49 protein-coding genes (1 of these 49 running past the window's edge) are annotated in these 57,671 nt (G+C 32.5%); 13 read left to right on the forward strand and 36 right to left on the reverse strand.

Annotation, left to right across the window (positions count from 1 at the left end; all coding sequences use genetic code 11):
- Positions 1–82: 82 nt before the first annotated feature.
- The 25 genes from IW18_RS18185 to IW18_RS18305 form a co-directional block, all read right to left on the reverse strand.
- Positions 83–559 carry a hypothetical protein gene (locus tag IW18_RS18185; RefSeq protein ID WP_123902499.1) on the reverse strand — a complete coding sequence of 159 codons (477 nt, stop codon included), beginning with the start codon at positions 557–559 and terminating at the stop codon, positions 83–85.
- Between the two features lie 690 nt (positions 560–1,249).
- Positions 1,250–1,453, reverse strand: a complete 204-nt coding sequence (locus IW18_RS18190; protein WP_041519499.1) for a hypothetical protein — start codon at positions 1,451–1,453, stop codon at positions 1,250–1,252.
- A gap of 69 nt (positions 1,454–1,522) precedes the next feature.
- Positions 1,523–2,923, reverse strand: coding sequence for an exopolysaccharide biosynthesis polyprenyl glycosylphosphotransferase (locus tag IW18_RS18195; protein WP_084607987.1), 1,401 nt, complete (start codon positions 2,921–2,923; stop codon positions 1,523–1,525).
- Positions 2,907–3,323, reverse strand: a complete 417-nt coding sequence (locus IW18_RS18200) for a VanZ family protein (protein ID WP_041519500.1) — start codon at positions 3,321–3,323, stop codon at positions 2,907–2,909. The genes IW18_RS18195 and IW18_RS18200 overlap by 17 nt, the downstream gene beginning before the upstream one ends.
- Positions 3,324–3,362: 39 nt before the next feature.
- Complete coding sequence (locus IW18_RS18205; protein ID WP_041519502.1) at positions 3,363–5,702, reverse strand: polysaccharide biosynthesis tyrosine autokinase; 2,340 nt, start codon at positions 5,700–5,702, stop codon at positions 3,363–3,365.
- 76 nt (positions 5,703–5,778) lie between these two features.
- Positions 5,779–6,546, reverse strand: coding sequence for a polysaccharide biosynthesis/export family protein (locus IW18_RS18210; RefSeq protein WP_041519503.1), 768 nt, complete (start codon positions 6,544–6,546; stop codon positions 5,779–5,781).
- Between the two features lie 246 nt (positions 6,547–6,792).
- Entirely contained in the window at positions 6,793–7,539 is a 747-nt protein-coding gene (locus IW18_RS18215) for a glycosyltransferase family 2 protein (protein WP_041519505.1), read from the reverse strand.
- Positions 7,540–7,779: 240 nt separating this feature from the next.
- Positions 7,780–8,724, reverse strand: coding sequence for a UDP-glucuronic acid decarboxylase family protein (locus IW18_RS18220; RefSeq protein ID WP_174232050.1), 945 nt, complete (start codon positions 8,722–8,724; stop codon positions 7,780–7,782).
- A 12-nt stretch (positions 8,725–8,736) separates the two neighbouring features.
- Positions 8,737–9,552, reverse strand: coding sequence for a glycosyltransferase family 2 protein (locus tag IW18_RS18225; protein WP_041519508.1), 816 nt, complete (start codon positions 9,550–9,552; stop codon positions 8,737–8,739).
- Positions 9,545–10,105 carry a DapH/DapD/GlmU-related protein gene (locus IW18_RS18230; protein WP_041519510.1) on the reverse strand — a complete coding sequence of 187 codons (561 nt, stop codon included), beginning with the start codon at positions 10,103–10,105 and terminating at the stop codon, positions 9,545–9,547. Before IW18_RS18230 ends, IW18_RS18225 begins: the two co-directional genes overlap by 8 nt.
- Complete coding sequence (locus IW18_RS18235; protein WP_041519511.1) at positions 10,098–11,201, reverse strand: glycosyltransferase family 4 protein; 1,104 nt, start codon at positions 11,199–11,201, stop codon at positions 10,098–10,100. Before IW18_RS18235 ends, IW18_RS18230 begins: the two co-directional genes overlap by 8 nt.
- Positions 11,202–11,205: 4 nt before the next feature.
- Positions 11,206–12,279 (reverse strand): glycosyltransferase, encoded by a 1,074-nt coding sequence (locus IW18_RS18240; protein ID WP_041519512.1) that lies wholly within the window; start codon positions 12,277–12,279, stop codon positions 11,206–11,208.
- On the reverse strand, positions 12,276–13,448 hold the full coding sequence (locus IW18_RS18245) for a glycosyltransferase (RefSeq protein WP_041519514.1): 1,173 nt from the start codon (positions 13,446–13,448) through the stop codon (positions 12,276–12,278). The genes IW18_RS18240 and IW18_RS18245 overlap by 4 nt, the downstream gene beginning before the upstream one ends.
- The gene (locus IW18_RS18250) at positions 13,445–14,743 is read right to left on the reverse strand and encodes a hypothetical protein (protein WP_041519515.1); all 1,299 of its coding nucleotides are present in this window, start codon (positions 14,741–14,743) and stop codon (positions 13,445–13,447) included. The genes IW18_RS18245 and IW18_RS18250 overlap by 4 nt, the downstream gene beginning before the upstream one ends.
- A 26-nt stretch (positions 14,744–14,769) precedes the next feature.
- Entirely contained in the window at positions 14,770–16,011 is a 1,242-nt protein-coding gene (locus IW18_RS18255; protein WP_041519516.1) for a glycosyltransferase family 4 protein, read from the reverse strand.
- Positions 16,008–17,090: a glycosyltransferase gene (locus tag IW18_RS18260; protein WP_123902497.1), complete on the reverse strand. Its 1,083-nt coding sequence runs from the start codon at positions 17,088–17,090 to the stop codon at positions 16,008–16,010. The genes IW18_RS18255 and IW18_RS18260 overlap by 4 nt, the downstream gene beginning before the upstream one ends.
- Positions 17,039–18,064: an exostosin domain-containing protein gene (locus IW18_RS18265; RefSeq protein ID WP_041519519.1), complete on the reverse strand. Its 1,026-nt coding sequence runs from the start codon at positions 18,062–18,064 to the stop codon at positions 17,039–17,041. The genes IW18_RS18260 and IW18_RS18265 overlap by 52 nt, the downstream gene beginning before the upstream one ends.
- Positions 18,065–18,115: 51 nt before the next feature.
- On the reverse strand, positions 18,116–19,087 hold the full coding sequence (locus IW18_RS18270; protein WP_052480220.1) for a hypothetical protein: 972 nt from the start codon (positions 19,085–19,087) through the stop codon (positions 18,116–18,118).
- Between the two features lie 3 nt (positions 19,088–19,090).
- Positions 19,091–19,663 carry an acyltransferase gene (locus IW18_RS18275; protein WP_052480221.1) on the reverse strand — a complete coding sequence of 191 codons (573 nt, stop codon included), beginning with the start codon at positions 19,661–19,663 and terminating at the stop codon, positions 19,091–19,093.
- A complete protein-coding gene (locus IW18_RS18280) occupies positions 19,656–20,951 on the reverse strand; it encodes an MATE family efflux transporter (RefSeq protein WP_041519520.1) in 1,296 nt (431 codons plus the stop codon). Before IW18_RS18280 ends, IW18_RS18275 begins: the two co-directional genes overlap by 8 nt.
- Before the next feature lie 49 nt (positions 20,952–21,000).
- A complete protein-coding gene (locus IW18_RS18285; RefSeq protein ID WP_041519522.1) occupies positions 21,001–22,413 on the reverse strand; it encodes a UDP-glucose 6-dehydrogenase in 1,413 nt (470 codons plus the stop codon).
- Between the two features lie 53 nt (positions 22,414–22,466).
- On the reverse strand, positions 22,467–23,591 hold the full coding sequence (gene gmd, locus IW18_RS18290) for a GDP-mannose 4,6-dehydratase (protein WP_041519524.1): 1,125 nt from the start codon (positions 23,589–23,591) through the stop codon (positions 22,467–22,469).
- 77 nt (positions 23,592–23,668) lie between these two features.
- Positions 23,669–24,619 (reverse strand): GDP-L-fucose synthase family protein, encoded by a 951-nt coding sequence (locus tag IW18_RS18295; RefSeq protein WP_304364079.1) that lies wholly within the window; start codon positions 24,617–24,619, stop codon positions 23,669–23,671.
- 57 nt (positions 24,620–24,676) lie between these two features.
- On the reverse strand, positions 24,677–25,678 hold the full coding sequence (locus tag IW18_RS18300) for a mannose-1-phosphate guanylyltransferase (RefSeq protein ID WP_041519528.1): 1,002 nt from the start codon (positions 25,676–25,678) through the stop codon (positions 24,677–24,679).
- Entirely contained in the window at positions 25,668–26,102 is a 435-nt protein-coding gene (locus IW18_RS18305; protein WP_041519530.1) for an adenylyltransferase/cytidyltransferase family protein, read from the reverse strand. The genes IW18_RS18300 and IW18_RS18305 overlap by 11 nt, the downstream gene beginning before the upstream one ends.
- 607 nt (positions 26,103–26,709) lie before the next feature.
- Here IW18_RS18305 and IW18_RS18310 point away from each other — a divergent pair.
- Positions 26,710–27,177 (forward strand): UpxY family transcription antiterminator, encoded by a 468-nt coding sequence (locus tag IW18_RS18310; RefSeq protein WP_041519532.1) that lies wholly within the window; start codon positions 26,710–26,712, stop codon positions 27,175–27,177.
- A gap of 89 nt (positions 27,178–27,266) precedes the next feature.
- Here IW18_RS18310 and IW18_RS18315 read toward each other — a convergent pair whose 3' ends face one another.
- From IW18_RS18315 to IW18_RS18335, 5 genes are all read right to left on the reverse strand, one after another.
- On the reverse strand, positions 27,267–27,470 hold the full coding sequence (locus tag IW18_RS18315; RefSeq protein ID WP_041519533.1) for a helix-turn-helix domain-containing protein: 204 nt from the start codon (positions 27,468–27,470) through the stop codon (positions 27,267–27,269).
- Positions 27,471–27,536: 66 nt separating this feature from the next.
- Positions 27,537–27,767 (reverse strand): helix-turn-helix transcriptional regulator, encoded by a 231-nt coding sequence (locus IW18_RS18320; RefSeq protein WP_052480222.1) that lies wholly within the window; start codon positions 27,765–27,767, stop codon positions 27,537–27,539.
- A 710-nt stretch (positions 27,768–28,477) separates the two neighbouring features.
- Positions 28,478–30,652, reverse strand: a complete 2,175-nt coding sequence (locus IW18_RS18325) for a hypothetical protein (protein WP_041519535.1) — start codon at positions 30,650–30,652, stop codon at positions 28,478–28,480.
- Positions 30,649–31,377 carry a hypothetical protein gene (locus IW18_RS22750; protein WP_052480223.1) on the reverse strand — a complete coding sequence of 243 codons (729 nt, stop codon included), beginning with the start codon at positions 31,375–31,377 and terminating at the stop codon, positions 30,649–30,651. The genes IW18_RS18325 and IW18_RS22750 overlap by 4 nt, the downstream gene beginning before the upstream one ends.
- A gap of 12 nt (positions 31,378–31,389) precedes the next feature.
- Complete coding sequence (locus IW18_RS18335; RefSeq protein WP_165587343.1) at positions 31,390–31,815, reverse strand: T9SS type A sorting domain-containing protein; 426 nt, start codon at positions 31,813–31,815, stop codon at positions 31,390–31,392.
- 1,001 nt (positions 31,816–32,816) lie between these two features.
- On the opposite strand from IW18_RS18335, the gene IW18_RS18340 reads away from it, so the two are divergent.
- The 8 genes from IW18_RS18340 to IW18_RS18375 all read left to right on the forward strand — a co-directional run bounded on the left by IW18_RS18340 (position 32,817) and on the right by IW18_RS18375 (position 47,845).
- The gene (locus IW18_RS18340; protein WP_160113205.1) at positions 32,817–38,135 is read left to right on the forward strand and encodes a polyketide synthase; all 5,319 of its coding nucleotides are present in this window, start codon (positions 32,817–32,819) and stop codon (positions 38,133–38,135) included.
- A gap of 85 nt (positions 38,136–38,220) precedes the next feature.
- Positions 38,221–42,225 (forward strand): non-ribosomal peptide synthetase, encoded by a 4,005-nt coding sequence (locus IW18_RS18345; RefSeq protein WP_052480225.1) that lies wholly within the window; start codon positions 38,221–38,223, stop codon positions 42,223–42,225.
- A complete protein-coding gene (locus IW18_RS18350; RefSeq protein ID WP_041519538.1) occupies positions 42,212–43,003 on the forward strand; it encodes a 4'-phosphopantetheinyl transferase family protein in 792 nt (263 codons plus the stop codon). The genes IW18_RS18345 and IW18_RS18350 overlap by 14 nt, the downstream gene beginning before the upstream one ends.
- A gap of 92 nt (positions 43,004–43,095) precedes the next feature.
- The gene (locus tag IW18_RS18355; RefSeq protein WP_041519540.1) at positions 43,096–44,121 is read left to right on the forward strand and encodes a LacI family DNA-binding transcriptional regulator; all 1,026 of its coding nucleotides are present in this window, start codon (positions 43,096–43,098) and stop codon (positions 44,119–44,121) included.
- A gap of 47 nt (positions 44,122–44,168) precedes the next feature.
- Positions 44,169–45,101 (forward strand): carbohydrate kinase family protein, encoded by a 933-nt coding sequence (locus IW18_RS18360; protein ID WP_041519543.1) that lies wholly within the window; start codon positions 44,169–44,171, stop codon positions 45,099–45,101.
- 9 nt (positions 45,102–45,110) lie between these two features.
- Positions 45,111–46,406, forward strand: coding sequence for a sugar MFS transporter (locus IW18_RS18365; RefSeq protein WP_041519544.1), 1,296 nt, complete (start codon positions 45,111–45,113; stop codon positions 46,404–46,406).
- A 28-nt stretch (positions 46,407–46,434) separates the two neighbouring features.
- The gene (locus tag IW18_RS18370) at positions 46,435–47,280 is read left to right on the forward strand and encodes a sugar phosphate isomerase/epimerase family protein (RefSeq protein ID WP_041519546.1); all 846 of its coding nucleotides are present in this window, start codon (positions 46,435–46,437) and stop codon (positions 47,278–47,280) included.
- A 295-nt stretch (positions 47,281–47,575) separates the two neighbouring features.
- Positions 47,576–47,845 carry a SemiSWEET family sugar transporter gene (locus tag IW18_RS18375; RefSeq protein WP_041519548.1) on the forward strand — a complete coding sequence of 90 codons (270 nt, stop codon included), beginning with the start codon at positions 47,576–47,578 and terminating at the stop codon, positions 47,843–47,845.
- 157 nt (positions 47,846–48,002) lie between these two features.
- On the opposite strand, the gene IW18_RS18380 is transcribed toward IW18_RS18375, so the two are convergent.
- The 3 genes from IW18_RS18380 to IW18_RS18390 all read right to left on the reverse strand — a co-directional run bounded on the left by IW18_RS18380 (position 48,003) and on the right by IW18_RS18390 (position 50,009).
- On the reverse strand, positions 48,003–48,488 hold the full coding sequence (locus IW18_RS18380; protein ID WP_041519549.1) for a nuclear transport factor 2 family protein: 486 nt from the start codon (positions 48,486–48,488) through the stop codon (positions 48,003–48,005).
- 52 nt (positions 48,489–48,540) lie between these two features.
- The gene (locus IW18_RS18385; protein ID WP_041519552.1) at positions 48,541–49,539 is read right to left on the reverse strand and encodes an LLM class flavin-dependent oxidoreductase; all 999 of its coding nucleotides are present in this window, start codon (positions 49,537–49,539) and stop codon (positions 48,541–48,543) included.
- A 101-nt stretch (positions 49,540–49,640) separates the two neighbouring features.
- Complete coding sequence (locus tag IW18_RS18390; protein WP_041519553.1) at positions 49,641–50,009, reverse strand: winged helix-turn-helix transcriptional regulator; 369 nt, start codon at positions 50,007–50,009, stop codon at positions 49,641–49,643.
- A gap of 280 nt (positions 50,010–50,289) precedes the next feature.
- Between IW18_RS18390 and IW18_RS18395 the strand changes: the two genes are divergently transcribed.
- Positions 50,290–51,381, forward strand: coding sequence for an alkene reductase (locus IW18_RS18395; RefSeq protein ID WP_041519555.1), 1,092 nt, complete (start codon positions 50,290–50,292; stop codon positions 51,379–51,381).
- Positions 51,382–51,550: 169 nt separating this feature from the next.
- On the opposite strand, the gene IW18_RS18400 is transcribed toward IW18_RS18395, so the two are convergent.
- Complete coding sequence (locus IW18_RS18400) at positions 51,551–52,243, reverse strand: SIMPL domain-containing protein (protein WP_041519590.1); 693 nt, start codon at positions 52,241–52,243, stop codon at positions 51,551–51,553.
- Between the two features lie 52 nt (positions 52,244–52,295).
- Entirely contained in the window at positions 52,296–52,943 is a 648-nt protein-coding gene (locus tag IW18_RS18405) for a rhomboid family intramembrane serine protease (RefSeq protein WP_041519556.1), read from the reverse strand.
- A gap of 111 nt (positions 52,944–53,054) precedes the next feature.
- On the opposite strand from IW18_RS18405, the gene IW18_RS18410 reads away from it, so the two are divergent.
- Both IW18_RS18410 and IW18_RS22755 read left to right on the forward strand, forming a co-directional pair.
- Positions 53,055–53,927: a lysophospholipid acyltransferase family protein gene (locus IW18_RS18410; RefSeq protein WP_041519558.1), complete on the forward strand. Its 873-nt coding sequence runs from the start codon at positions 53,055–53,057 to the stop codon at positions 53,925–53,927.
- A 222-nt stretch (positions 53,928–54,149) separates the two neighbouring features.
- Positions 54,150–55,634, forward strand: coding sequence for a glycosyl hydrolase (locus IW18_RS22755; protein ID WP_084607988.1), 1,485 nt, complete (start codon positions 54,150–54,152; stop codon positions 55,632–55,634).
- 72 nt (positions 55,635–55,706) lie between these two features.
- Here the strand turns inward: IW18_RS22755 and glmM are convergent, their stop codons facing one another.
- Positions 55,707–57,095 carry a phosphoglucosamine mutase gene (gene glmM, locus IW18_RS18420; protein WP_041519560.1) on the reverse strand — a complete coding sequence of 463 codons (1,389 nt, stop codon included), beginning with the start codon at positions 57,093–57,095 and terminating at the stop codon, positions 55,707–55,709.
- 261 nt (positions 57,096–57,356) lie between these two features.
- On the opposite strand from glmM, the gene IW18_RS18425 reads away from it, so the two are divergent.
- Positions 57,357–57,671, forward strand: partial view of an acyl carrier protein phosphodiesterase gene (locus tag IW18_RS18425; protein WP_041519562.1) — the 5' portion only. 270 nt of this gene lie beyond the right edge of the window; only the first 315 of its 585 coding nucleotides appear in the window; the start codon lies at positions 57,357–57,359; the stop codon falls past the right edge of the window.

A 57,671-nucleotide genomic window follows, 5' to 3' on the forward strand; every position in this document is an offset into this window, starting at 1 on the left:
AAACCTGTCGGGTTGTGGAATCAAAATCTCTACTTATATATAAGGAGAGATTGTTTTTACTTTCTATGCTACACTATATAGATCACATCATGAAATATAAGGCTCTTTGAAGTATCTCAAGTTGCTTTAAAGGAGGTTTTGATTTCACTATCTTCCTCTTTGATAGTTTTGGAATTATGCTTGATGATTTTTTGAAGCATAATTTCAAATCCTCAAAAATTTCTGTTTTACTCTTTGAGGCATCTATTAAAATTAGATCTTTGATTTCTTCTATTCTTGATAAACTATTATAGAGATGTTTATTGAATAAGCAAACCATAAAATTTGTATTTATACCCTCTAATTCAAAAAAATCTATTAATTCTGAATATTCATATACGACAAACACCGAATGATCAAAACCACCCGATCTATCGCTATTTTTTGGCAAAAAGTAATCTTCTGAAAATTCAAACTCTCCTTTGAACTTCCTTTTAAACATTTTTAAAAAAACTCCTCTATTATCGCGAACTAAAACTTTTTCTTTCTTATCCATCTCTGTAAATTCGTATTTATCCATTTGTAATAGATTACACTTTAGTAACATCAAAACTTTCTTTATAACAAAATAAAAGACCGTACATCTACAATGGGACTTTTATAAGAAATAATACAACAGTTACTTCATTTCCATTTCTGTTGATTTTTACAATCAACTAAAGAGAATTAAGTAACAGGGCTTAAAAACTAAAACTCAAACCATTTTTAAGGATAGAGTTTCAGCTAAGATTTGGAAGTTTTATTAATTTGTATAAAGAAGGTTAGATATATCTATTGTTACTATTTAAAAAGACAGCTGAACAGATAAATACTTAATACATAAAGAAATATTCTAAAAAAACGTAGTTAACGATCAAATTTTAGAATGTTTGTTTGATTATTTGTTTGTTTGATTGGGGGCAAAAAAAACATAAGACTGAAGAAACACAAATCTTATAAAATAGTGATGAAGAAATTTTAAAGGCTGTAAATAAGAATGTACAACAGGCATTAATTTAATATTAAAAGCAAAGAGCTCGATAAGATATCAAGCTCGTTATTATCCATTGTTTAATTACAAAATCGTACAAATTTTAATCTCAGTCGATTTTTACTTCGTATAAGTTTACTTAAATTAAAACAGTAAATACCTTTGATTTATCGCACAATAACAAAGGTTAATTGTTCTTTTTAATAAACTTTATAAATAAAATTAATTCAAAAAATAGCTTTAAACTCCAACATTGTAGTTTTGATTTTCTGTTGGACTGTAATGTTTGATTTTTTTAATCTTATCATTCAATTTCAATATTCGATCTAGTTGTTTTTGTTGGATTGTATATTTAGTATAATATTTATACCATTCTTTTCCAATAAAGAAGGTTGTCACAGAAACGCCTGTAAGCAAACCGATAAGGTAATTAGTAATATCCATGAGTGTATTGGTTTGTTGTTGAGTTTATTATTTATTGTTGATTTATTTTTGATTTTATATGATTCTAAACTAAAAAGCATTTTTATCTCCTTTAAGGGTTACTATAATGGTTAAGAAACAAATTTTAATATCTTTAATTAGGCTCCAGTGTTGTACATAATCTATATCGGTTGTAACACGGCGTTTCATATCTGAAACTTTTTTGGTTTCTCCGCGAAGACCTGTAACCTGAGCCAAGCCTGTAATTCCTGGTTTAACAAAATGGCGAACCATAAAATTATTAATGTGTCCATTGTAATCTGAGGTATGCTTTATCATATGAGGACGTGGCCCTACGACACTCATATTTCCTATCAAAACATTAAAGAACTGTGGCATTTCGTCTAAACTGGTACGACGAATAAATTTTCCTATTGGCGTGATTCGGCTATCTCCTTTTTGGGCTTGCTGGCTTTCATCACCCACATTTACATACATGCTTCTAAATTTATAACACCAAAACTGTTGATTTTTCTTTCCTGTTCTCATTTGCTTGAATAAAACTGGGCCTTTACTTTGCTTTTTTATAAGAAAAGCTAATAATGGATACAACCAAGATAAAATGAAAACAATAACCATAATGCTAAAAACAAGATCAAATATTCTTTTGATTAATCGATTATAAGCATTCTGTAAAGGCTCAAAACGGGGCTTTATAACATGAAAATTATTTAAATGACTTGAGTTAAAATGTTTTTTTGAAATTGACGAAAAATCCGGTACAAATTTTAATCGCATACACCGTTTATCTCCAAGCTCAAAGAAATAATTCAAATCTGAAATGAAATCAGGTTTAGAAACAATATATAATTCATTTATATCTTCTTCGGATGCGTTATGAATTGCTTCGCAAAGTGCTATACTAAAATCTTCATTACTTGTGTACTCTGCTGACGAATTTTCGTTAAGAATACCTACAAAGTTTATAAAAAAGGAATTGTTTTCTAAATGAGATGCTAGCTCGATACTTGTTTTATTAAACCCCCATATTGCAACTGTATATTGTTTAAAAACCCATCCTTTTATTTTTCCTATAACGAGGGTAAACAAAATTCTGGATATCAAAAAATAGGACAGTAAAAAACTCAACTGAATTAAATTGGCCTTGCTTCCAAAAAAATATAAGACATCATCCTGAAAAACAAAAATATAAATGTGCCACAATATTCTTTGTGTAAAAAAGGCTCGCCAACTGTTGCGAAAAAATTCATCTAAACTAAAAAGAACGTCAACTCGATACAATTGAAAGTAAGTAACCGAAAATAACCATATCAAAATTGTTATCGGAATCATTTTATTCAGAAATAAAGCATTCCAACGGAGATTCTCTTCAATTGCAAAATTCAAAAATAGCATTGTACCAAAGACCATCGCAATCATATCTACAACGGCACAGCACATTATGAAAGTAAATTTATGTCTGTTTCGCATTTTTTATCTTTTTCAATACATTGTAACTTAATGCTCCTATTATACTTCCAATAATTCCATAAAATACATCCATAAAATCGGGGCTTCTTCTTTGTATTAAAAATTGCCCTCCCTCAGCTATACAGACTATTATTGCTGCAAAAACTATATTTTGTATAAAATTTAATTTTTTGTTACTATTCTCTTCATTTAAATCATTTCGATCTCCATATACTTCTAGTAAAAAACCTAGGCCTATAAAAGGAACTGCAGTACGCAAATTGTAATAATGATTACTCCAATTTAAAAGCCATCTTGGTAAATAAGTTTCACTAGACAAACTTGGATCTGATAACCAGGAAAAATAAAAAACGGCAGCTATGACAAGAAACAAAAGCAATAGAACTATTTTATGAAACATTTTATATTATTTAATTTTAATAAATAGGTTTTATGCTGCTTAAGCTTCTTTTACACTTAGACTTCTTTTATACCAAGGTCTCTTTGCTTTTACTTCTTGATATTGATAACCGTAACTTACGCCATAACCATATCCGTAAGCTGTTTTTAAGTTTACACCGTTGATTAGTATACCTACATTCTTTAATTGTTCTTTTTTTATAAAACCACTTACCTGAGCTAAATTGCTCTTATCTGTATAATCGTATTTTACTATAAACACAGTCACATCTGCCAAATAACTAAAATTGAGTGTATCTGATACTATTTGTACCGGAGCTGTATCTAATATTATATAATCATAAATTTTTCTTGCTTCTTCAATTAATGATTCAAAATTAGAATTGGTTATTAATTGAGATGGATTTGGCGGTGGATCTCCCGCGAATAGGACATCTAGGTTTTTAGAAAAATTATTGTCTTTATGCAGGAATTCTTTCCAGTCGTCACTTTTGTTTGCTAAGAAATTAGAAAGTCCTAGTGAATTTCTGCTTATATTAAAGTAACCGTGTAATTGAGGTTTTCTTAAATCGACTCCAATTAACAATACTTTTTTGTTCAGGTTGCTCATTGTTATAGCATTATGAAAAGCACAAAATGATTTCCCTTCTCCCTGAATAGATGATGTAAACAATATAACGTTTCCTTTGTTTTCTTTGTTTCTAGGCAAAAGGTAGGATATATTTGAAACCAAGGCTCGTGATGCTTCTGCAATTAATGAATGTGAAGTTGCTGTATTGTTTAACTTTTCGTTGTTGTTTATTTTAGGAATATGTCCTAAAATTGGAATATCGCCTATAACATCCTGAATATCTTCTTCGTTATGTATTTTGGTATCTAAGTACAAACGAACATATGTAACTCCAAAAGGAAGTAGCAAACCAAACAAAAATGCTCCTAGCATAAATGCTTTTGGCTGTGGAAAAATTGCTGAATAATTTGTTTCCGGTGCATTTAGAGTTTTTAAATTTGATTCTAATATGGCTCCATTTAAAACTGCTTCTTCTTTCTTTTGCAGTAATGCGACATAGGTCTCTTCTTTAGTATTAAGGTTGCTGTTGATATTACCCAAAACTTTATCTTTTGTTGGGATACTTTTTACTTTTGCATCTGCAATACTTTGTTCTGATCTATTTGCTCTACTATTTTGATTTAGGAAATTTAAATATCCTTCGAGTGTGTTTAATATTTCTTGTTTTTGAACCTTTAATTGGGTCATTAAACTAATATATGCCGGATTATTACTTGAGGCTCTTTGCAAGATCAATTGGCTATCCAGTAATTTTGCATTGTAATTAAGAAGCATTTGATTCACTGTAGGAGATTCCAGGTTATAACCTGTTCCTAAAGTTTGAGCTGGTCCAGCTTGTTTAATATCGTTAATTGCAAAACTTGCAAGTGATATTTGTTTTTCGTTAAGTAAAGAACTTTCCTTTTTTTGGCTTCTATCGGCAGTTTTTTCGACAATGTAATTGTCCATTACTGCTATATCATTGTTTTGTAAATATTTTTCTTTTACACTTTCGATAGAATCTTTTTCTTTAGTGAAATTTTTGATTCTTTGATTTAAATATGAAACGGTATTAGCATAGACTTTTTGCTTGTTTATAACAATACTCTTGTCTAACAATACGATAATTTCATTTAATATTTTTCTGGAACGATCAGGGTTTGAACTTATGTGTTTCATCTCTAATACTCCTTTCGCATTTTCATCGGAAGAAACAATTAGTGATGCTTTCAAATTTTTTACAGCTTCGCTTGTTGGTACAAGGCTTACCTTATATTCATTCTCAAAATAATATGATGGTTTTTTCTTTGCATTGGCAGATAATCTAATTTTAAAAGGTAAACCATAAACTGCTTCTTTTCCGTCATATCCTTTTACAGTATAAACTCTTTCAGAATCTGGGTCGGTTATAGTAAATCCTTGGTTATCTATTTTAATTTCATACGAAATTTGTGGTAACGAATCTTTTGAAACTGTTGGTATTAAAACAAAAGGAACTGCATTTACATAATTATTTTGTACTGTGTATACTTTTTCAAAATAGCTAAAATTTAAATCCAAATTTTTAACGACTCCCAATAAAAACTCATTAGATGTCATCAATCTAATTTCATCTTCTAATTTGTCTTCATTACTTTTTTTATCTGTACTGATGGTAATTATTTTGTTTTGGTCTTCTTGTTTTTTGTCAATAAAGATCGTAGCCGAAGTTTCGTATGTCGAAGGCACTACCTTAATAAAGACAAAGGCTGCGCTCATAAATATGATCAAGCTAACCAAAAACCAAGGCCAATACTGTAAATACTTTAAAAATTGTTTTTTTAAATCCATAACTCTTTAATTAATTTGATACAGTCGCATTAATGTTTTAAATATCTTGTTGAGATTATATACTCTTTTTATCTTTTTATTTTACAATCAGTAAAATTACTGCTGTAAGAGATGCTGCAATTCCCAGTACTTGTAATGGATCTTTAATTAATCCTCCACTATTCACTTTTAGTGTATTTGGCGTTACTACTATAACATCATTTTGTCTAATTCTAAAATTTGGATTAGACATCCATGCAGCTGTAGTTAAATCAACATGATAAACCATACGTTTTCCATCTACTTCTCGAATTAGTTTTATATCTTTTCGAATTGCCGAATAGGTTAAATCTTTTGCCAACCCAATTGCATCTAGTAAACTAATAGACTCTTCGCTAAAATTGATTACTCCTGGAGAATTTACTTCTCCTAAAATTGTAAATTTATTATTGAGGACTCTTACCAAAACGGTAGGATTTACCAAGTAATTTTCATTTATTAAACGCTCTTTTATTTTGATCTCGGCATTTGCAGGTGTTAAGCCTCCTACTTTTACTTCATTCAAAATGGGCATCATAATAGTTCCTTGCGGATTAACTAAGTAGCCTGTTAATTTCATCATATCTACTGAGTTTTGTGAATTAGTAGATCCTGTATTCATATTAAAAGGTGCAGCAACTATTGGGTTAAGATCTCCAACATCTATTTTTAAGATGTCATTAGGTTGTATGACTGGTGATGCATAATTAATAGTAGTATTTGTATATCTGTCTAAATCTTGCAAATACAACATTTGCTTTTTAGTAGTACAAGATTGAAAGATTAACAAAGGCAATAAAATTATCGAAAGGGCAATTTTCTTCATGGTTATTATGGTATATATTAGTATTTTAAACTTAAAATTCTATTGAAATAAAATGAAACAATTTAATGCTTTATAAACCTTATCGGTTATATATTTAAACTAAAATAGTATTCAATATTTTTATTTGTAATGACTGTTTTTTCTATATTTTTTGTCTTGAATAACTTGTCTAGAATTCAAATTTTACTTCTGATTTGTACTTTTCTACACCATAAAATCAACTGAATCTACAATTGTCATATTTTACTAATGAACTATGTATTGTTTTAATGCAATAGTTTTTTTCAGAAATACAACTCCAATTGCAGCCAAACCGTGAAATTTATAAATTCTATAATCTTCTTTCAAAACTTCAAAAGCACGTTTAAAACTTGTACTCATACCTCCCATTCTCATCTTGACTATATAGGCATTTATATACCCCATTTTAATTTCGTATTTATACAAATAGCGAAGCAAAAATTCGGTATCCGAAGCAATTTTAAAATCAAGATTATAAAGACCATTTTTATCAATTATGCTTTTCTTTAAATAAACTGTAGGATGCAATGGCAGCCAGCCTTCTTTAATTTTTTTGAGACTAAAAACACCTCCTATCCTATTTCGAATAAGGCGTTCATATTTATCATTTGAAACATAAACTCCATCTCCATAAACTCCTTCTAAATTGGGCTCTGAATCAAAACGTGCTGCAATTTTTGAAATAGCATTTTTATCATAAAATTCATCATCAGAATGCATCAAACCAATAATGTCTCCAGTAGCTAATTTCAATCCTTTATTTATTGCATCGTACATCCCTTTATCTGGTTCTGAGATGTATTGACTTATCTTATCTCTGTACGATTCAATAATTTCTTTTGTACCGTCTGTAGAATTTCCATCAACAATAATATATTCGATATTACTGTAATTTTGTTCTAATACACTTTTGATCGCTTGCTCAATTGTGTTCTTGCGATTGTAACAAACTGTGATTATCGTAACTCTCATAATAATTATTTTTTAAATTATAAATATTCTTCATAGTCAACCGTTTTTCACATTTTCAAGTTAAAATTAAAACAAAGGTTTTTTACTAAAAAATGTTCTCGATGAAGCACCACAATACTCGTTAAAAGCACCAAAAAGAGTGCTCAAAAATGTGGTACGCAAAATTCTGTTTCCTTAATAAGGAAATTGCGGAGAAAAAACGGTCTAAATAAATGGGGGAATTTTGTAAAAAGAAGTGTTCTATTGATTTAACAATAGCTTGTCAAAATAATTAATGGTCGTAACTAAACCTTCACGTAATTGTATTTTAGGTTCCCAACCATTAAGTTTGTCTTTAGCCAAAGTAATATCTGGCTGTCTTTGTTTTGGATCGTCTTGAGGAAGATCCATATGAATGATTTTTGATTTGGATTGTGTCAATTCAATAATATTCTGAGCCAATTCGAGCATTGTAAATTCGTTTGGATTTCCTAGATTAACAGGTCCTAAAAAATCAGGATTTGAGCCCATCATTCTAATCATACCTTCGACTAAATCGTCGACATATTGAAACGATCTGGTTTGTAAACCATCTCCAAAAATCGTAATATCTTTTCCTTGTAAAGCTTGTACAATAAAATTTGATACTACTCGCCCATCAGCCGGATTCATGTTTGGACCATAGGTATTAAAAATTCGAATGATTTTAATCGCTACTTTATTTTGATTGTGATAATCCATAAATAAAGTTTCAGCACAACGTTTACCTTCATCATAACAAGAACGAATACCTATTGGATTTACGTGTCCCCAATAACTTTCGGTTTGAGGATGTACAAGTGGATCACCGTATACTTCGCTAGTACTTGCCTGCAGTACTTTTGCATTTACTCGTTTTGCTAATCCTAGTACATTGATAGCTCCCATTACAGAAGTTTTTATTGTTTTTATTGGATTATACTGGTAATGTACGGGAGATGCTGGACAGGCTAAATTGTAAATCTCATCAACCTCAGCATAATACGATTCTGTAATGTCGTGTCGTACCATTTCAAAATAAGGATTATCCAATAGATCAATAATATTAGATTTAGCTCCGGTAAAATAATTGTCCAGACATATTACTTCATTGCCTTCATTTAATAATCGTTTGCATAAATGTGACCCTACAAATCCAGCTCCACCAGTTATTAATATTCTTTTCATGTTTATCTTATATTATTTTTTGATTGAATTGACTTTGGTTTGAATCTGAAAAAAGTAATGTGATTTAAAACGGGCTAAATAAAATCCTTCTTTACCATCTAAAAAACCCAATTTTAAAAAGTAAGCCCCCAAAAAGTAAACTGTTGGAAGTAACCCTGTATTTAGAAGACCGTACTTAATTTTTTGATTAAATGACAAAAGTTCGTTTTTAGATTTTTTTAGCTGAAGGTATCTTTGGGCTTCCCAAGAAGAGTAAGCATTGTGTTTGGCAATATAATGTTCTAAGTTTTTAAAATCTTTATGAACGACTTTTGCTTTAATAACACCAACTTTACCTTCTATGATTGGATGTTCATGAACTTCCATATCTAAATGACTCCATAAATCTTCTTCTATTTTTTCATAAGCTCCTTTTGATTTTTTAAATAGTGCCGACTTTTGAAAACCATATCCATATTTTAATTTCCTTCCCATGAAATAGTTTTCAAATTGTATTGTAAAACCATTATAACTTGGATCTTGAGTTTTAGTCGCGACTTCATTAACAAATTCTTCGGTAACAAATTCATCAGCGTCTAAAAACAAAATCCATTCGTGCCGAAGATTTGCATTTTGGAGTGCCCAATTTCGTTTTTTAGGAAATTTACCATTCCATTGAAATTGTAATACTTCGGCTCCCAGAGCAGCAGCAATAGTTGTAGTATCATCAGTACTGCCTGAGTCTACCACAATTATTTGGTCAAATCGCTTTAATTTATCCAAACAAGATGGCAAATTCAAAGCTTCGTTTTTGACAGAAACGATTACGGTGATTGGAATTTTATTCAAAGCTTCTAGTTTTTATAAATTTGGCAGGATTCCCTCCTACTATGGTATTTTTTTCGACATTCTTGGTAACCAAACTTCCTGCACCTACAATAGCATTTTCTTCTATTGTTACTCCTGGCATTATAATAGCTCTTACTCCAATAAATACTCCTTTTTGAATGGTTATTTTTTTGGTTATTAAGTTTAGTGCTGCATTTTCGAATGCATGAGTTCCTGTGCATAAGTAAACTTCCTGTCCCACTGTAGCGTGTTCAAATATTTCTATAACACCTAGCGTATAAGCATTGGCTCTATCGCCAAGACACGCATGATCGTGCAATATTAAATTCCAAGGAATTTGGATTCTTGCTCTTTGATGCACAAATGGTTTACCGTAAATGGTACATCCAAATAATCTAAGCCAGAATAATCTCCAAGAATTGGCTGGTTTTGGTGTCCAAACACAAAATAATAACCAAACGTATTCCCAAAGCAGCATTTTTATTCGATGCGATATTGTCCAAGGTGAATCGTAAGGCGAATCTTGACTGTATTGTATAGTTGTACTATTCATTTAATAATGATTGAAAATCCTCAATAAACATTTTGGCAATTTTAGTGGTCGAAAAATCATCAAAAACTTTTCTTCCATTTAAAGAAATTTTGTCACGAAGTTCTAAGTCCGTCATCAACCTAATTAGTTGATCTGAAAGTTGCTCTACCTGATTGTTACTGCTTTGATTAAATCTCAAACAATTTACTTCGTCAAGCGCATACTCATTAAAACAATCGTGATTAGACAGAACGGTTGCGCATCCGTAAGACATTGCTTCTCGAGGAGCAACAGGGCCAGCATCTCCGGTTCCGTCTTGTATTGGGTAACAAAAAATTTTAGATTCAAAATAAAATTTAGATAATGCGTCTTGGTCGTAAACTGAACCAACAAAATTTACATTTCCTTTTTTACTTTTTAAACTCTCAAAATAGGCCTCGCCGCCACCACCTTCTGCCGGCTGCCATGGACCTACAATATTTAATGTCCAATTTTTAGAAATATGTTCCGGAATACTATTAAAAGCATCTATTAAAACATGTACTCCCTTTTCTTTATCAAGTCGGCCAACAAATAAAATGGTATTTGTTTTTTCTACTTTAAAATCTTTGAGCTGAAAAGGAACCGGATTAGGAATATATGAGATTTTATTATGATGTTCTGGTTTAATTTTCTCTTTGACTAAGTCAAAAATCATTGGAGAACAGGCTCTAAATTTACTTGCGTTGCTGTATAATTTCATTTGCCATTTTGGCCTTCTCTCTACACTAACATAAACTTTTCCTTTTCTCTTGTTTCTAAAAAAAATTGGTAACCAAAAAGTATTTGATACTACGATATCACTATCAATATGTTTTAATGTTCTTAAAGTATAGATTAGATCATAAAATTTTAAAATCATTAAACTTTTGGGTGTCGAAAAACCTTTAACTCGAATATGTGATACTCCATTTATGTTTTCTTGATCCTCAAACGATGGATACGATCTGCTGATGTGTGTAACTTCGTGGCCTAGATTGACAAACTCCTGCCCTAACTTAAAATATATTTTTTCGACTGCTCCGCCCAATATTGGAGGAACTGGAATAAAAGCGCCCTGAACTATAGTTATTTTCATTGCTTTAAATATTATTATACAATTCGATCATATTTTTTCCAATTGCCTTTATGTCGTATTTTTCTTTAACTAATTTTTTACCATTAAATCCCATTCTGTGTAATTTGTCGGTTGATGTATCGAAAACTTCTACTAAAGTTGATTGTATATTCTCAACAGACAAATCGATCCACCAGCCACAATTAAAATTTTCTAAATCCTCCCAAGGTGTTCCTGTAGTTGTTATTACGGGTACGCCAACTGCCAATGCTTCGGCTACTACGATACCAAAATTTTCGCTATGAGTTGGTAAAACCATTACATCTGCTGATCTCAAAAAATTCCATTTTTCTTCCTCGTACAAAGCACCAACAAAATGTACATTTTCTAGATCCTTAGCACTCTCGATTAAACCTGATATATAAGTCTCGTCACCGTTTCCTGCTATTTCCAGAGTCCAGCCTTTTGTATCACAATTCCTCCAGGCTTCCAGTAATATTTCGATACCTTTTTTGGGATGAATACGAGATAAAAACACCATTTTTTTAGTACCATAATATTCCTTTTCGATTACTGATTCCCCCAAATCAATACCGTTGGGAATAATTGTGATATTATTATCGAATTTTAATCTTCGAATACTATCTTTTTCCATTTGTGCAGTAGCATGAATATGATCTACTTTTTTAATGGCTTTATGCTGAAACAAAAAAAGAGCAACTTTTTTCTTCAAAGGATTATGTTGTATGATCCAGGATTCTAACATTCCGTGTGGCGATAACACAACTTTTATTTTTAGTTCTTGTGCCGCTTTTTGAAAACCCCAATTTTGTGGACTCCAAATTCCATTAATATGTACAACATCCGGTTTTTCATTTTTGAGAAAAACACGAAATTCTTTCAATAAAGAAAACCAGCGTAATATATTTCCGTTGAAGAATTTTATAGAAACTCCATCAATATTTATAGGTTGCTCAGAAATTCCTGTTGCTATTATAAAGGAGGTATCTTTATTTAAAGCTTTACTCAATAACCGCATGTATTCTGTGGTTCCGCCAGCGCTTTTGTCGATACTTGCTATATAATGAACTACTTTCATTTTTCTTGTAAAATTTCTTGATAAATGGCTTCTATTGAATTGACAAAACCTTGAGCCGAAAACTCTTTTGATCGCAAGATTGATTTTGATACGGCATCTTTGCGCTCTTCTGGACTAAGCTGAATTACTCGTTCTAATTCTTTGGCTGTAATCATTTTCCAACCTGATAATTTTCCTGAATCGGCTGGCTTTTTTGGTATGTAGAACCCTGCATCGGCTGCGACTTCTTTCATCGGATCTTCGTTGGTTGTTATTACTAAACTTCCTGAAGCCATTGCTTCTACGATTGGCCAACCAAAACCTTCGTATAATGATGGAAATAACATTACAGATGCGCCTTGATAAAACTGTTGTAATTGCAAATCGTCGATGTTGTTAATAAAATGAATTGATTTTGAAACCAATGATCTTTCTTTAAAATCAATCATTTCTTCGGTTGGTGGTTCGCCCGCTAGAATCAATGGTAATTTTATATCAAAATCTTTTGCCCATTGATCGTAGATTTCCAGAACTCCTAATTTGTTTTTATAAAAAGCATTTCCTCCAACATGCAAAATATATCCTTTAGACAAATCGATGTTATGCTTACTAGACAATTTCTCTCTTATTGCTGTGGAATCATTTGCAGGCTCAAAATCCTGATTCATTCCGTTGTAAACTACTCGAGATATTGTTGGTTTTTTGTTTAGTAAAAGATGCAAATCAATTTGAGTCTTTTTAGAAATTGATATAAAATTTCTTGCTTTACAATATCCCCAAAAAATAAATTTTTGATAATATTTTCCGGTTACGCTTGTTTTATTTTCCTGCAATAATCCAAAAGCCGATTGTTGCGCCAAAAAATCGTGGCAATGCATTACGTGATATCTTTTTTTTACCAAGGGAACCCAAGGTCCTAATGCATTGTCTGAAAAAACAAATAGTGTTTCTTTACTACAATTAAGCAATTTGATTTTTACTGCTATAGGAAAAACTACATACTGATCTAAATAACCAAACCATTTTTCTAGAACAGGCTTTTTAAAAGAGAGTTTGAAAAAAAATGCTTTGGGACTCCATACGGTCAGCTCATGTCCTTTTTGTTTCATTCCCCCTATAATCATTTGAGCGAATCGAGGCATGCTTTTATGCCCTAAAAAAGTAGGATGAGTAAACAATACTATTTTCATTTATCTGTTTTCAAGTTCATATTTATACTGGCTACTAAAAGTCCTACTGTAAGAACAGAACATCCTAACATACTGGGTTGAGCCCATTGCCCTAAAGTAATTAGATATAAAGCTGTACCGCAAAACGTTAGGGGTGACAATCTATTTTCTTGTGGTAATTTTATGGATTTGAAAAACAAATTAATCGCCAAGATTAATCTTAAAAGAATAAGACCGCCTCCTAAAATAAGACCTTGTTCTCCACCAACTCTACCTAATTCATCTTCGGCAATTAAAAACGAATTACTACCAGACAGCATTTGTGCTCCTGCATTGGTTCCCATTCCTAGTTTACCAACGAATAACGGTAGATTTAATAAGTTAACTATTGGTCTAACAAAATCGCCTAAAATTCTTGAAAAGAATGATTGCTCGAATCCACCACTTTGTCCGCTCGCCGTATCAACTCTACTCATAAAAACTTCGGTTCCTATATTAAAGACTGAAGTTGTACTTTGTAAAACAGCAAATAATAAGAATAATGCACAAATGGTAAAGGCTACTTTCATTATCTGCTTAAAACTGGTAGCAGAACCAATAAAAGCAAAAACTCCTACTAAGATTACGCCTCCAACTGCTGTTCTACTTACTGTTAATGGCAAACTAAATATTAAAGCTAGTGTACTGGTATAAAGCAAAATCTTAGAAACTCGCTCTTTTGATAACCAAAAATAAAAGACAAATACAGAAACCATTATATAAAAAGATGCCAATCCTGTAATGAATGAAAAAGTGCCGGGAGGTCTAAAATAACCCATCGCTCCAGAAAAACCTGCACTTCCTTCGCCTCCCAATCCTCTGTTTATAAAAGCTGATTGAGGACTTATAAATTGTAAGTAAACAATTAATGTCATCAAGATATTTAAGGCTAGCAACGCATACCCCATTTTGAGAATATCGTCTTTGGTGAAAACAGCTCCAATAATAAAAATTAAAGGAAAATGTAGCAGCATAATTCGTGCACCGTATATCCCGACAAATAAATTACCATGACCAAAAGTTAGCGTTATAATTAATGCCAGAATTGTAATGATGGAACTGAAAACTACATAGCCGTTTAAAAAATTTACATTTAAATAAATGGCTCTGATAATTATAAATATTGCAACAGGATCACGTACGATTAGCAATGGAGTAGCTAAACCAGGTAAAACCCATTTACGCAATGCTCCCTCAAAAATCCACAAGAAAAAATACAGCCAAATCGCTATTTTTATAGACTTATAATTTTTAATATTTGCGATACTATCTTTCATTTATAATTTATTGGTCTCTTTTTATTTTAATTCTCACTAGAACTTAATACAGTACAAATTTTATTAGCATAACTATCCCAACTATAGGTATCTGCAAGTTGTTTGGCTTTTTTTCCCATTTGAAAAATTCTATTTCTATTAGCCAAAAACCAATTGATTTTATCTGCAATAGCGTCTGGATTTCTAATTGGAACTAAAAAGCCTGTTTCTTCATCAATTACTAAATCTTCTGCTCCTGTATTTGGGGTAATAATTATTGGTAATCCCTGACTCATTGCTTCCTGAATAACCAATGCTCTGCCTTCTACAATAGATGGAAGACAAAATACATCGCAGGTTCTCATTAATTCCAAAACTTTATCATGTGATCTTGTTGGTTCATATGTAAACTTTACCTGATCTGTATAAAAAGAAAGTGGTGCGGCTAATGAACCTAAAACGACTAACTCGACTTTTGAAGCGTCAACTAATTCTATGGCGTCAAATAAATCGGCCAATCCTTTACGTTGCGTCATTGAGCCTACAAATAAAATTCTCAGTCTTTTAGTTTTGCTTTTTTCCTCCAAATCAAATTCATTTGATGAAAAAGGTGTCCCAAACGGCGATTGAATAATTTTCTTTTTATTGGCCCATTCAGGTAATGACTGGCGCACAAAATCGCTTGCCACAACAATTGTATCTGCTAATTCTAATTCCCTTTTTTTTCTTTCTAACTTTTTACCACTATCATGAATTCCGCCGCCGAGTGTAAATGCCCAACTTGATTTTCTAATGGCTTCTTCATGTAGTAATTCTTGTAAAAGGGTATGATATGCAATAGGTAAATCGTAAATGCATTCTAAGCCTAGTTTTTTTGCGGCAATAAATGTTTCAAGCGCGCCATCTTCGTAAGCATAAACAGCAGTTAATCCGTTCTTTTTTGCATCTAAGAGTTTCTTTGAGATTTTTTTATCTAAATTATGATATACTTTATCTACCGAAAAAATTCCTGTTTCTGATTTTGTTAAAGCATTCAAACTTAATTTTGAAGCAATCATTCTTCCTATTTCTTTTACCGGATAAATCTCTGTATACGCCTGTAATCCAGAATCAAACGAACGTCTTTTTATATCTCCTAAGCCTTTTAAATTTGCTATTTTATGCCAAAAATTATTTGGAAATACAGCAATCGAAGTATGAAATTGATACAATAATCCTTGAGTTAAAAATCCTTTTGCTATAGCGCGTACATTACTATTTCCGGAAGGATGAGAAATAAGAATTTTCATGAGATGGATATTGATTTAATAAACTGATTTGCCAAAAGATTCAAATTAAAAACTTGAACTGTTGTTGGATTTAATTTCAAATTATTTTTTTCGTACTTAATAATATGTGGTATGCTGTATTGACCTTTTGTTGGTGTCCATTCGCGCGAAACACAAATGGTATTTATTTGATGTTCTTTGTAAGCTGCAAATACACCGCTTTTTTCAGTCTGGAAATAAGGTGTGGTTGATATTCCAAAATCACTATCAATTAGTACTTGAGAAATTACTGCTTCTGGCTGGATTCCCATTACTTCGTAAACTATTTTTTTGCTTTCTAATACTTCTTGATATCTAGAAAGTTCCGTACCATTTTTACCTATAAAAACAAATTTTATTGGCTTGCTTAATTTGCTTTCAAAACTTACTAAATCATCTATAAACTCTTTAAAAGAGGCTCCTGGATGAATGCTTCCAAATAATACTATTTGAGTAAACTTATTCGCTTCGTTCTTAACTGCTGTTAAGGGTATGTTTCCACAAATTGGCAAAATAACTGCCTCAATTTTATGTGACTGAAGAAAAAATTGATACAACTTATTTTGTGTATTGATAAAATGTGGCTTAGTATTACGAATTATTTGTTTTACAATTAATTGCTGTACTACACCAATGCATTTTTGTTTCAACGAAGATTCAATATCTATTCCTATCCATAATTCATGAAACATAATATGCCATTTGTGATTTCCCTTTAATTTTTTAAAAAAAGAAGGCAACCAGAATGGTAGTCCCTTTGGGTTAAAACTATAAGGCACATATTGTAACGAAATCCACTGAGGCTTAAAATCGTTTAAAATATCCTGAGTCCATGTGAATCGCTCTTGCTTTGAAGCTGTTATAGGAATCCGATTTACAGCAACTTTAGTTCCTTCGATTTCCTGAAACTCGGTTAAAAAAGAAGTTGCCTGATGATCGCACAACGACAATATCTTAACCCCATGTCCTATCCTTATAAGTTCTCCACACAAACGACGTGTGTAATCGCCTACGCCATCTTTTCCTGGCTCGACCGATCCGCAGATGAAGAGGATATCCATTTTATATATTTATTTTTATAGTATCTTAATAAATTTCGAAAATGAAAAGGTTCAAAAAACCTCAAATATTCTCTTAAATAATCTAAAACTGAAAGTTCATTTCTGTAGGCGTGTAATTGGGATGCTGCATCTGAAAGAAAATGAAATTGATTTTCAAACGACATGTATTTTTCATAGTTCTTTCTTGCATTGAGTCCTAATTCAAGACATTCTGCTTCTCTATTTTTAAGAATAGTCTCTATTTGACTTATATCTTTTTCTTTGATACGAATTGAACAACTGTCCCAATCAATTTCTTCACATTCTACCCAGTCGTCAGAAATTATTACCGGTGCAATTCCCACTTTCATACTCTCATATTGTCTGTAAGAACTAGGACCAATACCACGAGGACATAATATAAATTTACTTTGAAATAAAATTTCGGCATATTTTTCAAAATACTTATTTCGGTCTTCCTCATTTAATTCCCACGAATTATAATCTTTTGTATCATGAATATTGTCGCCTCCCCGAAACCTATTTATAATTTCTTCTCTTACCGCAGGATATGTTCTCGAAGCTCCCATGAAAGAAAATAAATATTTCTTTTCATAAATCTTATCGGGTGTATATTGAATATAAGGATTTGTCGAAATTTGCTCCAGATAATGATAAGGTCGATGCATCTTTTTATTATAACTAGAATTGCAAACCGACGGCGAAATTGTGGGCATCAAAGTAAGATGCTCGTCATTATCATGATATAAATAACATTTCTTTTTGTATTGTTTATATACAGGATGTTTTAATACTTCAAAAAAATAGGGATCAGAGCCAGGGTGATGTTCAACAAAGATTATAAGATCTGCTGACTTAGGATTATCTGCTAAAACATACTTTTTAAATGGATCATACAAGCTAGACTTTTTTAAATTTTGGAATGCAAAATTAGACTGGCTTTCATCATAAGCGGATAATATATATACTTTCATAAAAATATATTTTTATTGAATCAATTTTTAAACATAATGAAGCTCTCGTTTTTAGACTTTATAAAATCTTCCAATGAATTTAGCTATTTTAATACTTGCCTTTTTTTGATTGATTTTCCATTTGGAATGTGCTAATATTGGACTACCGCAATTTTCCCAATATGCACTATCTTCTCTTCTGGGTATTTTACCGTTTAAGGCTCTTGAAAAATGTTGTGCCTTCCATGGCTTAGGACTTCCTAAAGCATGATACATTGTGATGTGTTTCGTTTCAAATCCCATTCCCTCTTTGCCTAAATAGCTAATCGTTCCCGGGTAAGCCTCGACAGTTGCATTTAAAGCATCTTGATCTGATTTATCAAAAATGGTAAATCCTTCCATTTTTAATATTGTTGAATTGTAGGTTTGATTTGAAAATATCGAATTCTCTAATCCTCCAATTGCTGTTGCCATATAATTTTGAAGTTGTGTCCACAAAGTCAAAAAAAGTATGTCTTTTTTTAGAAGTCCAACAAAACCTCCATTGACGTAGATTTGATTCTTAAATTTTAAATCAACGTTATATTTTTTAAAATAATTCCTCCATCCAACTCTTCGTGGGTGAAATTCTTGAAAAGGAGACTCAACGTCTTCGCAAAGTGCTACTCCACAATTTATCCATTGTTCAAAACAAACCCAAGTGTCATTTACAACAATATCCGGATCAAAATAAAAAAGTGCTTCTACGTTTTCTGCCGGACCTTCCCATAATTCCAACATAAAGTCAGGTTTGTAATTGGTTAAGCTATAAGTTGTTGTTAATGGCAAAAAAATAAGCTGAATGCCTTCAATTGGTGTAACAGTCAATGCTCCTTTCCATTTTCCTATTGGCTCTTTTTTTCCGCTTAATGTCCAGCTAGGTAATTCGCCTCGATATCCAACATAAATAGTTCCACGAAATCCTTTATTATAAAGTGAATTAGAAAGTGTCGCAACTCCATAATGATAATGTCCCTCAAATAAGGTGCAAATAGATGAAACCATTTTTTATATTCTTTTTTTTATGAAACGTGCGGGTACTCCTGCCCAAACCTCATTTGCAGGTATTGATTTATTTACTACTGAACCGGCTGCAACTATAGATCCTGTACCAATTGTAACTCCTTGCAATATCACGCAGGAAGTTCCAATCCAAACATCGTCTTCTAAAATTATTGCTTGACTCGTTATTGGTTGCTGATTTATATTGGCATTTATTTTATACTCGTGCCCGGTATTATTAAAAGTGGTTTTACTTGCAATTAGGCAATTGTTTCCAATTAGAATTTTTTCGTTACAAACAAATTCGCAAGCATGCCCAACAAATACTTTGTTTCCAAGTTTTATATATGATTCGTTATTAAAAGGATGCCATATTCTAAAATCAACTCCATTTTGTATTTCACATTCATATCCTAATATTAATTTATTAGGCCAATTGCACGTGATGCTTTCTACTTTTGAGTCTCTGCCTCCTTGTAATCCTCTAATTTTAAGACCTAAAAAAGATATGGAATGACCAATTGTAATAACTTTGTTATATATAATTGCTAATGTATTGGGACGGTTCATATTACTCATTTTTTACAAGAAGAATATTATAGGTACAAAACAAAATGGTTTGCAATAAAGCCACTATTCCTAAAATAATATTAAAAAATAAAACGCCTCTTAAACTACCTAAATCCAATAAACTTGCTGAAATTATAATTGCCAATAAATTGATTAAAATAAGCGCTATAGGCGACATAGCCCAACCTCTTGAACTATATAAATTAAAAACAATTCCTCCTAACAATCCAATGCAACTACTAAGAATACTTAAAAGTAATTCAAATGGTAAGCCTTTATAAGCATCTCCCAACAACCAAAGAATTGGACTAGGAAATAAATAAACAATAAGAACAATTATACTAAGTAAAACAACCAATAGTCCCAATATTTGCAAGAAACGCGTTAATAACAAATATTTATTTGATGCTAATTTTGCAAAACGAGGAATGACTAATGTTACAATTATGGCGCTAAAAATAGACAGTACAACACTTAATCTGCTTAAAGCTCCCAATTCTGCCAAAGAAGTTGTGTTTCCAAATACTGATATTAACCAAATTGTAATTTGTCCTGAAAGACAATAATATATCGACGTAGGCATGATACGCTTCACTAAACTCAATATTTCTTTTTTAACCTCAGCATCTGGCTGTTGGTCTTTTTCGGCCATAGAATAAACTATTTTTCGTAAACCAACATTTCCCCAAATTCTAGGAATTCCTGCCGCCACAACCGCTACAAAAGCCCATGGAAAAACAAACATTGTTAATCCTGATAATACTAACCTTCCAATTCCTACTTCGATTTGATTTCTTTGTAATGGCAAAATAGTTTGATTTAATTTTGGAATTATTTCTAACAACGAATCAGACAAAGTTGCATAAAAGGCTGGAATTAGAGCTGCTGCAATAAGTAATGACATTGTCCAACTGGCACCATTGTGATATAACAGATAAAACAAAACTGGTACCGATACTACTAAACTGGCAAAGGCAAACTTTTTTCTTAAATCTAAACCTGTTGCCAAAACAATACCCATTTTCTTTTTATCTTCCCAAACTTTTCCGCCTTGAGCCATTAATCCGGTACTTATACCACCATCTGCAAGTACTGTCATAGTTCCTAACATGGTATTTGCTAAGGTGTAAAAAGCATATTCCTGAAGAGGCAATAAACGTATTATTAGAATTCCAGAAGCAAATCCTAAGGCTTGTATAATAATTTGAGCACTTCCGGTGATCGAAATTAATTTACCCCAGTTTAGAATTGTTTCGTACTTAGGATGTTCTTTTACTTTTAACAAAATATTTTTCAAGAAATAGAAATTAAACGATTAAAATAAATTCTCTTTGAAATTGATCAGTTTAACCTTTTCCAATTCCTTTAACCTGAAAACCAATTTCTGTTAATTTAGCTGCATCCAGAATATTACGCCCATCAAATACAAAAGCAGGCTTATACATTTTGATGTAAATCGAATTCCAATCGTAAGTTTTAAATTCATCCCACTCTGTTAAAACAGCTACTGCATGTGCCTGATCGAGAGCCTCTATTGGTAATTGATGTACAAAAATTTGTTTTAACTTTGATTCTATTTTCTGCTCTGTAAATCCTTTTAAATCCCACAAATCACGCATATCGGCTTTAATTTTTCCTTCAGAAACTTTAGGATCGAATACGTGAATTTCTGCTCCATCTTCAATTAAATGTTCTGCTACATAAATAGCCGCAGACTCACGAGTATCATTGGTGTCTTTTTTAAATGCCCAACCCAAAAATGCTATTTTTTTTCCGCTAACAGTATTAAAGAGAGATGTTATAATTTTCTTTGCAAAGCGATATTTTTGATAATCATTTAGAATAATAATCTGTTCCCAATAATTAGCTACTTCTTGTAAATTAAAATATCGACATAAGTAAACTAAATTTAAAATATCTTTTTGAAAGCAAGATCCTCCAAAACCTACTGAAGCTTTTAGAAACTTAGAACCAATTCTGCTATCAGTCCCAATCGCATTAGCAACCTCATCAACATCTGCTTCTGTCGCTTCACATAAAGCCGATAATGCATTTATAGATGATATTCTTTGCGCTAAAAATGCATTAGCTGTTAATTTTGATAATTCTGACGACCATACATTGGTGGTCAATATTTGTTTTGGTGAAAGCCAATGTGCATAAATATCAACTAAGGATTGAATTGCTTTTTGACCACTTTCTGTTTGTTTTCCTCCAATTAAAACACGGTCAGCATTTAGTAAATCGTTAATTGCTGTTCCTTCGGCCAAAAACTCAGGATTAGAAAGCACTTCAAATTTAACTCCGTTTCCTGCATGATCTAAAATAGTCTGCAAAGTTTCAGCTGTGCGAACCGGAAGAGTCGATTTCTCAACTATTATTTTATCATTCTTAGCTATTCTTGCGATTTGTCTTGCGCAAAGCTCTACAAATTTTAGATCGGCTGCCATTCCTTTTCCTTCTCCATAATTCTTGGTAGGCGTGTTAACAGCGATAAAAATCATATCGGCGGCTTCAATAGCACTATCAACATCTGTCGAAAAGAATAAATTGCGACCTCTTGCTTCTTTAACCACTTCTGCAAGTCCTGGCTCGTAAACCGGTAATTTATCCAGATTTTCTTCATTCCAAGCCAAGATTCGGCTTTCGTTTAAATCTACAACATTTACTCTAATCTCTGGGCATTTTAAGGCGATAACAGACATTGTTGGACCACCAACATAACCAGCACCTAGACAACAAATATTTTTAATTTTCATTTAAATTCTTTTTTTTGAGGAAAAAAATGTTTGCTTTTTTATAATCTAATTCGTTACTCGAAATAATTTAAAATTGTGTAACCACCTTCTTTTAAATGCTGCTCTTTTTTCATCAATTTTATATCAGATTGCATCATTTCTTCTACTAATTCAGACAAATCATACTGACATTCCCACCCCAATTTAGTCTTGGCTTTCGTTGCATCACCTATTAATAAATCTACTTCTGTAGGTCTAAAATAATGTGGATCTACACTTAATACTTCCTTACCAATAGGAAGCAAATAATCAGGATTATTACACGAAAGAATAAAGCCTTTCTCCTCTGCACCTTTTCCTCTAAATTCTAATTCAATCCCTACATGAGCAAAGCTCATTTTTACAAATTCGCGAACCGAAGTAGTTTTTCCTGTAGCAATTACCCAGTCTTCCGGCTCATCAGCTTGCAAAATCATCCACATCATTCGCACATAATCTTTTGCATGTCCCCAATCACGTTGCGCATCGAGGTTTCCTAAATATAATTTGTCCTGCAATCCTAAAGCTATTCTTGAAGTTGCTCTGGTAATTTTACGTGTTACAAAAGTTTCTCCTCGAATAGGCGATTCATGATTAAACAAAATTCCGTTGCAGGCATACATATCATAAGCTTCTCTATAATTTACAGTTATCCAAAAGGCATACATTTTGGCTACGGCATAAGGTGATCTTGGATAAAAAGGAGTTGTTTCTGATTGTGGTACTTCTTGTACTTTACCATATAACTCTGAGGTAGACGCCTGATAAATTCTCGTCTTTTTTTCTAATCCTAACAAACGAATAGAATCCAGAAGTCTTAGTGTTCCTAATCCATCTGCATTACCTGTATATTCTGGAGTTTCAAACGAAACCGCAACATGACTCATTGCTGCCAAATTATAAATTTCGTCAGGTTGAATTTGCTGAATCAAACGAGTCAAATTTGTACTATCGGTCATATCCCCATAATGCAAAATAAAATTCCTGTTATCGATATGAGGATCTTGATATAAATGATCAATTCTATCAGTATTAAATAGAGATGTACGTCTTTTTAAACCATGTACAATATATCCTTTTTCTAATAGAAACTCGCTCAAATAAGCTCCGTCTTGTCCCGTTACTCCAGTAATAAAGGCTACTTTTTTCAATGGATTCATATTTTAATTCTTATTTATAAAAGTGCGTTCTGCAAAGTTGCAAGTCGATTGAAAGTTTTTGGATAAATTCTGATTTACTAATAAACCTTTTCTTTTAAATTTTCAATGTTTTCCATAAACCATTTATAAGTATTTTGTATTCCTTGTTCTAAATTTACTTGGTGTTTCCATCCTATATGATGCATTTTAGAAACATCCATTAATTTTCGTGGAGTACCGTCGGGTTTACTTTCGTCCCAGATAATATTTCCGGTATGACCTACAATTTTTTGTATAGTAGTGGCCAATTCCTTTATTGTTAAATCTTCTCCTGTTCCTACATTGTACAAATATCCAGGAAGCTGATTTTCTAAAGCAAAAACTACTGCTTCTGCCATATCATCTACAAACAGAAATTCTCTCATGGGTTTACCACTTCCCCAAAGAATTACTGAAGCATTATCATTTTCTTTGGCTTCATGAAATTTACGAATCATGGCTGGCAAGACATGAGAACTATTCAAATCAAAATTGTCATGAGTACCGTATAAATTTGTTGGCATCAAACTCACAAAATCTTTTTTAAATTGCTTGCGTATCGCCTGACACAATTTTACACCTGTGATTTTTGCTACAGCATACCATTCGTTTGTACTTTCTAAAGAACCTGTAAGCAAATATTCTTCTTTTAAGGGTTGTATGGCTAATTTTGGATAAATACAAGAACTTCCTAAAAAGATAAATTTGTTTACGTCGAGATTGTGTGCTTCACTAATAAGGTTATTTTTAATTTGCATATTTTCCATTAAAAACTGATACGGAAAATCATTATTGGCTAAAATCCCTCCTACTTTTGCAGCAGCATCTATAACTACATCTGGTTTTACTTTTAGAAAAAAGTTGCGAACTTGTTCTTGTTCTCTTAAATCCAATTCTTTGCTTGAAACTCCAATAAGATTATTGTACCCTTTTTTTGTTAAGGTTCTCCAAATAGCGCTTCCAACCATTCCTTTGTGTCCAGCGATGTATATTTTAGAATTTTTATCAATCATTGTAGGCACTTTTAATTTTTAAAGACTTGCGATTAATCTTGTTAAGAATATCTTTTACAATAATGGCGAAGCAATCGATTCTAATTGCTGATACACTTGTTTTACTTCTTGAGAATTTTCTTTTTGCAAAACCATTAAGGCATCAGCAGTATAAATTAATATACAATTTTTAACGCCTATAAAAGTGGTATGCATTGAGGTTCCTATTACAATATTTCTATTGGTATCTATTGGATGTCCTTTTTGTACTAAATAATCATAAACTGATTCAAAAGACCCTAAATCCGACCACTCAAAATTGGCAGCCACTACTTTAATGTCTTTACTTCTTTCCATAACTGCATAATCTATGCTTATTGAAGGAATTTTTAGTGACAAATTATAATCTAAGAAACCATCTTTATTGGCTTCCCAAGCTACTTTTGAAGTTTCATAAACTTCAGGTTCCTGCTTTTTGAGCTCTTCTAAAAACTTTCCTGCTTTGAAACAAAAAAGTCCGCTATTCCAAAAGTAATTTCCTCTTTTAAGATAAGTCTTTGCTGTTTCTAAGTTTGGTTTTTCGTGAAATGCAATTACATTTTCGTTTTCGAACTCAATGTAGCCGTATCCCGTTTCCGGTTTAGTGGGTTTTATCCCAAAAGTTACCAAATAATCTTTATTAGCTAAATCAATTGCTTGTTGTAAAGCAGTTGAGTATGCACTACTTCCTTCTATAATATGGTCAGAAGGTGTAATCAATAAAACATCTTCTGGTTTTGATGCAAATGCGGCAAAAGCAATTGCAGCAGCAGTATTACGAGGAAGAGCTTCTACAATATGTATAAATGGCTTATCGAATTTTGACATAATGGCATTACTCATTTTGTAATTTTCGATGTTACCCACCACTATCATTTTATTAGAAACATTTTGATTACGAGCTACTGTTTTTTCAAAAAGTGATTCTCCATCAAAAAGCTCAAGATATTGTTTAGGTAGTGTTTTTCTGGAAAGAGGCCACAATCTGCTGCCAATCCCTCCGGTCAAAACTACATGTGTGACTGTACTAATTGCCATTAGAGTGCATTAAAATTTCTTTCTGATATACTTCATTACGAAGATTAGTGCTCGAAAAACGATGATCTCTAGTATTAAAATACAAGTCAATTCCTTTTTCTTCACAATACTTTCTTCCCGTAAAATCTCTATCCTTATACTCGTCTCCTAAAATGCGCACATTAACAGTAAAAGCTTTCAAGATATCTTCTAAGTCTTGTTCTGTCGCATATGGAACAATTTCATCAACAAACTTACAGGCTTTTAACTGTATGTAGCGTTCTACTACAGTTTGCGTTGGTTTGTTTTTTGTTGGTCGATCTAACGTTGGATCTGTTTGTAAACCAACAATTAAAAAATCACAATGTTGTTTTGCTTCTTCAAGCATTTTAACGTGCCCTGCATGTAACAAATCAAAAGCACTAAATGTTATTCCAGTTCTCATCTGCTTAATGTTTTTAGATTAAAAAAAAATGTTTATTAATGGAGAATTGTCTGCTAAAAAAAAGAGCCATTTTACTGGGGTTTCAGCGCTATTTTTAAAAAATAGATAAAGGGTTCCCCGTGAATAGTTACATTTTAACTACTCATAAAAGAAAAATAAATGGCTTAAAAATTTAAAATTATCTTTGTTAACTCGTTTTTAAAAGGCTAAAATATCTGGATTAAAAAACTAGAAATCTTAATCAATTATCGGGTTTAACTCCTACAATAATTTAGAATAAAATTATAATAATGTCATTGATAGGATATCTCCTTTTTGTCTCTAATTGTCCTTAATAAGGATATTTTAACATAAAAAACATCTGTAATTTTAAAAGCTCAGAATTAAATTTACATTCTAGTTTACAATAGAAACCGTCAAATATCTTTTGATGATGATTTTCTAAAAACTACTAATTAATTATATGATAAAAGGAATTCTTTCATTAGAAATTATACTATTCGTATAATCGATTTCTGGAACAATTTTTCAAGAAGAATTCCATTATAAAAAGCTTACTCTATTTTAAAACAACTTATTTACAAATACGATAAATAAATTAAGGATTATGAAATGGTATGTAGTATACACAAAACCTAAATGGGAAAAAAGAGCTGCAGAACAATTAACTAAGTTTAATATCAATTGTTATTGTCCAGTTATTAAAAAAACTCAACAAAGATCGGATAGAAAAATAAAGGTTGAGCAACCATTGTTTAATCATTACATATTTGTGCAATTAGCAGAAAAAGACAGAAACTTAGTATTTCATTCTCCTGGAGTGGTACGATTTTTATTTTGGCTCGGGAGACATGCAGTCGTAAAGGATACAGAAATTGAGACTATAAAAGAATGGCTTAAAGATGGCGATACTGCCTCAGAAATATCAGTAATGCAATATCAAATTGGCGATAAAATACATTTAAATTCTGGCCCTTTTTGCGATCAAAATGCGGTAGTAAAAGATATTACAAAAACGCATTATGTATTAATATTAGAATCTTTAGGATATGTTTTAAAAGTAAAACATAAATAGTAAACAAAAAAAAGAGCTTTTTAATAAATAACTAACTTTGACATTAAGCTCTTTTTTTATGGTGGTAGTTAATGATTAGTACCAAAAAACTACATATCTAATTGAAAAATTTGGCTTTTTTTGATTCCTAAAATCTTAACTAATTGGTCTAGTTTTGATAGTTTAAGATCAACCATACCTTGTTCAATTTTTTCGTATTTTTTTACACTCATTTCCATTTGAATTGCAACGTATTCAGGGGTGTGATTATTTTGCAATCGATACTCTCTAATTTTTGAATAGTAATTTTCCATGGCTTTATTATTTAATACTAATTTTAATTTTATTAATAAAAATATTTGATTTATTTGATGGGCACTCTATCTGACTTCGCTAAAAAAAATTGAAACATCGAATTTAAAAATGAACTCAATTGAAACCTCTAATACCTTCGAAATTTCAATTAATTTAGAAACAGTTAAATCGACATCGCCTCTTTCAATTTTACCATATCCGCTGGTACTCATTTTTAGTTCAGCCGCTACATATTCTCTGGTCAAATTTTTTAATTCTCTTATCTTTCTAATATTTTCGTATACACTATATTTCATAAAAAGTAAAAAATAAAAAATACTAATAATATTTATTTAGAAGTTACAGTCTCAAGCATTTGCACAATTTATAAATGCTTTATTGTTTTTAACTTATTTGTAAAAAAAACAACTTTTTAAAGTAACTATTCCATTATCAACAAGGTTTAAAGCTAAATGACGTTTATTCTTTATCATTCATTTTAAATTTTGATCAAAAATATATAATGTTTCGAGTTTATAATAATAAATCTGTTCAACGTATTTTAAAATCCGATAAAATACAATATGTTACATTTTTCAGCCCTTTGATCTGTTTAATTATGATGCGAAAACCTTACTTTATAGGACTAGAGCCACGTAGTTCTACGCATTGTAGAACTATGTTACATTAGAATTAGATTAGATAAAGGTGAAATGGAGAAGAAAAATAAATTCTTTTAAAAACCATTGAAACTGAAATTTTAAAGTAGATAAAAACAACTCCAGTCATTTTAGAAATTAACCAACAGTTTATCGAAAGGTATTAAGATGTCTTAGATCGTTTTAAAACTATATTATGGTAAAAGTGGTATAAAGATATAGAGACAAATTTAATCATCTTATAAATGATTAATTACTACTATAAAAAACAAAGGTTCAGATAAGTTGAACTAACCTGAACCTTTATTTAAATAATACAATTAAGAATCTATTTTATATAATACAATCCTTTGTACTTCATTTATTTTTTATTGCGTTACCAAAAGCTGTGGATATGAATTTGGTGTAGAATTTATTATAATTGTTGGAACTCCTGCTTTTACATTAACCAATAATTTACTTAGCGTTGGGTTTGCCAAAAATGTGCTGTTTACATAAATAGCCGATTCTAATCCGTAACCACCATTTGGAGGAATTACAGTTACCACGTTTCCTGTAATTGTTGAATTTACAATTTGATTGTTTAGCGGATTAAATAATACTGGCGAAAACACTGGAATATTATCTAAAAACTGACATCCTTCAATATTATTACTAATTGAATTAATTATCGAACTGGTTACTTTGTTATTGTACAAATTAGAGTTGTATATTGAGAATATATTACTGCTTATAATATTTGTTCCGGTAAAATTAGTAAAGTCACAATTTGCAGCTAGAGGAGCATTTTGTGCACTTAAAGCAATTGCTGTTCTACCACCATCAAATTTGCAATCTACCCATGCATCTAAATTATCTGCTCTGGTGGCCAACATAGAAACTGATGTAGAACAGTTTATGAATTGATTTTTATAAAACATCGTTTTGTCTACAAAACTAGAAGTATCTATATCATTATTATACGGAGTAAGAGGGTCTTGAAAAAAACCAATATTACAGTCGACAAAACCTAAATTATCAAGAAAGTTGTTATCAAATCCTCTAATTCGTCTTAATTGAATGCCATAATTTTGATTTCTAAACACTACAAACTTGATGTTTTGATATGACATATGTTGCGTTCCATAATCTTGTGAAGAATATATCCCTACGCTTCCGCCCTGAAGTGTCAAATAACTTAATATAAAATTAGCATCTTGACCACCTGTAAGCGATATTAAAGGAAAATCATCCGTAAGTCCAACTATAACCGTTTTACCCGTTCCGCGACCAACAATACCATGATTTGAATCAATGGGAAGTTTTAATGTAGAACCTATATAAAAAATTCCTTCGGGCAGTTCTGCAACGCCTTTGGTATTAATTAAACCTTGTATATAACTTGTCTGATCTATTTTACCTGCTCTGTCCGTTTTCCAATTTGCACCTGCCGGGTTTGGCAACGTTTCCCATGTAGGTCTGACCCATGGTGTGTATTTAGGCCCTAAAAGACTATTAGTAATATTGTTAATTACGGTAGTATTTGTCATTGTCGAAGTTTGCTCAACTCCATTATACCTGATTGCGTTACTGGCATTTACATTTCCAAGAAGATCAAATCCAGTTACTGTACCAGGTTGTCTTATATACGTTCCTCCTCCATTTATCACAGTCATATTAGCTCTTAGCGACAATATATCTGTTGGAAAATTCATGGATTTCTCTAAAAAGAAAACATTTGCTGCATCGATATCAAACGATGGTGTTTTAACTGCCGAATAACTGTTGGCTCCATTAAAATTAGTAATTTTTACATCACCTATATTAGTAGCAGAAATCATAGCTTTTGTTCCCTCCCCTGTAAGATTCCAGCCTTCAGCATCTAATCCCACAAAAGTAAGAGAACGTAATCCATCAATATCAGTAGTGTCTCCATGTGGAGTTAAAAAGTTAGTATGTAAACTAACATTCCCATAACTTGGTGTAGTGCTATTTCCTTTTAGAACAAGCATATTTGCACCACCCTGCGATTGATGTTTGATTATTTTAGTATTTCTTATATAACCTGATCGACTACAATCAAGTCGTATTGGTCCAATAAAATTAATAAATGAGTTATTCTCAAGCATTACATCTTTACCTACTAAAGTTGCCCATTTAATGGATTTTAAAGTACAATACGAAATTACCCCGCCTCCTTGCAAAGTTATGGTTTGATCTGCAGGAAGTAACGATTCTAAAAGAACTCCGGTACTTCCGGCCGCTATAGTTATGTTCGATATTTTATTTAAAGATGGATGCCCATAAAGTTTTTGATTGCTTTTCATAACAATGTTTACTCCAGAGTAATCCCCTTTTTCCAATCGTACAGAACCATATTTATCTAAAGCAGCCTGAATTGTCGCTTTTTGAGTAAGCGGCAATAAATAAGCGTTAAAATATTCAATTTCTTCCAGTTGGTTACTTACACCGGGAATATTAGCCGGTGTCTCATCAATTGCATAATGATAGTTTTGTGAAAAAACTGCAGTTGAAAAGAGTAAAAAGCAAATTAGATGTTTCATTGTCCCGATATAATATAGGAATTTGCGCCCGTTTTTCTAAGAAATCCAAATCTTACGTTTCCTGCAACACTGGTAAACTTTCCGCTTCCACCTGCATTATAATTAATGGTTACACCAGACGCCGCTTGAACTGTTAAGACAGCTCCATTATGAGCTTCTAAATTAATCGTTTCACCTACCACCATACTCGTAAAGTCTGTGGTTAATGTTAATGCAGCAGATGCTGTACATTCTATTGTATTATTTATATCTCCAACTGCAACGTTTCTAGAAGAAGTAAATGAAACAATTACTGCTCTATTTGCGGAACCGCTTGTTGAACCAGCAGTTTTGGCATACAGTGCATAAGGTACACTTAACATTTGTGTAACTCCAGTAATATCATAATTAGCCCCACCTTTTACATCAACCTGAGTTTCTATAAAATAAGGGCCTTTATCCCAGGAAATTTTACTAAAATCTCCAATAACAATTGTTCCTGTACCAATTTCCAGAGAAACCAAACCACTCGCATTTGTAGTAGGAGATTGTGTTTCCTGATAAACAGTTGTACCTGTTGCAGTGCCTTGATGAATTATAACTCTAAGACTTACCCTGGAATTAACAACCAAGGTATTATCTGTTGCACGCATTATTGCCTGATAACTCATTTTTTCCGGTGCTTGTGCAAATACCTTAAGTGTAACAGTCACAAATAGTAATAAAAGGGTATGTGCAAGTCTCATTGTATTTTTTTTTTAATTTTTTACGATTTTAAATGTTTTCAAAATTTTATTATCCACATATACTACTAGTATATAAATTGATGTGCTTAGATTACTCAAGCTAACTTGAGTTTGATCTTGATCAATTTTATTTTGTTTCAAAAGCTTCGCTTGCAGGTCATAAAGTTTATAGGATTTTAGTCCACTTTGTAACTCTAAGCCACTCATGCTTATATTAACAAAATCTGTCGTTGGATTTGGGAAAATAAATATTTCTGTTGTAGGCTTGTCAATGTCTGGTACGTCTAGAGTATCATCTTTTCCATTTTGTTGGACACCCTGAGCTACATTATAAACTGTTCCCACTCCATTATAAGTATAAAATACTTGTCCAATTGAGTAAGAAACTGTTCCAGAACTTCCTGTCGCGTTACTACCGGCTGCAACTATACTTTGCATAATAGTGGTAGTTTGTGCGCTTTGACTTTCTCCTAAAAAAGGAAAAAACAACATTGCAATTATAAGTAGGTTAATACATTTTAATCTTAGATAGTTCACAGTTCAATATTCTTAATACTTGTTAATACTGCAAAATTATTTAATTTCAAAATATAGTCGACATAATTTACATTAATTCCGATAAACCACATCAAATGTAGTATTTTAGTGATTTTTTACTTACATCTAAAAAAAGTTAGGTACATAATTTTAATGCTTGACAAATCATTAAAAAAAATAAATTATATGGTTTTACGAAAACAATGACGAAATTTTTTTGGCTTGCAACTTAAACAAGTTGTGATTTACAAAACAACGTTAATTCATTTTATAAATTACATTAATACTAGCTTTTTATTTAATCCTCAATACAACCCCATAAATTATTTCATTTTCATAATTATAAAGAGAGTAAATAAAAAATCCTTATTTATCAACTTTTATCTATTTGATTTTAAACCACTTAAATAAAAATTAAAATTAGTTATTTATTTTTTAAAATACATTAATTAAATAATATTTTTTAAAATACATTTTCTAAAAGCCATTTTTTTTGTTTGAGAAGAACTTAGAAAGGGACAAAAAAGCATCGAACCGAAGAAACAAAATCTTGATAATTTTTCTCAAAATTTGCCTTAATAAATTCAAAATATGCTTTTCATCGATAATAATAGCTTTATACAGAATATACAAGTATTAATGAAAAAAAATTCCTTTTTTTGATCAACTTATTGAATAATAAGCTACAAATATTATTTTAATATAGAGACCATACAAAGACAAAAGCTAATCAAAATTCTTACATCTATTTATTAATCAAGAAGAAAAAAAGTTAATAAAAAAAGCGTAATCATTCCCCCCACTAATAAACAATTAGCCAGCATTTTAAAATTAGTCTCTTTTTAGTTCAATGCTAATATTATCATATTATTTTGCTCAACTTTAATTTTAATATGATTAAAATGAAAAGATCAAACAACAATAATTTAGACAAAGAGATGAATTGGACAAAAATGGAGTATCCGGAAAGTCCGTTACATGAGCTTTTTACAAAACAGGCTGAAGCTTCCCCTACTTCAGTAGCGCTTGAAATTGAAAATCGAAAGATTACTTATAGAGAATTAGCAAATATGATAAACCAAATGGCCCATTATTTTTTGGCTGAAGGATTATCTCCCGGACAAATTGTTGCTGTATCTATGGAACGAAGTCCTAATTTAATTGCTTCACTTTTAGCTATTTTACAATGCGGAGCAGCATATTTGCCATTAGATCCAAAATTTCCAACGGAACGTTTGAAGTTTATGCTGGAAGACTCTCAAGCAAGCTTTTTATTAACAACACAAGAACTATCTACCTCATTACCCAACAGCTCAAAAACGATATTGATTGAAGATATATTATCTGCACTAGAGCAATATCCTATTACACCAATTTCTCTTATTGTACCTCAAACGGCCACCGCCTATATGATGTACACTTCGGGTTCAACAGGAAAACCAAAGGGAGTAACTGTAACGCATAAAAATTTAGTTAACTTTCTTTATAGTATGGCACTTGAACCTGGTATACATGAAAAGGATAAATTATTATCAATTACAACAATTTCCTTTGACATTGCAGGATTAGAACTATTCTTACCATTAATAAAAGGCGCTACAGTAGTTTTTGCTGATTATGAAACGATACGCGACGGTCAGCTTTTACTTCAACTCTTACAAGATAAAGAAATTACGATATTACAGGCTACACCAACCACATGGCAATTATTGCTTGATGCTGGTTGGGAAAAACCGATTTCATTAAAAGCACTTTGTGGAGGTGAAGCTTTACCATTGAATCTTGCACGTGAACTTATTTCGAGATGTAATTCACTATGGAATATGTATGGCCCTACCGAAACCACTATTTGGTCGACAGTAAAACAAATTAAGGCCGATGATGAATTAATAACCATTGGACTTCCAATTGCCAACACACAAATTTATTTATTAGATGAGCAGGGAAAAGCTGCCCCTCCTGGAACTATTGGAGAAATAGTTATTGGCGGAGACGGAGTCGCAGAAGGTTACTGGAAAAGACCAGAACTTACATCAGAAAAATTTATTCAAAATCCATTTTCTAAAGAATCAGATGCTATTCTATACCGAACTGGAGATTTAGGCAAATTATTACCCAATGGAGATTTTCAATGTTTAGGACGTATCGATCATCAAGTAAAAATTAGAGGTCATCGCATTGAATTGGGCGAAATCGAAGCCTCTTTAAATAGTTTAGCCGGAATAAAACAATCTGCCGTAATTGTAAGCAAGCATATTGGAAATGAAGATAAACTTGTAGCTTATTTAAAATCTGGAGATCAAATACAGAATGAAAAACTGATACATGACGCACTTTCAAAAATTTTACCCGAAATACTTTTACCTTCTAAATATATTTGGGTTGACGAATTCCCAATAACTCCAAACGGAAAAATTGACAAAAAGAACTTACCAATTCCTGAATATCACAGACCCGATTCTGCACCACTCTTTAAGAAACCAAATACGCAACTAGAAAAAGATATTGCTCAAATATGGAGTAACGAATTAAAAATATCAAGTATTGGTATCGATGATGATTTTTTTGATATGGGCGGAAGTTCCGTTCTGGCGCAAAAAGTAACTTCATTAATGAGACAACGTTTGTCTAAAGACGTACCTGTTTCAAAAATCTATATTCATCCCACAATTAGTGAACTTGCAGCGACTCTGGAAGAAGGTAATAGTGAGAACAATGGTAAGGAAGATTTATTTACTTTTAAAGAAACCAATGATAATATAACATCTTCGGATATTGCGATAATTGGTATGGCAGGAAGATTTCCAGGTTCTGATACAATTGATGAATTATGGGAAAATCTGAGAGATGGAAAAGAAACAATCTCTTTATTTACAAAAGAAGAATTAGATGCCAGCTTACCCGAAAGTCTTCGTAATGATCCACTTTATATAGGCGCAAGAGGAGTTTTGCCTTCTGCTAAAACATTTGATGCAGGTTTCTTTGGGTTAAACCCACAGCTAGCAGCCGCAATGGATCCTCAAATACGAGTATTTTTAGAAATTTCATTCGAAGCACTAGAAAAAGCAGGCCATCTGCCTAAACATTACAAAGGAAGTATTGCCGTTTATTCCGGCAGCGAAATCAATACTTATTACGAAAACAACATATTTAATAACAAAGAACTAAAAAGTTCAATAGGCGAATTACAAATCTATACCGTTAACGGAAAAGATTTTATTGCCCCTCGTACTTCGTATCATTTAAATCTAAAAGGCCCTTCTGTAAGTGTACATTCTGCGTGCTCAACTTCTTTGTTGGCAGTTGCCGAAGCTGTTAAAGCCATTAGAACAGGTATGTGCAATGTTGCCCTTGCGGGAGGATCTAGCGTAACTTGCCCTATTAATAGCGGTCATCTTTATGATGATGGATTTATAAAAAGTCCCGATGGTTCGACCAGATCTTTTGAAGCTTCTGGAAAAGGAACTGTTTTTAGCGATGGTGCCGGAGTAGTTTTACTTAAAAGATTGGAAGAAGCCGAAAGAGATGGCGATATTATATATGGATTGATTAAAGGAGTTGGTGTAAATAATGACGGAGGAGACAAAGGCAGCTTTATGGCGCCAAGTCCTAAAGGTCAAGCAGGAGCCATAATTAATGCTTTTAATGATGCTAAAGTATCACCATCGACAATCAGCTATATGGAGGCGCATGGTACCGCAACCCCAATTGGAGATCCTATAGAAATAGAAGGTCTTAGAATTGCATATGGTAAACAAGAAAAAAACAATTTTTGTGCGCTGGGTTCTATAAAAAGTAATATGGGACATACTACTGCTGCTGCCGGCGTTGCAGGATTAATTAAAGTTTTGCTATCAATGCGCCATAAGCAAATTCCGCCAATGGTTAATTTTGATAAGCCAAATCCAAATATAGATTTTGATAATAGCCCTTTTTACATCAACAATAAATTAATTGATTGGAAAGCAGATGGCAAAAGAAGAGCCGGTTTAAGTTCTTTCGGAATAGGCAGTACAAATGTTCACGCTATTATCGAAGAATATGAAATGAAACCACAGCCTTCTTCAGTTGGACGACCACTGGAAATCCTGATGTGGTCTGCAAAAAACCAAAATAGTTTATTGGGTTATGAAAATGCTTTGGGTCATTTTATTGACAAAACCAAAGAAAATCCTCTGGCTGACATTGCTTATTCATTGCACACTACAAGAGACGACTTTAATCATCGAAGCTTTTTAATCGCTAAATCTACAAATGATGCCGCCGAAAAATTACTTTGTTTAAAAACCAAAAGCTCTAAAACCTCAACATTAAAAAGTGTTCCTAGCGAAATAGGATTTCTTTTCCCAGGACAAGGATCTCAATACCTAAATATGGGCAAAACACTTTATGATAATGAAAAGGTATATCGCGACGCTGTAGACAAATGTGCCGAACTTTTAATGGAAGATTTAAAACTAGACATTCGTGATATAATTTACCCAAAAATAAAAGCTGACAAAGCCGAAGAACTCTTAAGAAATACGCGTTTAACACAACCCTCTTTATTTGTAACAGAATATGCTTTGTCGCAACTATGGATGAGTTGGGGCATTAAACCAACTTTTCTTTGTGGTCATAGTATTGGCGAATTTACAGCAGCGCATTTAGCAGGAATCTTGAGTTTAAAAGATGCTTTACACATAGTTGCCATTAGAGGAAAATTGATAAGTGAACTTCCTGGCGGATCTATGCTTATTGTTCGAGTTTCTATTGATAAATTAAACGAAATAAAACCTCATACACTTTCGGTTGCCGCAATAAATGCAAATCAATTTTGTGTTGTTTCCGGTACAAAAGAAGATATAGCGCTTTTTAATCAAAAACTCGATTCAGAAGAAATTCCAAATAAATTACTCCAAACAAGTCATGCTTTTCACTCTTTCATGATGGATCCTATTTTGGATACCTTCAAAAGCGAATTAGAGAAAGTAAAATTAAACATTCCACGACTACCAATTATTTCAACAGCATCAGGAACCTGGCTTAAAGATACCGAAGCAACAAACCCAATGTACTGGGTAAATCATCTAAAAAATACAGTTCGATTTGCAGATGCAATGGATACTGCATTTGAGCTAGACGATTTTGTTTTATTAGAAGTTGGTCCCGGACAAACACTCACAACTTTAGCACGTCAGCAAGCTGCCGGTAAAATCATCTCTGCTTTTCCTAGTATAACTATTCCGAAAGATGAGCAAGAAAATGAATATTTCAGCCTACTTAATGCATTAGGTGATTTGTGGTCCAGAGGAATTAATCCTGACTGGAAAGCTTTTTATAATGCACAACAAAGACAAAAAATCGAATTGCCAAGTTATGTTTTTGATCGTAAACTTTGTTGGATTGAACCTTTAGATACAATTGAAACAACAGTGATTCAAAAACCTTTGGTTTCGTTCGATACACCAACAATTTCTACAGAAATGGAAAAGAGTAATACAGTTGCAAATAATTCGAAAAAAGACACAATCCTTTTAAAGATTTCAGAAATTATAAAAAATGCGTCAGGTATAAGTTATGACTCAGAATCTGCTTCTAACACTTTCTTAGAATTAGGTTTAGATTCATTATCTCTTACACAATTATCTGGAAAATTAAAAAAAGAGTTTGATTTACCAATTACTTTCAGACAATTAAACGAAGGTTTTTCGACACCCTCATTATTAGCTGATTATATAGAACTTAATCTTCCAGAAGAGCATTCTATACTTAACACCAAAGAAAATGAAATAACTGCCAACCAAACTCCTATAGTTGAATCTAAAGTATCCTTAAATGGAAATCAAGTTCCGGCAAATCAAGTTTCGCTAGAGCAAATAGTTCAGCAAATTCAACTTTTGAGTCAGAAAGTAGATCAATTACATAATTATCAAACCTCATCATCAAACGGAAATAATTCATTTACCAACTTAAAAATCGAGCATTTTGATTCTGTCAAATTTAATACTATAAATCAAGAAGAAACAAATGGAAGTAACGGACTTCACAAATCTTTTGATACTTCAAACACCAATAATCAGCAATCATTCGATACCAATACTCATGAAAAAAAGTATACCATAATGGCCAGTGAACCACCTGTTCAAGGTAGTAAATTGGGTCGGGATGAAAATGGAAATCCCGCATGGTTTATCGAGGACCCCACTCACATTGGAGATTTTGTAAAGATCAAATTATAAAAATCAGGTAAAGACAACTAGTAATAAATATTTTAAACTAACAATTTAAAAACTATTTCAATTACGTTTAAAAAATAGAGAACCAATGAAAAATCAACCTCTAATACAAACAGAAATGGAAACTGAAATTCAATTTAATCCATTTTCACCTGAAATTGAACGTGTAATTCATACTACAAATTCGCAACAGGAAATATGGACAGATTGTATTTTTGGAGGCAGTGATGCTAACAAAGCTTATAACCTATCTGTCTCAATTAATCTTAAAGGCAACTTAGTAATAGATTTATTTGAGCGGGCAGTAGATACTTTGATAAAACGTCATGAAAGTTTGAGAGCTACATTTAGTCCAGATGCACGATTTATGTGTATTTATAAAAATGTTAATTTCGAAATTTCTCAAAACGACCTTTCAGACTTACCAACGATCGAGAAAGAAAGTACTATAGATCATATTGTTAAAGAAGAGGTAAATACTCTTTTTGATCTTGTAAATGGACCATTGTTTAGAGTTAATTTAATCAAGGTCGAAGATTATGAATATATAGCAACATTAACCATTCATCACATTATAGGCGACGGATTAAGTATCGATGTGATACTTGAAGAACTTGGGGCGCTTTATTCTGCCTACGTTGAAAACAAAGAACCTAAGCTACCAAATCCGGAACGTTTTAGTGAATTTGCCGAAAGAATAAATTCGTTTATGGAAAGTAGTGAGTATAAACCTCAAGAGAATTTTTGGATTAATATTTACAAAGAATCAGTTCCTACAATAGAACTACCAATAGATTTTGAGCGTCCTCCTTTAAGAACTTACAATAGTAATCGTCTTGATTTTCCATTAGATGATGCTATTATAAACGATTTAAAAAACACAGGAATAAGTGCCGGTTGCAGCTTAGTTACTACGCTACTGGCTGCGTTTGAAGTTTTTTTATGCAAAATAACTGGGCAAAATGATTTAGTGGTTGGATTTCCATCATCAGGAAATACATTGTACGACATGAGACAACTAATTGGTGATTGTGCTAACCTACTTCCTTTACGTAGTAAAATTAACCCTGAAATAAGCTTCATAAAATATCTAAAACAAAGAAACTCTCAATTGTTTGATGCATACGAACATCAACAAGTGAGTTTTGGTCATCTTTTAAAAAGTTTTGCCATTGCAAGAGATCCTTCAAGAATTCCTTTAGTTCCGGTTATACTTACTGTCGATTTGAATAGAACGATAGAAGATGACTTTTCATTTACAGGACTTTCTCATAAATTAAAACCAAACCCAAGAGAATACGGAACCTTCGAAATTCAACTTCATATTTTTAGAGCTAAAGAAGGACCATCATTTCAATGGTTATATAATACAACACTATTCAAAGAAGAAACCATTACTAAAATGATGGAAGTATTTGAAGAGGTCATTAAAAAAGTAACATCAGAAGCAAGTAATCCATTATCAGACATTATAGGCGGTAACTATTTAGCTAATTACAATGTTCTAAATAGTACAGAAATGACTTATCCAAATGTATCGTTGAGTGAATTGCTTAGAAAACAAGCAGAGATCACACCCAATAATATCGCTGTAGAATTTCACGATTCTAAGACGACTTATCTTGAATTACAAAAAAAAATAAATGAACTGGCGCATTATTTAAAAGCACAAGGTGTTGAATCTGGTGATTTTATTGCAGTTTCGTTTTCAAGGAGTCCAGATTTAGTTTGTACGCTACTGGCTATTATGCAATGCGGTGCAGCCTATATACCACTAGATCCTGAGTATCCTAAAGATCGTTTAGAGTTTATGCTTAATGATTCTGGTGCAAAAATTTTATTAACCAGTAAAACATTATTTGCATCATTACCATCGTGGCCTCAAACTCTTTTTATAGAAGATGCCGTAGATTCATTAGATCAATACTCTACATTACCTCTTACAGATACCGTAAGTCCAGAAAACATAGCCTATATACTCTACACATCTGGATCAACCGGCAACCCAAAAGGAGTACCAATTACCCATAAAAATCTGGTAAACTTTCTTTATAGTATGGCTGTAGAGCCTGGAATCAATCAAAATGACAGATTGCTTTCGATTACAACAATTTCCTTTGACATTGCTGGTTTAGAATTGTTTTTACCACTTTTAAAAGGAGCAACATTAATAATAGCAGATCACGAAACAGCAAGAGATGGAAGACTTTTACTCGAATTAGTTAAAAATCAAAATATCAATTTTTTACAAGCCACACCTACAACCTGGTCAATGCTATTAGACTCTGGCTGGGCACAGCCCTTACCGCTTAAAGCATTATGTGGCGGCGAAGCAATGCCTCCAGATCTTGCCAAAGAACTTTTGAGTAAATGCGACACACTTTGGAATGTTTATGGCCCAACCGAAACTACGGTTTGGTCATCTTTAAAACAAATTAGAGCCGACGATAAATTAATAACCATTGGTAAACCAATTGCAAATACACAAATCTACATCATCGATGAACAAGGTTTGCTTGTTGCACCAGGAAGCATTGGCGAAATTGTAATTGGTGGCGACGGTGTTGCCAAAGGCTACTGGAACAGACCTGAGCTAACATCTGAAAAATTTATTCCAAACAAATTCTCTGGTATTAATGATGATATCATGTATCGTACCGGCGATTTAGGAAGAATGCTTTCAAACAAAGAAATAGAATGTTTAGGTCGCGTCGATCAACAAGTTAAAATTAGAGGTCACCGTATTGAACCAGGTGAAGTAGAACAAGCTCTTTTGTTACTTGACGGTATAAAATCGGCAGTTGTACTGGCAAACGAAAACTTTCTTGTTGCCCATATAGTTCCCGATTCCAGTTTAGAGAATGCCGAAGATCAAATACCAATTTGGCGCGAAACGCTAACATCAAGATTGCCGGCACAATTAATCCCACATGATTTTAATTTAATAGAGAAAATACCAACAACACTAAATGGTAAGATCGACCGTAAAGCATTATCACAACTTAAGACAAACAAAAAAATTACCTATACTGCACCTCGAACAGAAGAAGAAAATATTGTTGCCACTATTTGGAAAGAAAGTCTTGGTATAGAAGATATTGATATTTTTAGTGATTTCTTCGAAATGGGCGGACATTCCATCACTGGAGTAAAGGTTATGATTGAAATAGAGAAACATACTGGTAAACGTATTCCGTTATCGGCATTGTTCAAATACTCAACCGTAGAGAAATTTGCCAAATTATTAAATACCGGAACCGAGATTTATTCAGATTGTTTAGTTCCAATAAAACCTCGTGGAAACAAAGCACCTCTTTTTTTAATTCACGGAGCAGGACTTAACGTTTTAAACTTTATTAATTTAAGCAAACACTTTCATAGTGACCAACCTATTTATGGTATTCAAGGTACTAAACCAAAAGGTTTTGAAGGTTGGTATGAATCAATCGAAGCTATGGCCGCACATTATGTCGAGGCTATTATAAAAGTAAATCCAAAAGGTCCATATGCTTTGGCAGGTTTTTCTTTTGGAGGTATTGTTGCTTTCGAAATGACACGTCAATTAAAAGAACAAGGAAAAACCGTGAGCCTTACAGCACTACTCGACTCTTATGTTGATTCGTCTTATTATTATGGAAGTTACAGACGTAAACAACTCGTTAGATACCTTGATATTACACATAGAAGATTAGATTTTTTAAAAGAAATGTTATTGAGCTGGAAAGCTTTTAAAATGCGAATTAATGGTAAAAAAGAATACATTCTACAAAGACATTTTGGTAAAAAAGATGTAATGACAGAACAAGAAGAGTTAGCATTTCAACAATTTCTTGAAGCTGACGGTATGGTTAAAAAAATCGTAGACCGCTATCATCTTAAACCTCAAAATTTTGAAGTCGATTTATTTCGTTCTCAAGATGATGATGAATATAAATTAGACCCAACACATTTGGGATGGAAAAAAGCGGCATTAGGTGGAGTCCTAATTCATAATATCTCAGGTAATCATTTAGATATTGTAGCACCACCAAACGACAAAGTATTAGCGCAATTGCTTCAGGACATTTTAGATCAGAAACATGAAAACATCTAAGTCTGTCATTGAATATTCGACCGTAAAGGATATAAAATTAATTCCTTGTAAACTGAACTCTTTAGATATTGATGAAATAATTATTTATACCATTTATCTACCTGATTTCATTGAACTAAAATCAGAATTATCTCAGTTTCTAACCTCAAAAGAACTTAAAAAAGCACAACGCTTTTTTAAAGAATTAGACCGAGACCGATTTATAATATACAGATCGATTTTAAAATTTATTCTGGCAGCACATACCAATCTAAATGTAAAAAATATTTACCTCGATTATCATTTTAATAAAAAGCCATATTTAGCATCGCATCCGTGGTTATTCTTTAATGTTTCACATTCAGAAGACTTTGCGGCTATCGCAGTTTCACGCAAAAACGTTGGATTAGATATTGAATATATGTCTCAAGATTTCAACTTTACAAGTATGCTCCCGGATGTTTTTGATGACAGCCAAATTTTGCAAATTCAAAATGCAGTCGATAAAAAACATGCTTTTTATACTTCCTGGACACGTAAAGAAGCATTTGTAAAAGCGTTAGGAAAAGGTATTGATGAAGATTTTAAATCCATCCCGAGTTTAGACGGACCGCATGATATAGATTTTGACCTTGTACAGAACAGTAAAAACTGGCATGTACATAGTTTTAATTTTGCGGATCATTATTTGGGTGCAGTTGCTTTTGAAAGTTTATCTGAGATATCCAGAAATCTGGTATTTTATATTTTGCCAAATACAATGGAATATCTCTATGAGATTACTCAACAAAAGAAATAATTTTTGATTTCATTAAATCAATGTTCCTTTTATGTTAAAAAATTTGCTTAAACGTTTAACTTGATTATATTTGCTTTTCAGAAATCGATGTAGTGAAGAGAATTTCCATAAAAGATGTGGCATTAAAAGCAGGCGTATCTATCGCCTCAGTATCTTATGTACTTAACAATAAGATTGATAGCCGCATAGGAAAAGACACGATAGAAAAAGTTAAACGTGCCGCAGAAGAATTAAATTATCGCCCGAATAACATAGCAAAAAGCCTTAAAACCCAACGCACAAACATTATTGGGCTTATAGTAGCGGATATTGCAAATCCATACTTTTCTCAAATTGCCCGAATTATAGAAGATGAAGCCAATAAAATTGGGTACACTTTATTGATAGGAAGTTCTGATGAAAATCCGGAAAAATTTGAAGGGCTTATTAATATGTTTTGCGATCGCCAGGCCGACGGATTGATTATTGCCCCTGTTGAAAACACTGAAAAGTATTTACAGAAATTACAAAAGCAAAAAATGCCTTTTGTATTAATCGATAGATACTTACCAAAAATCGAAGCCGATACCATACAAATAAACAATTACGAGATAAGCTATAATGTAACTGAATATCTTTTGAATAATGGTTATAAAAACATATATCTTATAGCCTATAAAACGCAATTACAACATCTTCTGCAAAGAACAGATGGATTTATGGATGTCTTAAAAAAACACCAACTTTCTCAAAACAAGAACAATGTAATTTCGATACATAAAGACCATATAGACCAAGAAATTTCATCCCGTTTTGATCTTTTATTTAAAGAAAACAATTCTAAACCGGATGCTGTTTTTTTTACCAGTAATAAACTTGCCGTTTCCGGAATAAAAAGTCTGATGAAATTAGGAATAAACATTCCTAAAGATCTTGCTGTGGTTGCTTTTGATGAAACCGAAGCTTACGAACTTTTTGCTACGCCAATAACTTTTGTAAAACAGCCTCTTATTGCAATCGGAACCAAAGCTGTAGAAGTACTTTACACTAAAATTAGTAACAATACCTTACCAATTCAAAATATCGTTTTGAAGGCCGCACTACATATTGGTCAATCTTCAGAACCTAAACTTAACTAACTTTTTTTATTTATCAATTTGCTTAAACGTTTAACCTTAAAACAATCATGAAACAAGAAATTAATAATCCCTCTATATTTTGTTATGGAGAAGTACTTTGGGACATCTTTCCTGAAGGAGCGCGTGCTGGCGGAGCACCTTTTAATGTAGCGTACAACCTTATGCGAATGGGTATTGATGCCCATATGATTAGTCGTGTAGGAAACGACAAACTGGGTACAGATCTACTATCACAATTAACTGACTGGAAAATTGAAACCAGCGATAGTCAAGTTGATACCAACTATCCAACAGGAACAGTAATTGCACACATAGACGAGCACAATGAAGCTCATTATGATATTATTCAACCTGTAGCTTGGGATTTTATCGAATTTAGAAATGACTACAGAGAGAAAATAAACAATGCATCTGCCTTTGTTTTTGGAAGCCTTATTACCCGAAATGAAACTTCTAGAAATACACTGTTTGAGCTTTTAGAAATAGCAAAATTCAAAGTTTTTGATGTAAACATACGTCCTCCCTTCTACTCTATTCCAGTAATTAAAGAACTGCTTTATAAAGCTGATCTTGTAAAAATGAATAAAGCGGAACTTAGACTAATAGTAGATTTTTTAAACAAAGAATATAAAGACGAAGAAGATTCAATAAGCTTTATACAAGACACTTTTAATATTCCGGAAATATTAGTGAGTAAAGGAAGCAAGGGCGCTATATATTATAATGGCAATGCGCACTATCAAGCTCCTGCAGTTCCTGTAACTATTCAGGATACCGTTGGTAGTGGAGATGCATTCTTGGCAGGATTTCTTTCTAAAAGAATTCTAAACGCTAGTCCTGACGAAATCATGAATCAAGCAACAGCACTTGGAGCATTTATTACTTCAAAAGAAGGTGCATGTCCTGATTATACCATGAGTGATTTTGAATCTTTCCGTAGCAAGAATGATCCAACTTGGAAAAATATTAAAAATCAATAATGATCTAATATGAAATCTGAGGCTAAATTCACCGAAAAAAAATACATTATTACCTTATTATTTGTAATCTCATTGTTCCTCTTTTGGGCTATTGCAATTACTATGGGCGATGTACTTAACAAACATTTTCAAAATGTATTACATATCAGCAAATCAGAATCTGGTTTAGTTCAATTATCCATTTTTGGCGCATATGCTGTAATGGGTATTCCTGCCGGATTATTCATGAAAAAGTATGGTTACAAAAAAGGAGTTCTACTAGGTTTACTACTTTATGCATTGGGCGCTTTCTTGTTTGTTCCGGCTGCACAAAATGAATCTTTTACTTATTTTAGAATAGCATTGTTTATACTTGCCTCTGGTCTTGCAACACTCGAAACCGTTGCTCATCCTTTTGTTGCCGCTCTTGGCGATGAACGAACAAGCGATCAGAGAATAAATTTCGCGCAATCTTTTAATGGTTTAGGTGCCATTATTGGACCATTGTTAGGAGGATTTTTTATATTGAATACCACAGGAGCTGATGGTCTTGAATCTGTAAAAAATTTATATACCATTATTGGAGTTGTCATACTTATTATTGGAATAGCATTTTGGTTTGTAAAAGTTCCCGCTTTAAAAAATCCGCATGGCGAACAGGAAGAAAATGCAAAAGATGCTGAAGCGCAAGATGTAATTTCAAATGCACCATTATATCGTCAGCGCCATTTTATGTGGGCAGTTGTGGCACAATTTTTTAATATTGGTGCACAAGGCGGAACCTGGGCATACTTTATTAATTACGGAGTCGAAAAAACTGGTCTTGCAGACAATCAGGTCGCTTACTATTTCTCTCTTAGCATGGCAATGATGATGATTGGGCGTTTTATTGGAACCTTTTTAATGCGTTATATAGCTCCCAATAAACTCTTGGCAATTTATTGCATTGCAAACATCGTTTTATGTTTAATCATTTCGCAAAGTTTTGGATTGATTTCCTTTATCGCACTAATTATGCTAAACTTCTTTTTGAGTGTAATGTATCCCACCATTTTTAGTCTCGGATTAAAAAAACTTGGAAACAAAACAGAACAAGCATCTTCTTTCTTAGTAATGGCAATGTTTGGCGGCGCAGTATTTCCTCCAATAATGGGTTTTGTAGCCAATACTGATATTGCTTATGCGTATCTATTGCCAATTGTTTGCTATTTAGTAATCCTGTTGTTTGCTGTTAAATATTACAAACCAAAAATACTTGGATTATCTCAAAATGCAATAAAAGAAACGCTGGTTTATAACAATCATAATGACAAAAATTTGATCTAGTTTTTATCATTACTAAAATAACAATTCAATGAAAATTAAATTTGGAGCTTCATTACTATCTTGGATAACGCCAAACTGGACACCGGAATCCGGTTATTATGCCATTCAAAAAACCGCTCAAACTGGTTTCGACCTCATCGAAATACTTTTGCCAAACAACATGGATTTTGATGCCAAAACGGTAAAAAAACAACTTCAGGAAAATGGACTTGATGTAGCTTGCTCATTAAATTTACCAAAAGAAGCACATATCCCATTTTATCCCAAAGAAGCATTAGCCCTTATTTGCAAAGCTTTAGAAAAAACTGCAGCAGTAGAAAGTGTTTTTTTAGGTGGAGTTCTACATAGCGGAATAGGTGTTTTTACTGGTAATCCCGCAACAACACAAGAAAAAGAAATCGTTACAAATGTATTGGGCGAAGCAGCTATTTATGCCAATAAATTAGGCATTACAATAGGTATTGAACCTATAAACCGCTACGAAAGTTATGTTTGTAATACTGCCGAAAATGTTTTAGAAATAATTCAAAACACAAATGCCGCTAATCTTGCCGTTCATCTGGACACTTTTCATATGAATATAGAAGAAAACAATTTTCACGATCCAATTATAGCCTCAAATAAAAAACTAAAACATCTGCATATTACCGAAAGTCACCGTGGTATGTTAGGAGAAGGAACCGTGAATTGGGACGAACTTTTTAAAGCCTTAAACCAAATAGATTATGAAGGAAATCTTGTTTTGGAGAATTTTTCATCGTCTATAGTCGGAATGCAGCAAGCAGTTTCTTTATGGCAAAAATCACCACATGATGCAGAAGAGTTAGCCATTGGAAGTCTCAATTTTATGAAACAAAAAATAGCTGAATATTAAATTACACAAGGTTTTCTTTCCCGAAAAAAATTGTTTCAGTATAAAATAAAATTCAAAAAACATCATTTTTCTGCATATGACATTTTTTTAGGAGGTCAGGTATCAAGCACAAAAACTATTACGTTTGAAAAATATAACATTGTTATCATTTTAAGATAAAATACTAATTATACTCATATTTAAAGCTAATTTCAGTAAATTAAATTACGTATTTTAGCAAAACAGCACTTGTAAACACACTCTAACTACAGTTGTCTGTTTGAAGAAATTGTATCAATTTATAAATTAGAATATTATGGAATTAGATCTTATTATTGGAATTATTGGCGCCATTTTGTCATCGGTATCTTTCTTGCCACAAGTGGTTCAAATCTGGAAAACCAAATCAGCAAAAGATCTTTCTATGGCTACAATTGTTTTGCTTGCCAGTAATGGTACTTCGTGGCTTGTTTATGGTTTATTAAAAGATGCTATACCTTTGGTAATCACAAATGCGATTGTATTATTTATGTTGCTTCTGATCATTTTTCTAAAAATAAAATATAGAAAAAATGTACCGGCATAAAAACAAATTTAATCTTCTAGCTATTAAAATATGTAATTAAAAATACCCTTTAACCAAAATGCCTAAAGGGTATTTTTTATAAACTCAAATATTGAATTAAGCAATACAATAATAGAACTTGCCAATTCTTAAACAAACTCAATAATCAATTTCCTATTTATGATGGGAGACTTAAATTTTTCCCTGGTTCTCCACCTTCCACATTGCGCTCAGGCCAAACCAAGTCCAATCGTGAACGACTAATAAACCATTGATCTCCAATTTTCTTATATTCATCAGAATACAAACCCAATAATAACAAAGTACTTGCGTTTTTTGGTCGCTCTGTAACCAAATCAATTAAGTAACATCTTCCTTGAGCAGTATCAGAGTTAATCATTTCAATCCAATGATTGGTAATCGCATGCAAAAAAGGGTAAGACCCATGATTTTCTGTATCATAATCCTTAAAAGCCTTAACAAGTCCTTTACGTATTTCTTCCCTTCCTCTCCACGGATCTCTATCTGTTTGACAAATTGCGTCCTCGGTGAACAGAGAAATTAAACCGTCTATATTATTACTATCCAGATAATGCGTGTAACGTATTCTTAAATTCTTAATAGCTTCTAAATTAAGAAGCTTAGTTATTTCTGTTGTTTCCATATACTCTGCTATTTTAATTTTTAATGTAAATGATTAAAATTGATAACTTATCTTATTTAAATACCTCCGATAGTAACTCAATCGTCTTCATCCTATTTTCTTTACCAAAAATCTGAGGTAATAACATCACCTCGTTTGTGCGGTATGCATCAGCAAGTTTCTCTATCTTTTTCTTTGCAGTCTCAGGGCTACCTACAATAATTCTATTCCTGTTGTGCTTGATAATTTCTTTTTCCATTGCTGTATAATGGTAGTTTTTAATACTGTTATAATTCATATAATAAGGAGTTTCTCGTCCTGATTCTATCATTAACAACCAGTGATCAAATCCTTTAGCAAGTAGTTCAGCAGCTTCATCGGTTTCGGCAACAGCTACAAAAACAGCTACCATGTTTTGAGGCTTAGTAGTTATTAAAGAAGGAGAAAAATTTGACAAATAATCTTCAGTAGCTCGCAATCCAGTTCCACCGGGATTAATAAAATGTGCAAATATGTAAGATGTGCCTTCTTGAGCAGCAAGTAATCCTCCACTTGCGCCAGCTCCCAATGACCATAATTGCGGTAACGTATCTACAATTGGCGTTGGAATTAGATCTGGAAAAGACAAATTAAATTCGTTATCACTTCCAAAATAAGCTTTTAAGTCTCTAATCTGTTGATCGTATGCAAGAACACGGGTCTTGCCAATATTCAATGCATTATGAGTAAGCTTGTCGCCGCCGGGTGCTCTTCCAATACCAAGATCAATCCTGCCCGGATACAAAGCCTCCATAAGTTTAATTCCCTCAGCAACTTTGTATGCACTATAATGTTGAAGCATTACGCCTCCGGATCCAATGCGTATATTTTTAGTATTAGCAGCAAGATGCATCATTAACATTTCCGGGGTACTTCCTGCAAGAGTCTGCATTCCATGATGTTCCGATACCCAAAAACGTTTAAAGCCTAATTCTTCTGCACGTTTTGCTAAATTTGTGGTTGCGATTAATGCCTCTCTTGCATTGCTATTTTCATCAATAGGCGAATAATCTAATATGCTTAAATTAATCATAATAACTAAATTTTTAACTGTGCAAATTTAGTCCCTTAAAAAAGCATCCACAATAACGGCATAACTATTCAGATACGGCAAACTTTTGCCCTACAATAATACTATTGGCTAGCCTCTTCTTTTTTTAATTCCAGAAGTTTATTAAAACGTTCACGATACTTATTTCCCCATTCTTCCATAGCAAGAGTTATAGGCAACAAGCAAGTGCCAAATTCCGTCAATGTGTATTCTACCTTTGGTGGCAAAACTGGGTATATTTTTTTTTCAATAATGCCATGCTCCTGTAATTCATTTAATTGTATATTAATCGCACGCCTAGATGCTAAAGGCATAGCGCGCTGTAAATCACTTGGTCTAATAATACCTTCATGTATCAGATTGATTATAGTAGGCTTCCATTTTCCTCCTATAATTTCGGTTGTAATTTCTAAACCACAGCAATAGTGTCTTTCTATTTTTCTTTCGTACATAAATCAATATTTATTTTGCTTCCTATTTGCTTACTTCTATTTAAAACCAACGACATTCATCAGCATAAATGCTAACCATCGTTTTGATGCTTATGAACAAAATATTAATTATAATAGGAAGATAGATTTGCAAATGTAATTATTACCTACTAGAATAACCTAAAACAAGAAATATAAGCAAAATATGTAGCGCAAAATTATGCCCTATTGGCATCTTTTTGCCGGTATTGTAGTAACAAAATAGTCATTTTACCTTTGCCCTCAAATTAAAAACATTCAAATGAAATTACTCGAAAAATATGAATCTGAAGCCTTAAATTTAAAAAACCGCGTTGTCATGGCTCCAATGACAAGATGCAGAGCTGACAATGATGTGAATGTCGCAACTGACCTAATTGCCGAATATTATGCGCAACGTGCTTCTGGCGGTTTATTAATATCTGAAGGTACTTTTGTTAGCGAAATGGCTCCTGGTTATATTAATGTTCCATGTATATATACTGATGAACAAGTAGAAGGTTGGAAAAAAGTAACAAAGGCAGTACATGACAAAGGTGGAAAGATTTTTGCTCAACTCTGGCATGTAGGTCGTCTTGCTCATCCAGATTTATTAAATGGTAAATTAGCTCTTGGACCATCTGCAATTAATGGTCATTTTACATCTTATACTAAAGATGGTTTTAAAGAAACTGTTACGCCAAGAGAAATGACTTTAATAGACATTAAGCAAACAATTCTAGATTTCCAAAAAGCCTCAATCAATGCCATAGATGCGGGATTTGACGGGGTAGAAATTCATGCTGCCAATGGTTATTTGTTTCATCAGTTTTTTGCAAAATGTGCTAATATCCGTACTGATGAATACGGTGGTACAATTGAAAACAGATTAAGATTTCTTTTTGAAGTATTAGATGCAATTTCAAGTAAAATTGGAAATAACAAAGTTGCGGTACGTATTTCGCCTTCTTTAGATCAAACTTTTGGAATTGTGCTTGACGATGAATCACAAGCACTTTTTGATGTTCTAACAAGTAAATTAAACAATTATGATCTAGCCTACCTTCATATTTCCGGATTTACAATGGCTTCGGTAGCAGATCCTTTAAAACTAGTGCTCGAAACTGCCAAACATTTTCGCTCGATTTACAAAGGCACTTTAATGATTAATAAAGGTTTTAACGCAGAAACTGCAAACAGTGCGCTAGAAGATGATGTTGCAGATTTAATTTCCTTTGGAGAATACTATATTGGTAATCCAGATTTGGTTGAACGTTTTGCTTTAAATGCTCCGTTGAACCATAATGACAGAGCAACCTATTATAGCGGAGGCTCAAGTGGATATACTGATTACCCAACGTATCAAACTGCATAGTACAATTATTCAGATCTATCAACTTATCATGATAAGCTTTCCTGAAAACAAATTAGATTTTATTGTATTTAAAACTTCAATCTATTTTACTAAAATTACACACATTACTAAAATAAAAAACCCATTCGTTTCAACACGAATGGGTTTTAATTTTATATAAAATGAGTTATTAATCTAAAATAAAACTCACACTTACATTTGCTGTAATTTCAATTTCTCCAATTGCCAAAGTTTCATTTTCCGCACCTGCATTGCTATCCATTGCCATTGACTTCATAGCTGCATACACTGGTCTTGGGTGATATACCTGAGAGTTATCAGAAATAGTTATTGCTTTACCTACTTTTTGCCCTAAAACAGAAACATAATCTTCAGCTTTTGCTTTAGCATCTTTAATAGCTAATTTACGAGCTTCGGTTTGGTATTGAGCTAATTTAGACGATTCGAAAGAAACATTATCCAAACGGTTAATTCCTTGTGCAACCAATCCTTCCATCAATTCATCATATTTAGATAAATCTTTTAAAACAATTTCAACAGTTTGAGTCGCATTATAACTTGTTTTCTTTTTCTCATAGTCGTATTGCGGATTCAAAGAAACTTGTTTGGTTTTGTAATCAGCAGCAGGAATATTCATCTTTTTGATAAACTTTAAAACGGCATCGATTTTCTCGTCGTTTTGCTTTTTGATATCTTTAGCATTATTCCCTTTCGTTTCGACTGTAGCCGAAATACAAACTTGATCTGGTGCTACTTTTATCTTTCCTTCACCATTTACATTGATTTGAGGAATTTGTTTTACTTCTTGGCCGTAGGACATTGTCATAAACATGATTGTTAAAAAAAATAGTACTTTCTTCATTTTTGTTATATTTAAGTTATTTGATAAAGGCATTTCAAAAGTTGTGCCAGTCTTATAACTTACCCAATTTTGCCATTATAAAAAGTATCAAAATTGGAATTGCCAATAAAATTACCATCAAAGTATGATCTACAATCAAAGACGGTTCTTTTACCAAAGTAATCAAATAACCGCCCATTGCACCACCAAAATGCGCTGTATGTCCAATATTATCATTTTTGGCACGCATACCATAAATAGAATACAATAAATATAAAATTCCAAAAAGATATGCCGGCATTGGAATTACAAAAAAGATTCCCAACATCATATCCGGCTGTAGCAATATAGCAGAGTACAAAACACCTGTTACTGCTCCCGATGCTCCAACAGCTCGATAACTATAATCATTTTTATGAAATAACATCGTTAGCAAACTTCCAAAAATTAGACTTCCAAAATAGACCAAAACAAAAGAAATCGTTCCTAACCATTGTATCACTACCGGTGCAAAAAACCAAAGTGTTAACATATTAAAGATTAAATGCATCATATCAACATGCAAAAATCCAGAAGAGATCATTCTTATTTGTTCTCCGGAACGAATACTTCCAACGTGGAATTCGTATTTTCTAAAAAAAGAAAGATCATTAAAACCTTTGTAACTTATTAAAACATTGGCAACTATAATCCCAACTAGAATGGTATTAACGGAATTCATAAAAAATATTTAATGTGAATTGTAAATATAGTCATTCTTAAACATATGTTAGCGTCAATCCAAAATATCGTCAGTTATTCATTTTTACTTTATATTTGTAAAAAAAAATAAATGCAGTTTCTTGTTTATATATTAGCCTACCCCATTCTTTGGCTTATTTCTATACTTCCTTTTCGATTATTCTATTGGTTCTCTGATTTTGTATATGTTATTATTTACAGAATTGTTGGCTATCGCCGAAGAGTAGTTCGTGAAAACTTAGCCTTAACTCTACCACACTTAAGTGATGCTGAACGAAAAGTCATTGAAAAGAAATTCTATAAACACATGTGTGATATGTTTCTGGAAATGATTAAAACAATGAGCATTTCTAGTGAGGAAATGGAAAAAAGATTTAAAATTACCAATCTTGATCTTGTAAACGAATATGCAAAAAAAGGTAAAAGCGTAATCCTTGTCGCTTCGCATTACGCTAGTTATGAATGGCTTTTGACCATGAATCCTAAAATTGATTTTAAAGGAATTGCTGTTTATAAAAAAGTAGCCAATCCTTACTTTGATAAATTAGTTCAAAGAATTCGTTCTAAATATGATACGGAGGTAGTTGAAACAAGAAAAGCAATTCCAACAATGGCTCAAAACCAACGTGACGGAATTTTAAGCATGTACGGACTAGCAAGCGATCAATCGCCAAAACTTGATAGAATTTTTCATTCAATGAAATTTATGGGAATTGAAGTTCCCGTGCATACTGGGGCCGAAATGTTGGCTAAAAAATACGATCTAAGTGTTGTATTTGTAAAAGTAAATAAAGTCGCCAGAGGTTATTATGAAGCAACATTTGTACCCATTGCAGATAACCCGCACGATTATGAAAATTTTGATATTACTGAGAAATATTTAAGAGAAGTAGAAAAACAAATCTATGAAGCTCCTGAGTATTATTTATGGACACATAAAAGATGGAAACATCGTGTTGAATAATATTTATAACAAAAATTAAAGTCCAAAAAAGTATCATTCTTTTTTGGACTTTTTTTTATAAAACAACTCAAAAAGATTTAAACCCCCTCTTTTCCCTCTTAAACAATGATTTTGATGGGTTTTTGTAATATTTTTTCCTGATGTAATAAAAAGGAAAATTTACAGAAACAGCATAAATTTGGAGTCAGCAAATTTATACCCTACAAATCAAAATCATAGGTCATGATAAAAAAACTACTCTTTATAATATTGATTTTCTGCATTTCAAACATCGGTTTTGCACAAAGCCCAAAACGAGGAATTGCATACGGAAATAACTCAACTGCCGATTTACTTGCTTTAAAACCCGGAATTTCGTGGTGGTACAATTGGGGTTCATTGCCCGAAAATGACGTAAATGCCAATTACGAATCTCTTGGTGTTGAATATGTACCAATGGCTTGGGGAAAACAAAGTGATGCCGATGTGCAGGCTTTTATTAGCAAAATAAAGCCAGGAGCTAAATATTTACTTGCTTTTAATGAACCTAATTTTACTGATGGCGCCAGACTAACACCACAAGAAGCTGTAAATGCTTGGGCAAATGTCGAAAAAATTGCTGCTGCAAAAAACTTAGAAATTGTTAGTGCTTCGCCCGCCTACAATGGTCCAAACAATTATGGAGGCTTTAGCGATCCTGTTGCGTGGCATGATCAATTTTTCCTTTTATGTCCAAATTGCAAAGTCGATTACATTGCTTTTCATACTTACGACAGTTCATCTGGCTCTGTTATTGGCGTTACAGGAAATCTAAAAAAATACAATCGCCCAGTTTGGGTTAATGAATTTGCAAACAGAGTTATTCAGACGGCGGCTCAAAAAACTACTTTTATGAAAGAAATCGTAGCTAGTTTTGAGAATGATCCAGACATTTACAGATACTCATGGTTTAGCGGTAGAGTTGACCCAACTTGGACTGATATGCTAGAAGGACAATTACTTGCTCCTGAAAGCGGTGTTTTGAAGCCAATTGGGACCGAATATGTAAATGCTTCTTATACTGCAAAAAAAATAAGTATTCCGGGACGAATTGTTGCCAACAAACATTATCGCCGAAAAGGTACGGGCTTACAAAATACAACTGATAGCGGAACTGGTCAAAATGTTTGCTTTATTGAGAATGGCGATTGGAACGAATTTATGCTTAATGTTGCGAATGCCGGAACTTATAATTTAACTTTTAGAGTAGCATCACCAACAATTCCGGGGAAATTTGATATTATTGTAAATGGTGTTGTCGCCAAAACCGACGAGACTTTTCCTGCAACTGGCGGTTACCAAACTTATGCCGATAAAATTGTAAACGGAGTTAATTTACCTCAAGGGGAAGTTTATTTGAAGATTAAATTCAAATCAAACGATATGAATTTTAATTATATTGATGTCACAGCTTCAAACTTAGGAATAAATGACTCTACAAAAGAAAAAGATTCTTTTACGGTTTATCCAAATCCTATTAAAAGTCAATCTATCCTTCATATTAAAACTGCCAATACAGAACCATTGAACTTAAAAGTTGTCGACATGAAAGGAACAACATGTTATGCTTCAGATTCTTTTTATACAAATGAAGATATCAAAATTGGAGACAAACTTTCAACTGGAATCTATATCGTAACAGCTTCTTATGGAACGGTCATAAAGTCTTTGAAAATTATTAAAAACTAAATTATAATTTAACAGAAAATCCCTCTTTCAAAAAATATGAAAGAGGGGTTTTTTTATTAGAGTATTGCAAGATTAGATTCCTGCAATCGCTTTTATTTCGTCGATAATTCGAAGTGCCAACACATCAGCCTTTTCTTGAGAAGGCGCCTCAGTATAAATTCTAATAATTGGTTCAGTGTTCGATTTTCTTAAGTGAACCCATTCTGTAGCAAAATCAATTTTCACACCATCGATTGTTGTAATATCTTCATTTTTATACTTTTCAGTCATCGCTACTAATATCGCATCAACATCAATTTGAGGAGTCAATTCGATTTTATTTTTGCTCATATAATATTCAGGATATGAAGCACGTAATGCCGAAACTGATATTTTTTTATTTGCCAAATGCGTTAAGAATAAAGCAACTCCAACTAAACTATCTCTTCCGTAGTGAGATTCAGGATAAATAATTCCACCGTTACCTTCGCCACCAATAATAGCATTATTTTTTTTCATTAATGCCACCACGTTTACTTCTCCAACTGCACTAGCTTCGTATTTACCACAATGCGCAACAGTTACGTCACGTAATGCACGAGAAGATGACATATTAGAAACTGTATTTCCTGGAGTTTTACTCAAAACATAATCAGCACAAGCAACTAAAGTATATTCTTCACCAAACATCTCTCCATCTTCGCAAATAAATGCCAAACGATCAACATCCGGATCAACAACAACACCTAAATCAGCCTTTTCTTTAACAACCAATTCCGAAATATCAGTTAAATGCTCCTTTAAAGGTTCTGGATTATGAGGAAAATGTCCGTTAGGTTCGCAGTACAATTTTACCACTTCAACACCCATTAATTCTAATAATCTAGGAATAATAATTCCTCCAGATGAATTTACACCATCTACAACAACTTTAAATTTTGCCGCTTTTACAGCTTCAATATCTACTAAAGGTAAATTTAAAACCTCGTCGATATGAATATCCATATAAGCATCATTTACTGTAATTTCGCCTAAGCTATCTACATCCGAGAAATCGAAAGCTTCCGCTTCGGCAATTTCAAGAATCAATGCACCTTCTTCTCCACTTAAAAATTCTCCTTTAGCATTTAATAATTTTAAGGCATTCCATTGTTTTGGATTATGTGAAGCCGTTAAAATAATTCCACCATCAGCTTTTTCTAACGGAACAGCAACTTCTACAGTTGGAGTTGTCGAAAGTCCAAGATCAATTACATTAATCCCTAAACCTATTAAAGTATTTACAACCAAATTATGAATCATTGGTCCAGAGATTCTTGCATCACGACCAATTACAACAGTTAATTTTTCTTTAGAAGTATTGTTTTTTAGAAAAGTACCATACGCCGATGCAAATTTCACAGCATCAACAGGAGTCAGGTTATCTCCTACTTTTCCACCAATTGTTCCTCTTATCCCTGAAATCGATTTTATTAAAGTCATTTTAATGAGTTATGGTTATTTTATTACAAATATAGAAAAGTTGATGAGTAACTAAGTTGCCAAGGCACTAAGATTTTTAAAAAAGTTCCCAAGGCACTAAGATACTAACCTGCCAAGATTTAAATATTAAATTTAAAAGCTATAGTTACTTCACTAAAACGATATGAAAATCTTTTCATACTTTTACTAAAATAACAAAGTTGCTTAAAATCTCAGCAACTGAAAAAACTTAGTGCCTTAGAAACTTAGCACCTTAAAAAAATGAACTTCCTAGCCCACATATATCTTTCCGGTGAAAATGATTTAATTAAAATTGGCAATTTTATGGCCGATGGAATTCGTGGAAAACAGTTTGAACATTTTCCTTTGGATATCCAAAAAGGGATTCTTTTACATCGTTCGATCGACACTTATACAGATTCACACGATGTTTTTAGACAAAGTACGAAGCGTTTGCACGAAAAATACCATCATTATGCCGGTGTTATTGTAGACATTATTTATGATCATTTTTTGGCCAAAAACTGGGAAAAATACTCCGATGAAAAGCTAGATCATTTCATTAATAGATTTTAT

This window comes from Flavobacterium hibernum, from assembly GCF_000832125.1.
Lineage (GTDB): Bacteria > Bacteroidota > Bacteroidia > Flavobacteriales > Flavobacteriaceae > Flavobacterium > Flavobacterium hibernum.

What these genes read in the sequence shown, in the direction of transcription:
- IW18_RS18190 (WP_041519499.1), bottom strand. Translation starts at nt 1,453, where the DNA reads ATGGATATTACTAATTACCTTATCGGTTTGCTTACAGGCGTTTCTGTG.
- IW18_RS18230 (WP_041519510.1), bottom strand. Translation starts at nt 10,105, where the DNA reads ATGAATAGTACAACTATACAATACAGTCAAGATTCGCCTTACGATTCA.
- IW18_RS18255 (WP_041519516.1), bottom strand. Translation starts at nt 16,011, where the DNA reads ATGAAAATTCTTATTTCTCATCCTTCCGGAAATAGTAATGTACGCGCT.
- IW18_RS18320 (WP_052480222.1), bottom strand. Translation starts at nt 27,767, where the DNA reads ATGAAATATAGTGTATACGAAAATATTAGAAAGATAAGAGAATTAAAA.
- IW18_RS18325 (WP_041519535.1), bottom strand. Translation starts at nt 30,652, where the DNA reads ATGAAACATCTAATTTGCTTTTTACTCTTTTCAACTGCAGTTTTTTCA.
- IW18_RS18310 (WP_041519532.1), top strand. Translation starts at nt 26,710, where the DNA reads ATGAAATGGTATGTAGTATACACAAAACCTAAATGGGAAAAAAGAGCT.
- IW18_RS18345 (WP_052480225.1), top strand. Translation starts at nt 38,221, where the DNA reads ATGAAAAATCAACCTCTAATACAAACAGAAATGGAAACTGAAATTCAA.
- IW18_RS18260 (WP_123902497.1), bottom strand. Translation starts at nt 17,090, where the DNA reads ATGGATATCCTCTTCATCTGCGGATCGGTCGAGCCAGGAAAAGATGGC.
- IW18_RS18275 (WP_052480221.1), bottom strand. Translation starts at nt 19,663, where the DNA reads ATGAGTAATATGAACCGTCCCAATACATTAGCAATTATATATAACAAA.
- IW18_RS18215 (WP_041519505.1), bottom strand. Translation starts at nt 7,539, where the DNA reads ATGAGAGTTACGATAATCACAGTTTGTTACAATCGCAAGAACACAATT.
- IW18_RS18360 (WP_041519543.1), top strand. Translation starts at nt 44,169, where the DNA reads ATGAAACAAGAAATTAATAATCCCTCTATATTTTGTTATGGAGAAGTA.
- IW18_RS18285 (WP_041519522.1), bottom strand. Translation starts at nt 22,413, where the DNA reads ATGAAAATTAAAAATATTTGTTGTCTAGGTGCTGGTTATGTTGGTGGT.
- IW18_RS18270 (WP_052480220.1), bottom strand. Translation starts at nt 19,087, where the DNA reads ATGGTTTCATCTATTTGCACCTTATTTGAGGGACATTATCATTATGGA.
- IW18_RS18300 (WP_041519528.1), bottom strand. Translation starts at nt 25,678, where the DNA reads ATGGCAATTAGTACAGTCACACATGTAGTTTTGACCGGAGGGATTGGC.
- IW18_RS22750 (WP_052480223.1), bottom strand. Translation starts at nt 31,377, where the DNA reads ATGAGACTTGCACATACCCTTTTATTACTATTTGTGACTGTTACACTT.
- IW18_RS18375 (WP_041519548.1), top strand. Translation starts at nt 47,576, where the DNA reads ATGGAATTAGATCTTATTATTGGAATTATTGGCGCCATTTTGTCATCG.
- IW18_RS18210 (WP_041519503.1), bottom strand. Translation starts at nt 6,546, where the DNA reads ATGAAGAAAATTGCCCTTTCGATAATTTTATTGCCTTTGTTAATCTTT.
- IW18_RS18410 (WP_041519558.1), top strand. Translation starts at nt 53,055, where the DNA reads ATGCAGTTTCTTGTTTATATATTAGCCTACCCCATTCTTTGGCTTATT.
- IW18_RS18395 (WP_041519555.1), top strand. Translation starts at nt 50,290, where the DNA reads ATGAAATTACTCGAAAAATATGAATCTGAAGCCTTAAATTTAAAAAAC.
- IW18_RS18400 (WP_041519590.1), bottom strand. Translation starts at nt 52,243, where the DNA reads ATGAAGAAAGTACTATTTTTTTTAACAATCATGTTTATGACAATGTCC.
- IW18_RS18250 (WP_041519515.1), bottom strand. Translation starts at nt 14,743, where the DNA reads ATGAAAGATAGTATCGCAAATATTAAAAATTATAAGTCTATAAAAATA.
- IW18_RS18205 (WP_041519502.1), bottom strand. Translation starts at nt 5,702, where the DNA reads ATGGATTTAAAAAAACAATTTTTAAAGTATTTACAGTATTGGCCTTGG.
- IW18_RS18305 (WP_041519530.1), bottom strand. Translation starts at nt 26,102, where the DNA reads ATGAGAACTGGAATAACATTTAGTGCTTTTGATTTGTTACATGCAGGG.
- IW18_RS18390 (WP_041519553.1), bottom strand. Translation starts at nt 50,009, where the DNA reads ATGTACGAAAGAAAAATAGAAAGACACTATTGCTGTGGTTTAGAAATT.
- IW18_RS18265 (WP_041519519.1), bottom strand. Translation starts at nt 18,064, where the DNA reads ATGAAAGTATATATATTATCCGCTTATGATGAAAGCCAGTCTAATTTT.
- IW18_RS18245 (WP_041519514.1), bottom strand. Translation starts at nt 13,448, where the DNA reads ATGAAAATAGTATTGTTTACTCATCCTACTTTTTTAGGGCATAAAAGC.
- IW18_RS18365 (WP_041519544.1), top strand. Translation starts at nt 45,111, where the DNA reads ATGAAATCTGAGGCTAAATTCACCGAAAAAAAATACATTATTACCTTA.
- IW18_RS18385 (WP_041519552.1), bottom strand. Translation starts at nt 49,539, where the DNA reads ATGATTAATTTAAGCATATTAGATTATTCGCCTATTGATGAAAATAGC.
- IW18_RS18405 (WP_041519556.1), bottom strand. Translation starts at nt 52,943, where the DNA reads ATGAATTCCGTTAATACCATTCTAGTTGGGATTATAGTTGCCAATGTT.
- IW18_RS18235 (WP_041519511.1), bottom strand. Translation starts at nt 11,201, where the DNA reads ATGAAAATAACTATAGTTCAGGGCGCTTTTATTCCAGTTCCTCCAATA.
- IW18_RS18335 (WP_165587343.1), bottom strand. Translation starts at nt 31,815, where the DNA reads ATGCAAAGTATAGTTGCAGCCGGTAGTAACGCGACAGGAAGTTCTGGA.
- IW18_RS18240 (WP_041519512.1), bottom strand. Translation starts at nt 12,279, where the DNA reads ATGAAAGTAGTTCATTATATAGCAAGTATCGACAAAAGCGCTGGCGGA.
- IW18_RS22755 (WP_084607988.1), top strand. Translation starts at nt 54,150, where the DNA reads ATGATAAAAAAACTACTCTTTATAATATTGATTTTCTGCATTTCAAAC.
- IW18_RS18220 (WP_174232050.1), bottom strand. Translation starts at nt 8,724, where the DNA reads ATGAAAAGAATATTAATAACTGGTGGAGCTGGATTTGTAGGGTCACAT.
- IW18_RS18370 (WP_041519546.1), top strand. Translation starts at nt 46,435, where the DNA reads ATGAAAATTAAATTTGGAGCTTCATTACTATCTTGGATAACGCCAAAC.
- IW18_RS18185 (WP_123902499.1), bottom strand. Translation starts at nt 559, where the DNA reads ATGGATAAATACGAATTTACAGAGATGGATAAGAAAGAAAAAGTTTTA.
- glmM (WP_041519560.1), bottom strand. Translation starts at nt 57,095, where the DNA reads ATGACTTTAATAAAATCGATTTCAGGGATAAGAGGAACAATTGGTGGA.
- gmd (WP_041519524.1), bottom strand. Translation starts at nt 23,591, where the DNA reads ATGAATCCATTGAAAAAAGTAGCCTTTATTACTGGAGTAACGGGACAA.
- IW18_RS18340 (WP_160113205.1), top strand. Translation starts at nt 32,817, where the DNA reads ATGAAAAGATCAAACAACAATAATTTAGACAAAGAGATGAATTGGACA.
- IW18_RS18195 (WP_084607987.1), bottom strand. Translation starts at nt 2,923, where the DNA reads ATGCGAAACAGACATAAATTTACTTTCATAATGTGCTGTGCCGTTGTA.
- IW18_RS18380 (WP_041519549.1), bottom strand. Translation starts at nt 48,488, where the DNA reads ATGGAAACAACAGAAATAACTAAGCTTCTTAATTTAGAAGCTATTAAG.
- IW18_RS18200 (WP_041519500.1), bottom strand. Translation starts at nt 3,323, where the DNA reads ATGTTTCATAAAATAGTTCTATTGCTTTTGTTTCTTGTCATAGCTGCC.
- IW18_RS18350 (WP_041519538.1), top strand. Translation starts at nt 42,212, where the DNA reads ATGAAAACATCTAAGTCTGTCATTGAATATTCGACCGTAAAGGATATA.
- IW18_RS18315 (WP_041519533.1), bottom strand. Translation starts at nt 27,470, where the DNA reads ATGGAAAATTACTATTCAAAAATTAGAGAGTATCGATTGCAAAATAAT.